44 protein-coding genes and 1 riboswitch (2 of these 45 only partly in view) are annotated in these 57,671 nt (G+C 73.3%); of the genes, 15 read left to right on the top strand and 29 right to left on the bottom strand.

The genetic code is table 11. The features are described from left to right. From MXD61_RS18845 to MXD61_RS18770, 16 genes are all read right to left on the bottom strand, one after another. On the bottom strand, nucleotides 1-773 hold the 5' portion of the coding sequence (locus MXD61_RS18845) for a hypothetical protein (protein ID WP_248814796.1). The gene continues 532 nt to the left of window position 1, outside the view; the window shows 773 of its 1,305 coding nt (coding positions 1-773); it begins with the start codon at nucleotides 771-773; its stop codon lies beyond the left edge, outside the window. A 368-nt stretch (nucleotides 774-1,141) separates the two neighbouring features. Continuing rightward, nucleotides 1,142-1,459 (bottom strand): antibiotic biosynthesis monooxygenase, encoded by a 318-nt coding sequence (locus MXD61_RS18840; RefSeq protein ID WP_163550821.1) that lies wholly within the window; start codon nucleotides 1,457-1,459, stop codon nucleotides 1,142-1,144. Between the two features lie 58 nt (nucleotides 1,460-1,517). Continuing rightward, a complete protein-coding gene (locus MXD61_RS18835) occupies nucleotides 1,518-1,859 on the bottom strand; it encodes an antibiotic biosynthesis monooxygenase (RefSeq protein ID WP_163550820.1) in 342 nt (113 codons plus the stop codon). Beyond that, nucleotides 1,859-2,596: an SDR family NAD(P)-dependent oxidoreductase gene (locus MXD61_RS18830; RefSeq protein WP_248814795.1), complete on the bottom strand. Its 738-nt coding sequence runs from the start codon at nucleotides 2,594-2,596 to the stop codon at nucleotides 1,859-1,861. Before MXD61_RS18830 ends, MXD61_RS18835 begins: the two co-directional genes overlap by 1 nt. A gap of 133 nt (nucleotides 2,597-2,729) precedes the next feature. After that, nucleotides 2,730-4,025 carry a beta-ketoacyl synthase N-terminal-like domain-containing protein gene (locus tag MXD61_RS18825; protein ID WP_248814794.1) on the bottom strand — a complete coding sequence of 432 codons (1,296 nt, stop codon included), beginning with the start codon at nucleotides 4,023-4,025 and terminating at the stop codon, nucleotides 2,730-2,732. After that, complete coding sequence (locus tag MXD61_RS18820; protein ID WP_248814793.1) at nucleotides 4,022-5,341, bottom strand: beta-ketoacyl synthase; 1,320 nt, start codon at nucleotides 5,339-5,341, stop codon at nucleotides 4,022-4,024. Before MXD61_RS18820 ends, MXD61_RS18825 begins: the two co-directional genes overlap by 4 nt. Then, complete coding sequence (locus MXD61_RS18815; RefSeq protein ID WP_163549378.1) at nucleotides 5,338-5,811, bottom strand: cupin domain-containing protein; 474 nt, start codon at nucleotides 5,809-5,811, stop codon at nucleotides 5,338-5,340. Before MXD61_RS18815 ends, MXD61_RS18820 begins: the two co-directional genes overlap by 4 nt. A 14-nt stretch (nucleotides 5,812-5,825) precedes the next feature. Further along, the gene (locus MXD61_RS18810; protein WP_248814792.1) at nucleotides 5,826-6,314 is read right to left on the bottom strand and encodes an SRPBCC family protein; all 489 of its coding nucleotides are present in this window, start codon (nucleotides 6,312-6,314) and stop codon (nucleotides 5,826-5,828) included. Between the two features lie 53 nt (nucleotides 6,315-6,367). Beyond that, on the bottom strand, nucleotides 6,368-6,625 hold the full coding sequence (locus MXD61_RS18805) for an acyl carrier protein (protein WP_248814791.1): 258 nt from the start codon (nucleotides 6,623-6,625) through the stop codon (nucleotides 6,368-6,370). Nucleotides 6,626-7,041: 416 nt separating this feature from the next. Then, nucleotides 7,042-7,425, bottom strand: a complete 384-nt coding sequence (locus MXD61_RS18800; protein ID WP_374629171.1) for a TcmI family type II polyketide cyclase — start codon at nucleotides 7,423-7,425, stop codon at nucleotides 7,042-7,044. Nucleotides 7,426-7,649: 224 nt separating this feature from the next. After that, the gene (locus MXD61_RS18795; protein WP_248814789.1) at nucleotides 7,650-8,726 is read right to left on the bottom strand and encodes a LuxR C-terminal-related transcriptional regulator; all 1,077 of its coding nucleotides are present in this window, start codon (nucleotides 8,724-8,726) and stop codon (nucleotides 7,650-7,652) included. After that, nucleotides 8,723-9,349, bottom strand: coding sequence for an ATP/GTP-binding protein (locus MXD61_RS18790; RefSeq protein WP_248814788.1), 627 nt, complete (start codon nucleotides 9,347-9,349; stop codon nucleotides 8,723-8,725). Before MXD61_RS18790 ends, MXD61_RS18795 begins: the two co-directional genes overlap by 4 nt. Then, nucleotides 9,330-9,701 (bottom strand): DUF742 domain-containing protein, encoded by a 372-nt coding sequence (locus MXD61_RS18785; protein WP_248814787.1) that lies wholly within the window; start codon nucleotides 9,699-9,701, stop codon nucleotides 9,330-9,332. Before MXD61_RS18785 ends, MXD61_RS18790 begins: the two co-directional genes overlap by 20 nt. 107 nt (nucleotides 9,702-9,808) lie before the next feature. Continuing rightward, a complete protein-coding gene (locus tag MXD61_RS18780) occupies nucleotides 9,809-10,228 on the bottom strand; it encodes a roadblock/LC7 domain-containing protein (protein WP_011437246.1) in 420 nt (139 codons plus the stop codon). A gap of 1 nt (nucleotide 10,229) precedes the next feature. After that, the gene (locus MXD61_RS18775; RefSeq protein ID WP_248814786.1) at nucleotides 10,230-13,592 is read right to left on the bottom strand and encodes a nitrate- and nitrite sensing domain-containing protein; all 3,363 of its coding nucleotides are present in this window, start codon (nucleotides 13,590-13,592) and stop codon (nucleotides 10,230-10,232) included. Between the two features lie 700 nt (nucleotides 13,593-14,292). Further along, entirely contained in the window at nucleotides 14,293-15,291 is a 999-nt protein-coding gene (locus tag MXD61_RS18770; RefSeq protein ID WP_248814785.1) for an acyl-CoA thioesterase domain-containing protein, read from the bottom strand. Nucleotides 15,292-15,573: 282 nt separating this feature from the next. Between MXD61_RS18770 and MXD61_RS18765 the strand changes: the two genes are divergently transcribed. The 8 genes from MXD61_RS18765 to MXD61_RS18730 all read left to right on the top strand — a co-directional run bounded on the left by MXD61_RS18765 (nucleotide 15,574) and on the right by MXD61_RS18730 (nucleotide 26,330). Further along, complete coding sequence (locus tag MXD61_RS18765) at nucleotides 15,574-16,332, top strand: enoyl-CoA hydratase-related protein (protein ID WP_248814784.1); 759 nt, start codon at nucleotides 15,574-15,576, stop codon at nucleotides 16,330-16,332. Between the two features lie 134 nt (nucleotides 16,333-16,466). After that, nucleotides 16,467-17,750, top strand: coding sequence for a DUF445 domain-containing protein (locus tag MXD61_RS18760; protein ID WP_248814783.1), 1,284 nt, complete (start codon nucleotides 16,467-16,469; stop codon nucleotides 17,748-17,750). Between the two features lie 449 nt (nucleotides 17,751-18,199). Then, nucleotides 18,200-19,672: a glycosyltransferase 87 family protein gene (locus MXD61_RS18755; protein ID WP_248814801.1), complete on the top strand. Its 1,473-nt coding sequence runs from the start codon at nucleotides 18,200-18,202 to the stop codon at nucleotides 19,670-19,672. Nucleotides 19,673-20,240: 568 nt separating this feature from the next. Next, nucleotides 20,241-21,566, top strand: a complete 1,326-nt coding sequence (locus MXD61_RS18750) for a DEAD/DEAH box helicase (RefSeq protein WP_248814782.1) — start codon at nucleotides 20,241-20,243, stop codon at nucleotides 21,564-21,566. Between the two features lie 328 nt (nucleotides 21,567-21,894). Beyond that, nucleotides 21,895-22,059 carry a hypothetical protein gene (locus tag MXD61_RS18745; RefSeq protein ID WP_248814781.1) on the top strand — a complete coding sequence of 55 codons (165 nt, stop codon included), beginning with the start codon at nucleotides 21,895-21,897 and terminating at the stop codon, nucleotides 22,057-22,059. 96 nt (nucleotides 22,060-22,155) lie between these two features. Further along, entirely contained in the window at nucleotides 22,156-23,238 is a 1,083-nt protein-coding gene (locus MXD61_RS18740) for an alpha/beta fold hydrolase (RefSeq protein WP_248814780.1), read from the top strand. Nucleotides 23,239-23,267: 29 nt separating this feature from the next. Then, on the top strand, nucleotides 23,268-24,746 hold the full coding sequence (locus MXD61_RS18735; RefSeq protein ID WP_248814779.1) for a pyridoxal-dependent decarboxylase: 1,479 nt from the start codon (nucleotides 23,268-23,270) through the stop codon (nucleotides 24,744-24,746). Nucleotides 24,747-24,884: 138 nt separating this feature from the next. Continuing rightward, on the top strand, nucleotides 24,885-26,330 hold the full coding sequence (locus MXD61_RS18730; protein WP_374629166.1) for a class I SAM-dependent methyltransferase: 1,446 nt from the start codon (nucleotides 24,885-24,887) through the stop codon (nucleotides 26,328-26,330). A gap of 42 nt (nucleotides 26,331-26,372) precedes the next feature. On the opposite strand, the gene ppk2 is transcribed toward MXD61_RS18730, so the two are convergent. Beyond that, on the bottom strand, nucleotides 26,373-27,401 hold the full coding sequence (gene ppk2, locus MXD61_RS18725) for a polyphosphate kinase 2 (protein WP_248814778.1): 1,029 nt from the start codon (nucleotides 27,399-27,401) through the stop codon (nucleotides 26,373-26,375). Between the two features lie 419 nt (nucleotides 27,402-27,820). Here ppk2 and MXD61_RS18720 point away from each other — a divergent pair, with 419 nt between their 5' ends. Then, a complete protein-coding gene (locus tag MXD61_RS18720) occupies nucleotides 27,821-29,665 on the top strand; it encodes an LppP/LprE family lipoprotein (RefSeq protein ID WP_248814777.1) in 1,845 nt (614 codons plus the stop codon). Nucleotides 29,666-29,926: 261 nt separating this feature from the next. Further along, a complete protein-coding gene (locus MXD61_RS18715) occupies nucleotides 29,927-31,720 on the top strand; it encodes a serine/threonine-protein kinase (protein ID WP_248814776.1) in 1,794 nt (597 codons plus the stop codon). A gap of 83 nt (nucleotides 31,721-31,803) precedes the next feature. Here MXD61_RS18715 and MXD61_RS18710 read toward each other — a convergent pair whose 3' ends face one another. Together MXD61_RS18710 and bluB are read right to left on the bottom strand one after the other, a co-directional pair. Continuing rightward, nucleotides 31,804-34,344 (bottom strand): serine/threonine-protein kinase, encoded by a 2,541-nt coding sequence (locus MXD61_RS18710; protein WP_248814775.1) that lies wholly within the window; start codon nucleotides 34,342-34,344, stop codon nucleotides 31,804-31,806. Between the two features lie 768 nt (nucleotides 34,345-35,112). Further along, nucleotides 35,113-35,799 (bottom strand): 5,6-dimethylbenzimidazole synthase, encoded by a 687-nt coding sequence (gene bluB, locus MXD61_RS18705; protein WP_248814774.1) that lies wholly within the window; start codon nucleotides 35,797-35,799, stop codon nucleotides 35,113-35,115. 29 nt (nucleotides 35,800-35,828) lie between these two features. Next, nucleotides 35,829-36,030, bottom strand: a riboswitch (cobalamin riboswitch). A gap of 206 nt (nucleotides 36,031-36,236) precedes the next feature. On the opposite strand from bluB, the gene MXD61_RS18700 reads away from it, so the two are divergent. The 3 genes from MXD61_RS18700 (at nucleotide 36,237) to MXD61_RS18690 (ending at nucleotide 40,867) form a co-directional block, all read left to right on the top strand. After that, nucleotides 36,237-38,456: a serine/threonine-protein kinase gene (locus tag MXD61_RS18700; RefSeq protein WP_308222786.1), complete on the top strand. Its 2,220-nt coding sequence runs from the start codon at nucleotides 36,237-36,239 to the stop codon at nucleotides 38,454-38,456. Nucleotides 38,457-38,624: 168 nt separating this feature from the next. Continuing rightward, a complete protein-coding gene (locus MXD61_RS18695; RefSeq protein ID WP_248814772.1) occupies nucleotides 38,625-38,813 on the top strand; it encodes a hypothetical protein in 189 nt (62 codons plus the stop codon). Then, nucleotides 38,813-40,867, top strand: coding sequence for an HEXXH motif domain-containing protein (locus tag MXD61_RS18690; RefSeq protein WP_248814771.1), 2,055 nt, complete (start codon nucleotides 38,813-38,815; stop codon nucleotides 40,865-40,867). The genes MXD61_RS18695 and MXD61_RS18690 overlap by 1 nt, the downstream gene beginning before the upstream one ends. Here MXD61_RS18690 and fxsT read toward each other — a convergent pair. The 7 genes from fxsT to MXD61_RS18655 form a co-directional block, all read right to left on the bottom strand. Continuing rightward, complete coding sequence (fxsT, locus tag MXD61_RS18685; RefSeq protein ID WP_248814770.1) at nucleotides 40,813-44,607, bottom strand: FxSxx-COOH system tetratricopeptide repeat protein; 3,795 nt, start codon at nucleotides 44,605-44,607, stop codon at nucleotides 40,813-40,815. The two genes, MXD61_RS18690 and fxsT, sit on opposite strands and share 55 nt — an antisense overlap. After that, nucleotides 44,604-46,136 carry a hypothetical protein gene (locus tag MXD61_RS18680; RefSeq protein WP_248814769.1) on the bottom strand — a complete coding sequence of 511 codons (1,533 nt, stop codon included), beginning with the start codon at nucleotides 46,134-46,136 and terminating at the stop codon, nucleotides 44,604-44,606. The genes fxsT and MXD61_RS18680 overlap by 4 nt, the downstream gene beginning before the upstream one ends. A 194-nt stretch (nucleotides 46,137-46,330) precedes the next feature. Continuing rightward, nucleotides 46,331-46,912, bottom strand: coding sequence for an effector-associated domain EAD1-containing protein (locus MXD61_RS18675; RefSeq protein WP_248814768.1), 582 nt, complete (start codon nucleotides 46,910-46,912; stop codon nucleotides 46,331-46,333). A 314-nt stretch (nucleotides 46,913-47,226) separates the two neighbouring features. Further along, on the bottom strand, nucleotides 47,227-48,882 hold the full coding sequence (locus MXD61_RS18670; RefSeq protein ID WP_248814767.1) for a family 16 glycosylhydrolase: 1,656 nt from the start codon (nucleotides 48,880-48,882) through the stop codon (nucleotides 47,227-47,229). A gap of 181 nt (nucleotides 48,883-49,063) precedes the next feature. Continuing rightward, a complete protein-coding gene (locus MXD61_RS18665; RefSeq protein WP_248814766.1) occupies nucleotides 49,064-50,827 on the bottom strand; it encodes an ABC transporter ATP-binding protein in 1,764 nt (587 codons plus the stop codon). After that, the gene (locus MXD61_RS18660; protein ID WP_248814765.1) at nucleotides 50,824-52,590 is read right to left on the bottom strand and encodes an ABC transporter ATP-binding protein; all 1,767 of its coding nucleotides are present in this window, start codon (nucleotides 52,588-52,590) and stop codon (nucleotides 50,824-50,826) included. The genes MXD61_RS18665 and MXD61_RS18660 overlap by 4 nt, the downstream gene beginning before the upstream one ends. A gap of 158 nt (nucleotides 52,591-52,748) precedes the next feature. Then, nucleotides 52,749-53,690: an AraC family transcriptional regulator gene (locus tag MXD61_RS18655; protein ID WP_248814764.1), complete on the bottom strand. Its 942-nt coding sequence runs from the start codon at nucleotides 53,688-53,690 to the stop codon at nucleotides 52,749-52,751. A gap of 226 nt (nucleotides 53,691-53,916) precedes the next feature. Between MXD61_RS18655 and MXD61_RS18650 the strand changes: the two genes are divergently transcribed. Continuing rightward, nucleotides 53,917-54,417 carry a DUF1772 domain-containing protein gene (locus tag MXD61_RS18650; RefSeq protein WP_248814763.1) on the top strand — a complete coding sequence of 167 codons (501 nt, stop codon included), beginning with the start codon at nucleotides 53,917-53,919 and terminating at the stop codon, nucleotides 54,415-54,417. Between the two features lie 88 nt (nucleotides 54,418-54,505). On the opposite strand, the gene MXD61_RS18645 is transcribed toward MXD61_RS18650, so the two are convergent. The 3 genes from MXD61_RS18645 to MXD61_RS18635 form a co-directional block, all read right to left on the bottom strand. Continuing rightward, a complete protein-coding gene (locus MXD61_RS18645) occupies nucleotides 54,506-54,856 on the bottom strand; it encodes a hypothetical protein (RefSeq protein WP_248814762.1) in 351 nt (116 codons plus the stop codon). A 56-nt stretch (nucleotides 54,857-54,912) separates the two neighbouring features. Continuing rightward, on the bottom strand, nucleotides 54,913-56,241 hold the full coding sequence (locus MXD61_RS18640; protein ID WP_248814761.1) for an acyltransferase: 1,329 nt from the start codon (nucleotides 56,239-56,241) through the stop codon (nucleotides 54,913-54,915). Nucleotides 56,242-56,577: 336 nt separating this feature from the next. After that, on the bottom strand, nucleotides 56,578-57,330 hold the full coding sequence (locus tag MXD61_RS18635) for an NAD(P)-dependent oxidoreductase (RefSeq protein WP_248814760.1): 753 nt from the start codon (nucleotides 57,328-57,330) through the stop codon (nucleotides 56,578-56,580). A gap of 48 nt (nucleotides 57,331-57,378) precedes the next feature. Here MXD61_RS18635 and MXD61_RS18630 point away from each other — a divergent pair, with 48 nt between their 5' ends. Then, on the top strand, nucleotides 57,379-57,671 hold the 5' portion of the coding sequence (locus tag MXD61_RS18630; protein ID WP_248814759.1) for a helix-turn-helix domain-containing protein. Its footprint extends 139 nt past the window's final position; the window shows 293 of its 432 coding nt (coding positions 1-293); it begins with the start codon at nucleotides 57,379-57,381; the stop codon falls past the right edge of the window.

Raw genomic sequence — 57,671 nt, 5'->3', positions numbered from 1 at the left:
TCCATCGCCTGGTCGTACCAGCCGGCGAGCTCAGTGACGATCTTGTCGCGGTCGCCGCGGGCCCGGACCACGGCGGCGGTCAGGGCCGTCTTCGCCGCGGACGGCGGCAGGGCGGCGAGGCCCTGCTCGAGGGTGGCGACGGGATCGCCGCCCACGGCCGAGACCAGGGTGGCGGCGATCATCCGCCCGGTGGGGTACTGGGCTGGTGTCGCGGCGAGCAGGGCGGCGGCGGTCGTCGCGTCCAGGGTTCGGGTCGCGTTCTGATAGGCGGCGATGTAGATGGCCCGCTGCTCGTGGGGGACGTCCAACGGGAGGCTCTCGGGGCGCAGCTGGCCGAGCATGGCGCGCGCGGGCGGGTCCACCAGGTCGACGAGGGCCTGGGCGAACAGCGTGGACGGAACGTAGGACGGCAACCGCAGGTGGCGCGCCCGGCGCACAGCGGCCCAGCCGCCCTCGGCGGGGGGATGAGCGGCCATGTCGGGGCCCTGGTGCGCCGCGGGGTCCTCATGACCGCCGGCCCGCAGCATCCGCAACGGCCCGTCGAACAGCCGCGCCATCAGATCCACCGGCGGATGCGCGTCGTCGTCACCCGGCGCGGGGCCGGGGCCGGGTGCGGGGGCGCCGAGCAGGCCGCGCAGGGCGGACTCCAGACGGCGCTCGCGGTAGTGCAGAACGCCGAGCACGGCCTCGTTGATCCTGGACACGGCCAGGCTGAAGGCGGCGAACAGCAGCGCGAGCCCGATCAGGACATCCAGCGCTGACGAGTCCGGCATGCGGCTCCCCCTGCCCCGTGCGTACGTACCACCGACCAGCCGTGTGACGGCCCGCCCGAACGACGGCCGACGTAGGACAGACGGCGCATTTCTACACCTTGGCACCGACAGAACACCCGGCGGCATCGCGATACACCGGAAACGAGACCGATGGTCACCATCCGCCCTGGCGTTGTGCGAACCAAAGCGGACCGGATGACGCCGGACGCAGGCAGCGCGGGCGGCGGGGCGGTGGGGCGGCCAGGGTCGAGGCCGAAGGGTGAGGCGTGGTCGCCGAGCACGGTGGAAACCGGGCTGGGCGACCACGCCTCAGCGAGAAACCGCTGGCGGTCCGAACCTGGCCTGGCTGGTCAGGTGGGTGGGGACGGTCAGGCGGGTGGGGCCGGGTCGAACGGGCCCTGCGGGCCGTAGGCGGCGACCTCGGTGTAGATCGCCGGGCGACGCTCGGGGTCCTGCAGCGGACGCAGCGGGGAGGTCGTCCCGCGGTGGTTCGCGCCCTGTTCCCACGCGCTGAACTCGGCCATGCTCGACCACACGCTGACGACGGCGTACCGCGTGGGATCGGACACCGAGCGCTGCAGGGTGTTACCGAGCAGGCCGGGCGTGCCGACCAGCTTGGAGCTGATCTCGTGGTAGGCCCGCTCGACCGCGCCGGGCTCCCCCGCCGGGTCGACCGCCCACAGCATCACTCGCACCCTGGCCGCCGGGGCGGCCGGGGCTGACTGGTTGTCGTCGGCCACGGGGCTAGCCGGCCGCGGGCACGGGCTGCGAGGCCGTGCCCACCAGGTGGGCGAGCACCGAGCCGGTGGCCATGGTGCCGCTGGCCCGCAGCGGGTGCAGGATCTTGCGGTGCGTCAGGTGGCCCTCGCTGAGCTCGAACTCGCGGAAGCTCGCCTCGTCCACCCAGTCACTGATGATGAAGTAGGTGCCCAGCTCGTCCTCGGAGCGCACCAGCCACTGGCCGAGGTTCGCCGGGTGCGAGGTGATGCCGTCGCCGATGTTGAGCCAGGTCTGTTCGAACTCGGCCTCACGACCCGGGTGGATGCGCATGGTCAGCATGATCCGGAAGGGGGATGTGGCTGCCATCAGATACCTCCGTCGACGGTGAAGGTGGCGCCGTTGACGTAGGACGACACGTCGCTGGCCAGGAACAGCACGACCGCGGCGACCTCGTGGGCCTCGCCGAGGCGACCGAGCGGGATGCGGTTGGTGTAGGCCGCGCGGGCCGCGTCGGGCATGCCGGCGGCCTGGTCGGTCTCGATGACGCCGGGCGAGACCAGGTTCACCCGGATGCCGCGGCCGCCCAGTTCCTTGGACAGCGACCGGGTCAGTCCGATCAGTCCGGTCTTCGCCGCGGTGTAGTGGGCCCGCAGCGGCACGCCGACCAGCCCCGCCCCGGAACCGATGTTGATCACCGATCCGGAGTCGCCGAGCAGCGCCAGCGCGCCCTGGGTGACCAGGTGGGTGGCGGTCAGGTTGGTGGCCAGGACCTGGGTCCAGGCCTCCAACGGCAACTGGGCGTACGGGATGTGGCTGATCGTGCCGACGCTGTTGACGACGATGTCGAGGCCGCCGAGGTGGGTTCCGGTGGCGTCGAGCAGCTCGCCGATCTGGGCCGGGTCCGCGACGTCGGCCTGGACGAGCAGGTGGTCTCCGCCGGTGTCCTTGAGTTCGCGGCGCAGGCTCTCGGCGTCCTCGGTCTGGCGCTGGTGGCCGACGACGACGGTCGCGCCGGCCTGGGCGAGGCCGAGCACGACCGAGCGGCCGATGCCGCGGGTGCCACCGGTGACCAGGGCGCGTCGCCCGGCCAGGTCTGGGAACATCGTTGACTCGTCTCCTTGGATCATGCTGACGGATGTCGGGACGTCGGGACGTCACGGGGTGCCGGGATGGCGAAACGTGGCGGTGGCGCGGCGTGCGGGACTGGGAGGTACGGGGGACGGGAGGTGGGGGCGGTCAGGCCGGCCCGAGGGCGCGGACGACGAGGCTGCTGTTGAAGCCGCCGTAGCCGCGGGCGTTGACCAGGACCGTGCGGACCGGGCCCGGCCGCACCTCGCGGACCAGGTTCAGGCCGTGCGCCGGGTCGGGGGTGTCGAGGTTGCCGACGGCCGGCAGCACGCTGTCCCGGATCGAGAGCAACGCGGTGGCCACCGACAGTGCCGAACCGGCGGCGCACAGGCGTCCCACCAGGCCCTGCGGGGCGGTGACGGGCACCGGGCGGGCGCCGAACACGGCTCGGATCGCCGCCGCCTCCTGCGTGTCGAGGTCGGACGAGCCGGCGCCGTCGGCGAACACGACATCGACCTCGTCCGGTGCGACGTCGGCGTCGGCGAGTGCGCGGCGCATCGCGACGGCCAGCCAGCGACCGTCGGTGGCCGTGCGTCCGTGCCCGAGCGCGTCCTGGGTCGCCGCGTAGCCGGCGATCTCGCCGTACAGCCGGGGCGCACCGCGCGCGGCGGCGGCCGCCGGGTCCTCGACGATCAGGGTCGCCCCGCCCTCCCCGGGCAGGTAGCCGTTGGCCCGCACGTCGAACGGCTTGTAACCGTCGGCGGGCGCCGTCGCCGTGCTGACCCGGCCGCTGGAGAGATGGCAGGTCAGCGCGTACGGGGTCAGACCCGATTCGGCGCCGCCGGCGAGCACCGTCGAGGTGCCGCGCCGGATGACCCGCCTGGCCTGCGCGAGGCTGTCCAGACCGCCGGCGCCGTCACTGACCACCACGCCGGACGGGCCCTTGAGCCCGTGGCGGATCGACGTCTGGCCGGTCGTCGCCGCGTAGAACCAGGCGATCGACTGGTAGACGCTGACGGCGGTCCGCCCCCTGGTCCACAGCCGTTCCAGTTCACGCTGGCCGAAGTCGTTGCCTCCCGACCCGCTGCCGAAGACCACCGCGGTGGCGTACGGCTCGTGGGCGCTGGGATCGTAGGCGGCATCGGCCAGGGCGAGCCGGGAGGCGGCCATCCCGAACCAGGTCCACCGGTCGGTCTGGACCAGGTAGCGCTTGTCGACGTGCGCCTCGGGTTCGAACCCGCCGACCTCCCCGGCCAGCCGGGCGTCGTAGCGGGACGCATCGAACCGGCTGATCGGGGCGATCCGCAGCTGTCCGCGCAGCGTCGACGCCCAGTACTCCTCGACGCCGATCCCGCTGGGCGCGACGATCCCCAGCCCGGTGACGACCGGACGCACGGCACCGGACACCGGCCGAGCCCATCCCCGGGCCTCGGCCGTCCCCGTCGAGGGAGCGAGGGCGGTCATCGGTCCGGACCGGTCAGGACGATGGCGGACTGGAACCCACCGAAACCGCTGCCGACCGACACGGCCACGTCCACCGTGTGGTCCCGGGCGGTGTTCGGGACGTAGTCCAGGTCGCATTCCGGATCACGGGTGGACCAGCTCGCCGTCGGCGGGACGACGTCGTTCTCGATGGCCAGCGCGCACGCGGCGATCTCCAACGAGCCGATCGCGCCGAGCGAATGGCCGATCATCGACTTGATCGAGCTCACCGGCACCTCGTAGGCCCGCTCGCCCAGGGACCGTTTGAACGCGGCCGTCTCGTGCCGGTCGTTCTGCTTGGTCCCCGAACCGTGGGCGTTGATGTAGTTGACGTCGTGCGCGCCGACCCGGGCGGTGTCCATCGCGACCCGGATCGCCTCGGCCATCTCGACGCCGTCGGGGCGCAGACCCGTCATGTGGAACGCGTTGGAGCGCGACGCGTAGCCGGCGACCAGCGCGTAGATGTGCGCGCCGCGGGCGCGGGCGGCGGCGGCGTCCTCGAGGACCAGGACCGCGCTGCCCTCACCCATGACGAACCCGTCCCGGGTGGCGTCGAAGGGACGCGAGGCGTGTTCGGGATCGTCGTTGCGCGCCGATGTCGCCCGGATCGCGTCGAAGCAGGCCACCGAGATCGGGGAGATCGGAGCATCCGAGGCGCCGGCGAGCACGATGTCGGCCTCACCGTCGACGATCAGCTGCGCCCCGTAGCCGACGGCGTCGATTCCCGAGGTGCAGCCGGTGGAGACCACCGACGCCGGGCCGTGCGCCCCGAACCGGTGGGCCAGTTCGGTGGCCAGGCAGCTCGGAACGAGCGCGTGGTAGAGGAACGAACTCGCGTAGTGCGGGTCGACCTCCCACAGCCGACCGGAGTCGGAGACCACGACGTACTCGTTCTCCAACCGGGTCGTCGCGCCCACCGCGCTGCCCAGGCAGACGCCCACCACCGGGCCGTCCCCACCGCCGTCGCCGCGGGGCTCGTCGCCGCTGGTCTCGGGAGCGGTGTCGTCGCCGCGGCGCAGGTCCAGGCCGCTGTCCTCGACGGCCTCCAGGGCCGCGGCCAGCGCGAACTGCACGAAACGGTCGTTGCGGGCGACCTCGCGCGCGGACAGTCCGGCCGCCCGCGGATCGAAGTCGCACTCGGCGGCCACCTGCGACCGGAACTGGGTCGGGTCGAACAACGACAGGCGGCGGGTCGCCGTCCGGCCGTCGGTCAGCAGGGTCCAGAACTCCTTGCGTCCCACTCCCCCAGGGGCGACCACACCGACGCCGGTGATGGCCACCTGTCGCGCTCCGCTCACGGCGTCGATCCAGCCGACGTACCACCGGCGTGCGGACCGGAGACGATCACGGGTGTGTGCGGCACGTGCGGGTTGGGGAGCTCCTCGGTGTCCACATGCCCGAGGTTCGGCCGGGGTGCCAGCGGGCTGAGGTGGAACACCAGGAACGCCGTCTCGTCGCCGGTGTTGACGATCCGGTGGCGCATCCCGATCGGGATGCACACGCCGTGATCGGCGGCGAGCTCGTGATGCTGGCCGTCCAGCCGGGCGGTGACGCTGCCCCGCACGCAGAACAGGAACTCCTCGGAGTAGGGGTGCCAGTGTTCGGTCACGACCTCCCCCGGTTCCAGGGTCAGCGTGCCGAAGAAGCCCGACGTGCAGCCGACGGTCGCCGGGGAGAGCAGGGTGCGCATGTCACCGCCGCGGCGCCGGTTGGGGGCCACGTCGTGGGTGCACAGGACCTTCGGAGTGGTGATCACGGGAGCGGTCATCGCCGTCGTCCTCCTCAGACCTGTTCCGGCACGCTGAGCGCCGGGCTCGGCGCACCGGCCGCGGCCAGCTCGACCTTGTCCCGGATCACCGCCATCTCCCGTGCGGTGTTGGCGTTGATGTTCTTCGTCATCTGCTCGTCGTCGACGGGCGCGGACGGGCGGAGGTGGAAGTCCTGCACCCAGCGCATCCGGGTGCCGGCGCCCTCGCGGGTGTAGGTCCAGTGGATGTGCATGTACTCGAACGGACCGGTCTCGACCCGGTAGGCGCGGACCTCGTGGTTGACCGGGTCGAGCGTGCGCTCGGAGACCCAGCTCCAGGCCGTGCCGTTCTCGTCGGGGTGCATCGTCAGGCGGAACCTGAAGGTGTTGGCGGTCGTCTCGAGGATCTCCACCGAGGCGTACTCGGTGAACAGCCGCGGCCAGGAGGCCAGGTCGTTGGTGATCGTCCAGACGGTGTCGATGTCGGCGTTGATGAGGATCGAGTTGTCGGTGTGCCCGCTCACAGCAGCTCCACAAAATCGGGGGAATCCGGGACGTAGGGCCTGGCCGGAGGACGTCAGACCGGTTCGGGCGCACCCAGGGCGTCGTTCACGGTGGCCAGGATCTGGTCGAGCGTGAAGCCCGGTGGCATCTCGCCCGGCAGTTCGACGCCGAAGCGGTCGGCGACCTCGGCGGACAGCTGCAGGTAGGCGAGCGAGTCGAGACCGATGTCCTCGAAGGTCACGTCCAGGTCGGCGGGATGATCCTCGGGCGGCAACCCGGCCTGTTCGGTGAGAAAGGTGAACAAGTCGTCGGCGGTCCAGTGGTGTGGCATGACGGCGGGCTCCTTGACTGGTCCGGGCAGGGGTGACCGGTCCGGTACCGAAGGGCGGCAACGGACCTTCATCGGTGCGGATGGTGCGTGGGCCGACACACCGAGGTGGGCGGGCCCAGGTCCCGCGCTACGTTGCGCGGGCGAGGTATGGGGGTGGTGTCCGCGGTGGCCAGGGTGTCCGGGTGGAGTCCGCGCGCGGGGCCTGCGGCCGCGGCAGATGCCGAGCGGTCAGCGTGGGCCGGCGGGCGGCGAACCGACCGGTGCGGGCCCGGCCCGGGCAGCGGGGGGCGCCACGGTGCGGGGGGCGCGGTCGACCACGGGCGATACCGCGGGTGAGCGCCTCGCCCTCGGGCGGGCCGGTGCCAGGCCCGAAAGGACGACCGGAGCCGGGGTGGCGAGCGGGCCGCGGAGGTGGGCTAGGCGTTCGTGGGCGCCGACCACTGGTAGAAGCTGCGCGCCATCGCGTCCCGCGGGCCGCGCCAGGTCTGTGGGTCGTAGGCCGAGATGTACCGCTCGAGCTTGCTGTTCACGTCGACGAACAACGGGTGGTCACGGACGTCGGCCACGGCGGGCGCGACGTCCGTGGGCGCGTCGATGAGGTGGAAGTACAGCCCGTGGAACGCGAACAGCTCACGCCGGGTGACTCCCACAAGACCGGGCAGCGCGCCCGCGTCGGACTCCGCGAAGGTCCGCGCGACCGCGGAGGCGTCCGCGGGGTCCATCCTCGCCACAATCAGGGTCCGATGTGTCGGCGGGACCGATGTCGTGACAACGGGCTGCGATCCGGCAACTGCGGGCACGGAAGGGCTCCTCAGACGCTCTCAGACGGTGACCTGTGGAAACAGGCCGAAACCGACACTCGTCAGTACTCGGCACATCGAGAGCATGCGACCACCCGCTGCCGCTGTCCTGGAATCTGCCTGGCAGCAAACTGCCAGGCAGCCAACTGCCAGGCAACAAAAAGACGACAGTCAATACCAGTAGAACCAAGGCATCATCAACTCAGGTGCCGCGGGTGTCGCGCCTACAACCAGCCGCGGCGCGTGGCCAGGGTGCCCGCCTGGAAGCGGCTGCGGGCGTCGAGTCGGGACATCAGATCCGCGATCATGCGACGCACGGTGCGCACCGACACGCCGAGGTGACGCGCCGCGGCCTCGTCCTTCACCCCGAGGCTGAGCAGCCGCAGCAACAGTCGCTCGGAGTCGGAGGGACGGTCGTCCACGCCCGTGCGCGCGCCGTCCACCGCGGGTTCGTCGGCCAGCGGCTCGGCGGCGTCCCACACCTGCTCGAACAGAGTGAGCAGCACCGAGGTCAGCTCCGGGGTCCGGACCAGCAGCACCGGCCCGCTCGCCGCGCCGGACCCACCGGCGCCGCCACGTCCGAGGCCGGCGCTGCCGCCCGGCCCGACCAGGGCGACCCGACCGTCGACGGTGGTCGCGTCCAGACGGGGGTCGTCCAGGACCCGTGCGACCAGACCATGCGCGGCGACGGTGCGCACATAGCCGGCGCCGGGCTCGTCCAGGCGCATCGCCCGTGGCAGGACGCTGCGCATCACCACCCCGCGGCGCAGGGCCCGCAACGCGATCGGCAGCATGTCGGTGGACAGCGTCGGTGTCAGGCCGCGGCGGGTGTGCAGGGTGAGCACCTCCCGCTCGGCCCGCCCCATGATCGCCAGAAGCTCGCCGCGGGCCTGGTCGGGACTGTCGATGCGCTGCACCTCCACCCCGCCGCGGTCGGGTCGTCCCTCGAGGTAGTCGGAGACGAACTCGCCGATCTGCGCCCGGGCCCGCACCAGCCGCTCGTGGCGTCGGATGAGCTGCTCGTGCTGGGACTGCAGCAGATGGTCCAGGCTCGCCTCCGGGTGCATGGCCACGAAGTGCCCCGAGCGTTCCCGGGAGGCCAGCAGCAGACCGAGTTCCAGCAGCCGGTCACGTACCCGGCCCACCTCCCGGACCGGCTGGTGCAGCAGCCCGGCCACCTCGGCCACCGTCAGGGAGGAGTGCCGTAGCCAGATCCGGTAGGCGGCCAGGGTGACATCGTCGAACTCGAGCAGATCGGAAACCCTGCCCAGGGCCGCACTGTGGCTCTCGGTGGTGCTCACCCTGATCTCTGGGGCAGCATCGGATGTCCGGCCTGTTCGGCCGAGACCATGTCCAGGGCATGGCGCACCAGCGCGACCAGTGCCTGGCGGACCGACTCGCGCTGGCGGGCGTCGCAGAACACCATCGGACGGCGGGGGTCGAGGTCCAGGGCCGCCCGCACGTCCTCCACCCGGTACTCCCGGGAACCGTCGAACCGGTTGAGCGCCACGAGGAACGGGATGTCGCGTTCCTCGAAGTAGTCGATCGCCGGAAACGAGTCGGCCAGGCGTCTGGTGTCCACCAGCACGACCGCGCCGATCGCGCCGAGGACGAGCTCGTCCCACATGAACCAGAACCGGTCCTGCCCGGGTGTCCCGAACAGGTACAGGATCACGCTGTCCAGCAGGGTGATCCGACCGAAGTCCATCGCGACGGTGGTCGTCGTCTTCGCGCTGACCGAGCTCGTGTCATCGATCCCGATGCTGGCCGCGGTCATCGCGGCCTCGGTGGTCAGCGGGGGGATCTCGCTGACCGCGCCGACGAACGTGGTCTTGCCGACACCGAAGCCGCCAGCAATGATGATCTTTACCGGATGTGGTGACGCGGTCTCCGGTGACCGCGGCCTAGAGGGCCTGTAGTCCATCGAGCACCCTTTCGATGAGGGCTGCGGAGGGGCGGTCCGAAGGTCGGGCCGGCCGGGCCACCGTGACCAGGCCGCCGTCGAGCATGTCGCCGACGAGGACCCGCACGACACCGACCGGGAGATCCAGCCGGGCCGAGATCTCCACAATCGACTGCACCCGGTGACACAGCAGCGCGATCGCACGCTGTTCGGCCTCCAGCGTCGCGGTCATCAGCCGTCCGTTGGGCGTGGTGGTCACGAGCGCGACCAGCTCCAACGCCCGGTTGGTCGGGCGGGTCCGGCCCCCGGTGACGGCATAGGGGCGGACGACCGGACCCGCTTCTTCGTCGAACCATTCCTCGTCGTACGACATACCGGTCCTCCTGCCTCGCGAGTTGGTGTGGTGCCGGGTCGGGTCGGGCAGGGGTCGACCGGCGGACGAGGTTCACGGCCGCCCCCCGTCGGCCGGTGACGCCGCCGCTACAGCGGCAGCGCGGACTGCATCTGCGCGCGTAGCTCCGGTGTCAGGAACTCCCCGACCCTGGTCACCAGCAGGGCCATCTCGTAGGCGATCAGCCCGATGTCCGCGCCAGGGCTGGACAGGATGGCCAGGCACGAGCCGTCACCGACCGCCGTGACGAACAGGAAGCCCTCGTCCATCTCGACGATGGTCTGGCGGACGTTGCCGCCACCGAAGAACCGGCCGGCACCGCGGGCCAGGCTGTTGAACCCGGACGCGACGGCGGCGAGCTGGTCGGCGGTAGCCCGGTCCATCCCGTACGACGTCGCCAGGAGCAGGCCGTCGGAGGACAGAGCGATCACGTAGGTGACTTCCGGCACCTTCTTGACAAGGTTGTTGAGCAACCAGCTCATGTTCTCGGACGGTCCCAGCGGACGCATCTCAGGTCACCCTTCCCACATCGTCGCTGTCGTTCGTGTCCTGTCCGTCCGCGAGCCCGCGGCCGAAGTTGCTCTGGAAGGACGACATCATGGAGCGGATCTCCTCCGGGCTGCGCTGCGCGGCCAGCGGCGCGGGGGTCTCCCGGGCCGCGTCCCTGCGTAGCTGCGGAGCGAGGCTCGCCCGCCTGGTCCGCTGGGGCAGTCCCGGGTCCTCGGGCTCGTGCGATCCCAGGTCGTCGAGGTCCGGGACGCCGTTGCCGCGGGCGGGGGGCTGCGGGCGGCGCAGCGGCATGAGCGGCCCCGCGGCGGGGGCCTCGCCCCGGCCGGCACCGGTCGGGTACGGCTCGGGGAGCTGTCCACCGCCGGTGCGTGGCCCGGTCTGGCGGCTCAGCGGCGCGGTCAGCGGGTCCCGTCGACCGACGAGTCCATGACCGGACGGCTCGCCGCCGGCACCGCCCCACGAGGGTTCCCCCAGGCCGGATGGACGGGCCAGCGGGTCAGCCGGGTCAGCCGCCCCGATCGGGCCACCCGGCACACCGAATGCGCCCGGCCCGCCGGCGGCGGGGAAACCACCCGGTCGGCCGGGGGCGCCCAGGGCACCCTGGCCGCTGGGCGCGCCCGGGTCGCGGCCGGTGGCGGACAGGCCCTCCGGCACGAACGCGTTGCGTCCGCCCCGGGCTCGCCGGCTGGGCAGCGCCGGGAACTCCGGTCCACCCGCCTCGTCGGGCCCCACCGGGAAACCGCCGGGATGGCCGGGTTCCGACCCGGGCCGCGATGCGCCCAGGGGGTCACCGGGGCCACCCGGGCCGCCGGGGCCGTGCGGGTGGTCGTCGCCTGGCTGATCGCCGCGTTCGGAGGTGAACCAGCTCGACCGGACGGTGGCGAACACCGGCAGGTCGTCCAGCAGCGGCTCATCCGAGCCGCTGCCACCCGCGGCCGTCGAGCGCTCGCCACCGCGCGCCGACGTGTCCACCGGCCAGCCCTGTTCGGTCTCGCCGTCGGTCGCGCCGAACGACTCGTCCGCGGGCTGTTGCGGCGTGACCAGCGGCTGGGTCGGTGCCGGCGGCGCCGCGAACGGCCCGGTCGGGGCCAGCGCCTCGGCGCCGAACGGACCGCCCGGGTCGGCGCGACCCACCGTCGTGTCGGCGTCGAAGCCAGCCGCGTCCGGATCAGCCCCGCTGGCCGGCTCGGGAACGGCGGCGAGGGTGAGGTCGGGTCGCTCGGTGCCACGCAGGTCGGTGTCGCCCCCGGTGGGATCGATGCCGCCGCGGGAACGGTCGAGGTCACGCGCCGGCGCCGCCGATCGGCCGCGGGCGTCGCGCAGCCCACCCGGGCCGCGGTTGGGACGCGCGGACCTGGTCGGGCCGGGGAAACCGTCCTCGTCCAGGGCCCCACCGTCCAGCGCCGGCACCGCCGGCGCGGGCAGCGCCCGGACCGTGGCGCCGCCGCCGGTCACCCGGCTGTCCTCGGGGTCCTCCACCTGGCGTAGCAGCGTGCTCGGGACCAGCACGATCGACATCGTCCCGCCGTAGGGCGAGGGGCGCAGCCGCACCGACACGCTGTGCCGGTCTGCGAGGCGACCGACGACGAACAGGCCGAGCCGCTCACTGGTCGACAGGTCGAACGGCGGCGGGTTCGCGAGCCGGTCGTTGAGGGTGTGGAACTCCTCCGGGCTCATTCCCAGGCCGCGGTCCTCGACCTCGATGACGAAACCGTTGGACACCTCGTGCCCGGTGACCTGAACCGGCGTGTGAGGCGGAGAGAAGGAGGTCGCGTTTTCAATGAGTTCGGCGAGCATGTGAATGATGTCACCTACCGCGTGGCCACTGATGGCCCCGCCGTCGATCGGCATCACACGAACTCGGGTGTAGTCCTCGACCTCGGCGACCGCACCGCGCACCACATCCTTGATGGCAACCGGACGTCGCCAGCCACGGGCGGGTTTGGAACCGGACAGGACGATGAGGTCCTCGGCGTGGCGGCGCATCCGGGTGGCGAGATGGTCGAGGCGGAACAGTTCCTCGAGCTCGTCGGGGTCGGTCTCCTTGCGCTCCATGCTGTCAATGATCTTCAGTTGCCGGTGGATCAGTGCCTGGCTTCGGCGGGCGAGGTTCAGGAACGTATCCCCGATGCTCTTGCGCATCGCGGCCTGTTCCACCGCGGTGCGCACGGCCACCGCATGCACGGTGGAGAACGCATCGGCCAGCTGGCCGATCTCGTCCGTACTCTGAACGCCGACCGGGAATACCTCGGCGTCCATATCGACCGGCTCGCCTCGGTGCAGGCGCTCGACGACTCCGGGAAGTCGATCATTGGCGACCTCGAGCGCGCCCTGGCGCAGGCGCCGAAGGTGGCGGATCATCGGGCTCGCCACGAGCAGCGAAATCACGACGGACAGGATGAGGATCACCGCGACGCCGGTTCCGCCGAACAGGGCGTTCCGCGTCGCCGACCGGGACAGCTGGCGGCTCGTTCCACCCAGGTCGGTGGCGATACGCGTCTCGACCTCGTGCATCGCGTCGATTTTCTTGCCGACGGTGCTCAGCCAGGTCGCCTGGGTGATGGTCACCGGCTGCTGGCGCTGGACGTTGCCGACCGTCTCGTCCCGCATGGCGGTGGCCGCCGCGATCGTGCGTCCGACGGTGACGTTGTAGAAGGACTGCTCGTCGGGTGTCGCCGTGGTACGGAACTGCTGCAGCCAGGCGTCCTCGGAACCGGCCGAGGTCTGGATCAGCCGCAGCGTCGTCGGGTCGGTCTGCCCCAGGATGATCACACGGGCGACCGCGCCACGCTGCTGGGCGGCCTGCTCCTTGGCCTGGGAGATGGCGACGAGGGTGGTCGCGCCGTTGACCAGGCGGGCGTCGTGGCTACCGGCCGCGACCCGGCCGTTGAGCGAGAGCAGGTCTCGGACGAGCTCGTTGTAGTAGTCGTTGTTCTGGTCCACCTGGGCCTGGTGGCCGTCGATGGCCCTGCGCTGGGCGGCCAGTCGCCCCAGCCGCGCGGAGATCGAGTCGAGCGTGCTCGCCAGGGTGTCCCGGGCGTCGGAGGGCAGGTCCGTCTCGCCGGTGCGATAGGTCCCCAGCGCCTGGTCGACCGGGCCACGCGCGGCGGTCGCCGCCTCTCCCTGGGCCTCGGCCAGGTAGGACGAACCAACAAAGGAGTTAGCGGCGAAACGTTCGACCTGCAGCGCCGCTACCAGGCCGTTTGCTTTGATCGCAAAGCCGGCGAGTGCCTTCGTGCGGTTCGCGGCCCGGACGTTGTCGACGTTCCCCCGCACCTGTATCACGCTCAGTACCGCCAAGGCGGCCAGGGGGACGACGAGAATCACCACGAGCTTCGAGCGGATGGGCCAATTCTGGAGCATCCGGTCCTCTCGTCCGGCACCCGGCAGTTGGGCGCCTCATGTGCGGGGGTGAGTGGTTCTGGTTCAGCGGGACATGTCCCCGAAGGACCACACGTGGAGGCGATCGGCGGCCGGATTCGTGGGCACGGTGCCGTTCGTCGGAGTGCTTTTTACGGGGCTCGGGCAACTCTAGCGAGGGGATTCCGACTACCTCGTTAGGGGCGCCCCTTGTCGACAGAAAGGCGGTGGTGCGTTGCAGGCCGTGACGACTATTCGCGCGCCGGATGATGTGGCATCGGTGACCCCTGAATGAATTCGGGGTAGCGGAAGGCAGACAGCCTCGGAGCACCGAAACGAACCCGATCGGGCAGTGACTGGCACGGGCCAGCCCGAACTGGCGGCATGACTGCGACGCAAACCCGCTGATCGGCGCTCGGCGGCAACAACGCGCGAACACCGAGATTGCTGGGAACCCATCAAAAGGTCCCGGGATGCACAGCCATCCATCGAGTTGGACCCGGAAGCGACCAGCCAGGCTCTTTGCTTGCCGTGAAGAGCGGGCTTCGGTGCGGCTCGCGCCCGCCGCCGTCGGCCGGTCGGCCCGTCAGACCGGCTGGAACGCCGCCCGGCAGACCACCCGTCCGGGCTGGCGCGGTACTGGTCCGGCGGCGCTCGTCCTTTCGCTACCCACCCCGATGACCTTTCAATCCACCCGATGGATTCAGGACGTCGACCGGGTCGGACGCACCCGGTGGACCAGAGTCGACTGGCCCACGGTGGCCACCAGCGCGCCGGTGTGGTCGTACATCGAGGCCCGCAGCTGCGCGACGTTGCGCACCACCGCCTCCACCCGCACGTCCAGCAGGATCCACTCGCCGCTGGGCACGGCGACGACCCGCAGATGGTTGTCCAGGCTCGTGCCGTAGGTGATGTCGCCCAGCGCCTCGATCAGCGCGACCGGAGCGAAGTCGCCGAGGACCGCGAGCGCCGACGCGGTGAGCTCGGCGTCGGCGAGCACCCGACCCGACGGGCCGGGGGTGCGCATCCGCAGCCACAGCGCGCTGCGCCCGCGGCCGGGGGTGCCATCCAGCGTGGTGCGCTGCGGCCGGGCCCAGCGCTGCTCGACCAGCGACATCACGCCCCCGCGATCGAAGGTCAGCCAGTCCGGGAAGGTACGCGGCGGGCACTGCGACGGCGGCGGGGCCCAGTCGGCCGCGGGCGCGAAACGGGTGACGTCCTGGCTGCGACGACCGAACGTTCCGGTGGTGACGAACACGACCCGACCGTCCACCGTCGCCCGCACCACCGCCTGGGACAGCCCTCCGTACGGCTCCAGGGCCAGTTCCACCGCCTCGCCGGCCTGCACCGGCCCCAGGAAGTGCGTCTGCGCCCACAGGCACTCCCGACCGCCACGGCGGCGCACCACCTCGATCGCGGCGGCCAGACCGCACCCACCCCACAACGTGCCCCGGGTGTTACGCAGATGGCGGGCGGCGACGAAACGCCCAGGCCCCGCCTGGGCGTCCACCGTCAGCCCGAGCAGTTCACCCAGGGCGACCGGCCCCGGCTCGTCCACCGACCGCCCCCGCGACCGACCTCTTCCCCCGCCCGCGACCGCGACTGTGCCCGGACCTGTGCCCACGTCCGCAGCCGTGGCCGTGGCCGGCACCAGCTCGACGGCGGGAGCGGACAGGGCGCCAGGTTCGCTCGGGTCTGTCACGGCCCCCATCCTCGCAGGAGGCCTCCCCCTGACGGGCCCCACGCCACGGCAGGTTCTCCCCCTGCGACCGGCCGATCTGGCCACGACTCCCGAACAGCCACCCCGGGCGTCGCGCGACCGCGGGTGCGTGACGGTGCGGTGCGTATCAGTGCGGTGCTCGGGAAGCGGACGGCCGGGAATCCGGCGGCGGGGAATCGGGCGTCCTGGCCTGCGGCCAGGCGCGGAGGCGGGCATCGTGCATCTGACCGCACCGACCGACCCACCAGGATGGTGAGCACACCCGTGAGCGAGCACATTCACGTCGATGTCGACGACGGTGTCCTGACGCTGCGCATCGCCCGTCCCGCCAAGCGCAATGCCCTCACCCAGGAGATGTACGGCGCGCTCGCCGAGGGATTCCTCCGCGCCGAACGCGAGGACACGATCCGGATCATCCGCCTGTGCGGCCAGGACGCGACGTTCACCGCGGGCAACGACCTCGCCGATTTCCTGGCCGGTGGGGCACTGCGGACCGACGGCCCGACGCTGACGTTCCTGCGCGCGGTCGCGGCGACGACGAAGCTGCTGGTGGCCGAGGTCGACGGCCCGGCGGTCGGCATCGGCACGACGGTGTTGCTGCACTGCGACCTGGTGTACGCCAGCGCTCGGGCCGTCTTCGCCCTGCCGTTCGTCCCGCTGGGTGTGGTGCCGGAGTTCGGTTCGAGTCTGCTGCTACCGCGCCGGGTCGGGCCGGCGGCGGCCGCGCGGTTGCTCTACTTCGGGGAGCCCTTCGACGCGGCCGAGGCGGCCCGGCTGGGCCTGGTCACCGAGGTGCTGCCCGACGCCGACGCGTTGCGGGCCCGGGTCGACGACCGGATCGCGGCCCTGCTCGCCCAGCCGGCCCAGGCACTCGCCGCCACCCGCGCGTTGCTGCATGACTCCGACGGGCCCCAGGTGCTGGCCCGGTTGGAGCAGGAGGCCGTGCAGTTCGCCCGTCAGCTCGCCACACCCGAGACCCGCGCCGCGATCGAGGCCCGGCTGCCGGGACGGGCCAGGCCATGAGGACGACCACATAGGCTGTCGAAACACGCGACGATCAGCGCCGGAACGGCGCGGGCCCGCTCCCGGGACCCTCGGTGCGGTGGGTGGACGCCAGGTGCGATCGGGGACGGTGGGCCGATGGGCGGCGGTGGCCGATGAGCGAACCGGCGGGGGCGGACCTGCCCCGCGGGACGGCGGACGAGCCGGGGTTGCGCCAGGCGTTACGTCGGATGCGGTTGATCGCCACCGGTCTGCTCGCCGCGGTGGTGGCGATCTACCTGGCGGCCCAGGCGTGGCACAACCACGGTGGCCCCGCCTGGACGAGCTATGTCGCCGCCGCCGCCGAGGCGGGTGTCGTCGGCGCGCTCGCCGACTGGTTCGCGGTGACCGCGCTGTTTCGTCATCCACTCGGCCTGCCCATCCCGCACACCGCGATCATCCCGCATCGCAAGGACGCCCTCGGGCGTGGCCTGGAGAACTTCGTCAGCACCCATTTCCTGGCGCCGGACGTCGTACGGGACAAGGTCGACGGGATCGGGGTCGCGGCCCGGGTGGGGACGTGGCTGCGGGAACCGGCCCATGCCGAGCGGGTCGCCGCCGAGGCCGCCGGGCGGCTGTCGACGGTGATCGCCGGGACGAACGACGACCTCGTCCGCGAGATCGTCGACCGGGCGGTGGTGCCACGGCTGGTCGAACGGCCCTGGGCGGGCACCCTCGGCGCGATCCTGCAACGCGTGCTGGACGCCCGGATGCACGACCGGCTCGTCGAGCTGATCCTCGCCGAGGTCGAACACTGGCTGCTGCACAACCCCGAGACCTTCAGCCGACTCATCCTGGACCAGGCCCCGGCCTGGACCCCGCAGTGGCTGGACGAGGCCGTCGCGGCCAAGGCGTACGACAAGGCGTTGGAGGCGCTGGCGCAGATCCGGGCCGATCCCGAGCACCGGGTGCGCACGACCCTCGATCGTTTCCTCGCCGATCAGGCCACCCGGCTGCGCACCGACGCGAGCCTGGGCGAGCAGGTGGAGCAGATGAAACAGCGCTGGCTCGCCCGGCCGGAGGTCGGACAGGCCGTCGCGACGATCTGGGCGACGACCCGGGCGATCCTGCTCGATCTGATCACCGATCCGGACAGCACCGCCCGGGTGCGGGCCCGCACCGAACTGGCCGCCTTCGGCGCCCGGCTGGTCGAGGACCCCGACCTCGCCCGCACCGTCGACCAGGCTGCCGCCGACCTCGCCGCCCGCGCCGTCGCCCGCTACAAGGGGGACATCTCGGCGATCATCGGGGACACGGTGGCCAGCTGGGAGCCCGCCGAGACCTCCCGGCGCATCGAACTGCACGTCGGCCGCGACCTGCAGTTCATCCGGATCAACGGCACGGTCGTCGGCGCGCTGGTGGGTCTGGTCATCCACACCCTCACCCAGCTGCTGCTGTGACGGCCACGATCTGCGACGATCCGCAGGCCTGATCGCCAACCCAGGGTGGGCACAACGACGTGCGAAACCAGCCAGATCCACCCAGCGCGCCGGACGTGCCGGGTGTGCCGAGCCCCACGCGCGCCGGATCTCCCGGATCTCCCGGGCCCCCCGCGACCGGGGAGCACGGTCGGCCGGCCCCGCCCGGCCGTGCTGTGCGACCGGTCACACCAGGCCGGGTAGCCCGTTTCGTCCGTCCCCCACACCGACCTGGCCGGCCCGCGGGAGCACGGCCCGTTCGGGTGGTGAACCCCGGCATCCGCCGCGCGGTTCGCCCCCGTGCGCGGACGTCCGCGCATCCACCCCAGCACCCACCTCCGTGGTCTGACCCGTGGCCTTCCGGGTGGCCTGCTGGACGGCCACTGGGATGGCCCCCGGGGCGGGGACGGCGACGGGGCCGGCCGATCGCCGTGGGGCCCCGCCCGGTCGGGGGGATCGTCCGGGTCGCTGTGGGCTGGGCGGCGTTCGCCGGGCTGATCGCCCTGCTCTGGGTCGGGATGATCAGTCGGATCGGGCACTACGACGTGGCGGTGTTCCTGCGCGCCGGGGCGGCCATCCAGGCCGGTCACAACCCGTATCCGACGCCGGGGACCGCCGCGGTGTACTCCGGCTCGGCCTTCGTCTACCCGTATCTGACCGCGTTGCCGTTCGTCCCGTTGTCGTCGCTTTCCGCCGCCGGTGATCTGTTCGTGGCCGGATCCGTGCTCGCGGTGCTGGCCGGGGTGCGCCTGGCCGGGGTGCGGGACCTGCGCGTCCACGCGCTGGTGCTGGCCGCGTCCACGACGGTCATCGGCCTGCAGATGGGAACGTTCAACGCCCTGTTGTTCGCGGCGCTCGCGCTGGCCTGGCGGGCCCGGGACCGCGCACTGGCTTGTGGCACGGTGGTGGCCCTCGTCATCTACAGCAAGGTCTTTCTGGTACCGCTGCTGGTGTGGCTGCTGCTGGCGCGGCGGTGGCGGGCGGCGGGGGCGGCCGGGGCGGTGCTCGCGGCGCTGATCGGCGTCAGCGCCCTGGTCAGCCCCCTGGGTCTGGTCGACTACGTGGAGCTGTTGGGGCAGCTTGGCCGGGTGGAGGCGCGGGCGGGGATCAGCCTGACCGGGCTGCTCACCGGGGTGGGCCTGTCGATCTCGACGGCCAGCCGGCTCGCGCGGCTGGCCGCGTTGGTGGTGCTGGCCGGCTGCTGGTGGGCGGCGCGGCGCGGCCACGACGAACGGCTCGCCTACACCGGTGGTGTCGTCGCGGCGCTGCTCGCCTCGCCGGTCGTGTGGTGCCATTACCTGCTGTTGCTGGTCGCGCCCCTGCTCGCACTCAGCCGTCCCGTCACCCCTCACCCACGGGACGGACGAGACCCGGGGGACGGACCGGGCTCGGAGGGCGGACGGGACACGCGGGGTGGACGGGTTCCTCGGGACCGACGGCCCGTCTCGGCCGGGCCGATCGCCCTGTTCGCGGCCGGCTCCTGGCTACTGGTCACGCCGCACCGCACCACCGGCACCGATCTGGCCGTGACCGCCGTCATCGGCCTCCCGCTGGTGCTGTCCTGCCTGCTGAGCCCGGGTCCGGACAGGACCTTCGGCGCTCGGCGCAGGCCGATCAGCCCGGACGTGACCCTGGTCGCGTCCCGGACAGTGCGCACCATCACGTTTGGCCTGCTGATCCTCGGCCTGGCCGCCGTGCACGCGGCCGACGCACGGGCCGCCGGACCGTACGCGGTCTGCGTCGGACTGGGCGTCATCCTGGCCTTCGCGGTCCGTAGTACCGCGACACCCTGGGCTATCCCGACCTCCGGCGGCCTCACCCCGACGCCCACCGAACCGGGCCCCGCAGACCGGGTCAGCACGGACGAAGGGCCCCTTCCACACCGGCGGACTGGCGCACCGTGACCGGACGGACCGCCACCCACGGGTATGCACCGGCTCGTTGCACCCTGCCGACGGGCCCCGCACATCCGATCGCCGAGGTACCGTGAAACACGACGACGGCCGCAGCGGCTGTCCGCGCCCGGCTACATGGTCGGGTGTGCGAGGTCGGTGCGAGCGCCAAAGCGGGATTTTCCCGCCGTTGGGTCCGGTCGCGGAGCCGGCCGTACCCCGGCCGCCGGACGATACAAACGGGCTTGTGCAAACCTCCGCACTTGCCCTACTGATCTCATGGTGGCCCTGACCTGATCGGCGGATCCCTCTGTCTCAGCATGGAAACTCCCAGTCTCTCGCTGCCCACCGCCAGCCGCGCCCGCCCCGGGGCCGTGGCGGGCCCAGCGGTGCCGGTCGCGGTTCCAGCCGCGGCTCCCGGTACGGCGGCGGCTCACGCTTCAGCGGTCCGGCCCGTCCGGCCGCTCCTGCCCTGACCACCCGTGAACCTCGCCCTCCGGCGGAGACCTTCGAGGCCGCTGGTCTGCCCAAGCGGCTGATCAGGGCCCTCGCCGAGCGCAACATCGCCGCGCCGTTCGCGGTGCAGGCGGCGACGCTGCCCGACGTGCTGGCCGGAGAGAACGTCCTCGGCCGGGCCCGTACCGGCTCCGGTAAGACGCTGGCCTTCGGCCTGCCGATCCTCGGTCGCCTGGCCGAGGGCGGCCCGGCGACCCCGCGTCGGCCCCGCGCCCTGGTGCTGGTGCCCACCCGCGAGCTCGCCCAGCAGGTCAACGACGCCCTCGAGCCGCTGACCCGCGCACTGAACCTGCGGATGGCCCCCGTCTACGGCGGAACCTCCATCAGCCGGCAGATCTCGGTACTGCGCCGCGGCGTGCACCTGGTCGTGGCCACTCCGGGTCGCCTGACCGACCTCGTCGAGCGAGGCGCCTGCGAGCTCGGTGAGATCGAGATGACCGTCCTCGACGAGGCCGACTTCATGTGCGACCTCGGCTTCCTGCCCGCGGTTCGGGCCCTGCTGGACGCCACCCCCTCCGGCGGGCAGCGGCTGTTGTTCTCCGCGACGCTCGACCGTGAGGTCGAGGTCCTGGTGCGCGACTACCTGCCCGACCCGGTGCTCGTCGCGATCGACTCGGAGACCTCGCAGGTCACCACGCTCGCCCGGCACGCCCTCGAGGCGCCTGACCGGACCGCGCAGGTCGAACTGGTCACGGCGCTGGCCGGTGGCTCCGGGCGAACCCTGGTGTTCGTACGGACCCAGCGCGACGCCGACCGGATCTCCGAATCGCTGTGCCGCGCCGGTGTTCCCGCCGAGCCGCTGCACGGTGGGATGCCCCAGGGCGCCCGCACCCGCGCGCTCGCCGGCTTCACCGACGGGTTCTACCGGGTGCTGGTCGCCACCGACGTCGCCGCTCGCGGCATCCACGTCGACGGCATCCGCCTCGTGGTGCACCTCGGCCCGCCCGAGGACGCCAAGACCTACCAGCACCGCGGCGGGCGTACCGCCCGGGCCGGCGCCGACGGCGCCGACGTGCTGGTCACCCTGCCCGCCGAGCGGGGCAAGGTGCGCGGTCTGCTGCGCGCGGTCGGTATCGAGGCCCGCCCGCTTCCGACCAAGCCCGACGACCCGGTGATCCTGGAGCTGGCCGGCCCGCCGGCACCCCGGATGAGCCCGGACGCGATCCCCAAGGCACGGGCCGCGAGTTCCGCGGCGGCTCGGGGGCCGCGTTTCAGCGGCGCACGCACCGGCGGTTCCGCCGGTGGGCGTGACGGGGAGCACCGCAACGCCCGCCGCGACGGTGGTGGCCACCGCATCGGCGGCCGTCCCGCCTCGGCCCACGGCCGTCCGCAGCGTCGCCCCGCGGCCGCCGCCACCGCCACTCAGGCACCGGTCACCCCCAGCGCCTGAGACCCGGCACCTGCTCGTCGCCTGGCCCGTCGGACAGTCCTGATCGTGGACGTCTGACAAGGGACGTCCACTGACGTCCAGGGTCAGGCACCCGATGGCGCCGTCGCCCGGATTCCCGTCCGGACGGCGGCGCCATCTTCTTTTTCCGGCCCCGTCCCGCCCGGCCCCGTCCCGCCCGGGGGCATCGGTCGGCGGGCCGTGACGGGTCGGTGATGGGGTCACGGTTCGAATCTGTGGTGTGACCAGCGACACCTGATGTCCTGGGGTGGGCCGTCCCCTGGATACCGTTTTGGGGACAGGTGCCGACATCACTGGAAGGAGCGTGCGCGTGGAGCAACAGCAGTCCTCCCCGCTGACCACGGGTCTGCCCGGGTCGATCCCGACCGAGCCCGCCATCGATGGGGCCACCGCGGTGGAGACCGACATCCGGGTCGCCCCCGCGTCCCTCGCGAACCCGAAGCGGCTGCGGCTGGGAGCCTCCCCCTCCCTGTGACCCGGCCAGGGCCGGCGACGGTCGGCCGCCGCTCATGCGGCCGACCGCACGACCCCTTCGCACGCGCGGGAACGCCGGGCGTCCTACCGTCAGAGGATGACCAGTACCACGCCGGTGCCACTGAGCGAGTCCGGCCTGCTCGCCGCCCATGCCCCGCTGCGGCCGGACCCGGCCGGACCGGCCGAGGATGGCCACGCCGCCTATCAGGCCCAGCTGGGCGGTCCGGTGTACGTCGTCGACTTCGGCGGGCCGGCGGACGGACCGGTGATGGTGTGTGTGCACGGGCTCGGCGGTTCGTACCACAACTGGCTACGGCTGGCGCCCCTGCTGACCCCCACCTGCCGGGTACTGGCCCTTGATCTCGCCGGGCACGGGCGCACCCCGGCGCAGCGGCCACGGCCGCACGTCGCGGGCAACCAGCGTCTGCTCGACCGGTTTCTCACCGAGGTGCTCGCCGGACCGGCCGTGCTGGTCGGCAACTCGATGGGCGGAATGATCAGTCTGCGGCAGTCGGTGCTGGCACCCGACACCGTCGCGGGGCTCGTCCTGGTCAATCCGGCGCTGCCGCTGCCCCGCGGCGCCTACCCCGCCCCGATGACACTCGCGTTGTTCGCCGCGCTGTTCGTCCCGCGCCTGGGCACCCACACGCTGGCCCGCCGCCGGGCCCGGACGACCCCGCTCACCCTCGTCGAGGAGAGCCTGGTCCGGTTGTGCGGTGATCCGAGCCGGATCCCGGCGCGGACCCTCGAGGTGATGGAACGGGCCCAGCGTGAACGCGGGCTGACGGCCGGGGCCGACGCGGCGTTCGTCACCGCGGCCCGCTCGGTGGTCGCCGCCATGGTCCGCCGGACCCCGCTGACCGGTTACCTGCGCACCGCGGCCGCGCCGACGTTGCTGCTGCACGGCACCGCCGACCGGCTCGTCCCGGTCGCCATGGCCCACGCGGCGGCGCGCAGCCGGCCCGACTGGCGGGTCGAGATCCTGGCCGGTCTCGGCCACATCCCCATGCTCGAGGACCCCGACCAGACCGCCACGATCATCCTCGACTGGCTCGCCCACGAGGGGCGTCCCGCCGCCCACGCCGCCCGCCGACCCGGCGCCGGGCTGGCGCCGGGTCCCCTCAGCCAGGACATCCCCACGTCCGCGAACGTGGCTGCCGGTCAGGCGGTGGACAGCTGAACCCGCGGTCCCCGTCGGACGATCCCGGGATGGCGCTGCGGGCGGCGCTGCGCGGCGCCACCCGGCACGCCGACGCCTGGCTGGCCAGCCTGGCCCACCGTCCGGTACGGCCCGGTCTGAGCGCCGCCGAGGTGCTCGCCCGCCTCGACGGTCCGTTCCCGGCGGCGCCCAGTGATCCGGTGGCGGTCATCGACGCGCTGGTCGAGGCGGTCGGCGGCGGGCTGACGGCCACCGGCTCGCCGCGGTTCTTCGGCTATGTCGTCGGCGGCACCCTGCCCGCCGCCCTCGCCGCCGACCTGCTGGCCGTCGTCTGGGATCAGAACGCGGCGCTCGCCTCGCTGTCCCCGGCGGCCAGCGCCGTCGAACAGATCGCCGGACGGTGGGTGAGGCAGGCACTCGGGCTGCCCGTGACGGCCTCGGTCGGATTCACCACCGGCACGCAGATGGCCCATGTGACGGCGCTGGCCGCCGCCCGCCACCGGGTGCTCGCCGAGGTCGGCTGGGACGTCGGCGCCGATGGCCTCACCGGCGCCCCGCCGGTGAGGGTGCTCGCCGGCGCCGACCGGCACACCACCGTCGACGCGGCGCTGCGCCTGCTCGGCTTCGGCAGCCGCGGGATACACACCGTCGCCGGCGACGGCCGGGGCCGGATGTGCCCGGACGCCCTGCGCGCCACCCTCGCCGCCACCGACACCCTCGCCGCCACCGACACCCTCGCCGCCACCGTCGGCGCCCGGCGGGTGCCGACGATCGTCATCGCGCAGGCCGGGGAGATCAACACCGGCGCCGTCGATCCGCTCGGGCAGATCTGCGCGCTCGGGCACGCGCACGGCGCCTGGGTGCATGTCGACGGCGCGTTCGGGCTGTGGGCGGCGACGTCCGGCTCGGCACACCGCCGGGCGCTGGTCGAGGGCGCCGCGGACGCCGACTCGTGGGCGACCGACGGCCACAAGTGGCTCAACGTGCCCTATGACTGTGGGATCGCGATCGTCGCCGACCGGGCGGCGCACCGCCGGGCGATGGTGGCGCCGGCCGACTACTTCCCGCCCGATCCCGGCGGCGCGCTGGACCCGGTCGACTGGACCCCGGAGTTCAGCCGCCGGGCCCGGACCTTCGCCGTCTACGCCGCGCTGCGCTCCCTGGGCCAGGACGGCCTGCGGGACCTGGTCGACCGCTGCTGTGAGCTCGCCGGGCACGCCGCCAGCCGGCTCGCCGGGCTGCCCGGGGTCCGGGTCCTCAACGCGACACCGGGACCCGCCGGGCACGGGGTCGTCGTACCGCTCAACCAGGTGCTGCTGCGCGTCGAGGCGCCGGGCGGCGAGGGCGACCGGCTGACCCGTGCCGTCACGGCGGCGGTGACCGCGGGCGGGGACGCCTACCTGACCGGGACGGTGTGGCAGGGACGCGCGGCCATGCGACTGTCGGTGAGCAACTGGTCGACCACGCGGGCCGAGGTGGACCTGGCCGTGGACGTGATCGCCGCCGCGGTCGGTGCCGCCCGCCGCTGACCACCTATTCCCGCAGGTGGGAATGTGGTGATGCGATTCCCGCCACCGTGTGGAGACGCTCGCTTCGGGGGACTACTGCGCCGGAGGCGTTGGCTGCGCCATGCCCCACAGACGGCGGACGCGAGCTGGAGGGTGCGCGTGACGACCAACTGCGAACCGGTGGAAGCCGAGACGTCGAACCGGCCACGGCGGCCCGACGGGCAGCCGCGGGCGGCGGGGACCTGGCCACCGCCGGTCACCGACGCCGCCAGAACGTTGCTGGGGGCGCTGCTCGGCGACACACCGCCGGTGCGGGTGCGGTTGTGGGACGGCTCGACGCTCGGCCCGGACAGCGCGACCCGGATCGTGGTGCGCTCGCCGGAGGCACTGCGCCGGGTGCTGTTGCGGCCGGGGCAACTCGGGTTCGCCCGGGCGTTCGTCGCCGGCGACCTCGACGTCGAGGGGGACATGTTCGCGGCGCTCGCCGTGCGGGAGGCGATCGACACCGCGCCGGCGCGGCTGCGCGGCGACCTGTCGGCCACGGCGCCGGCCGCGCTCGCCCTGCTGCGGGCCCTCGGTCCCCGTCCGCCGGCCCTGCCCGCCGAGGAGGCACGGCTGCGGGGACGGCGCCACAGCACCCGCCGCGACGCGGCCGCCATCTCCCACCACTACGACGTGTCCAACGACTTCTACCGGCTCGTGCTCGGCCCGACGATGGTCTACTCGTGCGCGGTGTGGGAGACACCGGAGCACACCCTCGACACGGCCCTGGACCGCGCCCAGACCGAGAAGCTCGCGTTGGTCTGCCGCAAGCTGGGGCTGCGTCCCGGTGAGCGGCTGCTCGACGTCGGCTGTGGCTGGGGCAGCCTGCTGCTGCACGCCGCCCGCCACCACGGGGTGCGCGGGGTGGGGGTGACGATCTCGCTCGAGCAGGCGGCGCTGGCCCGCGCACGGATCGCCGAGGCCGGCCTGGCCGACGCCATCGAGATCCGGTTGCAGGACTACCGGGAGATCCCCGACGGCCCGTTCGACGCGATCAGCTCGATCGGCATGGTCGAACATGTCGGCCGGTCGATGCTCCCGACGTACTTCGACAGCCTGTACGGGCTGCTCCGGCCCGGTGGTCGGCTGCTCAACCACGGCATCTCGTTTCCCGGTGATCCGGCGGGCGCGCACCGCGGCCGACCCCAGCTCGGACCGATCCCGCTGCCGGTCGGCCCCGACTTCCTGCGCCGCTACGTCTTCCCGGACGGCGAACTGCACGAGATCGGCCTGCTGACCACGTTGACGCAGGCCGCCGGCTTCGAGGTGCGCCACGTCGAGAACCTGCGTGAACACTACGGTCTGACGCTGCGCGCCTGGGTGCGCCGACTGGAGGAGAACTGGGACGCCGCGGTCGCCCTGGTCGGCCCGGGCCGGGCCCGGGTGTGGCGGCTGTACATGGCGGGTTCCGCGCTCAGCTTCGAATCCGGCCAGTCCCAGATCCACCAGACCCTGGCCGTACGCCCCGACCACGGTCGCTCCGGCCAGCCCCTGCGCCCCCGCTACGACTCCCCCGCCCCGGCCGACCCCCGCACCCCGGCCCAGGGCCGGCCCACCACGTAGGCCGTCCCTGCCGGCTTTCCAGGGGCCGGCGTGGGGCGCCGGTCAGTGCAGGGTGGGGAAGGTGCGGTCGGCCTTCTCGCCGGTCTCGAGGAGGTTCGCGGCCCGACCGACGACGAGCGGGTCGGGGATGCCGACGATGGACTCGTCCTTGCCGGTGTAGTCGAAGCGGTGCAGCACGTGGCGCATCGCCTCGAGGCGGGCGCGCTTCTTGTCGTTGCTCTTCACCACCGTCCACGGCGCTTCGGTCGTGTCGGTGTAGAAGAACATCGCCTCCTTGGCGTCGGTGTAGTCGTCCCAGCGGTCGAGGGAGGCGAGGTCCATCGGGCTGAGCTTCCACTGCCGCACCGGGTCGATCTGGCGGACGATGAACCGGGTCTGCTGCTCCCGGCGCGACACCGAGAACCACAGCTTGATGACGGTGATGCCGCTGCGGGTCCACATCCGCTCAAGCTCGGGGGCCTGGCGCAGGAACTCGCGGTACTCCCCGGGTGAGCAGAACCCCATCACCCGTTCCACCCCGGCCCGGTTGTACCAGGAGCGGTCGAACAGGACGATCTCGCCGGCGGCCGGCAGATGCTGGACGTAACGCTGGAAGTACCAGGAGTCCTTCTCCCGCGGGGAGGGCTTCTCCAACGCCACCACCCGGGCGCCGCGCGGGTTGAGATGCTCGGTGAACCGTTTGATCGTCCCGCCCTTGCCTGCGGCGTCGCGGCCCTCGAAGGCGAGCACCAGGCGCTGGCCGGTCTCCTTCACCCAGTACTGCAGCTTCAGCAGTTCGATCTGCAGCAGCCGCTTGGCGCGCTCGTAGTCGGCCCGCGCAAGGCGCTCGTCATAGGGGTAGTTCTCCCGCCAGGTGTCGACCGGAGTGCCGTCCGGACGCAGCAGGATCGCCTCGTCGTCGTCCTCGTCCCGCACGCGCAGTCCGGCCAGGCTCGCGGCCTGGGCGCCGACCTGCTCGGCGAGACCGGCCGCACCCAGCCAGCCGTGCAGCCCGTTTCCCACCGCGCCGTACGTCAGGGGGGCCGCCTGGTCGTCGGCGCCCTTGGGGATGACCCGTTCGACCTCGGTCACAGTGGCCTCCCTCTCGTGCGTACGCACGTATGTGCAAGCCTGACCGGCCAACCGTACGGATCCGGTCAGACCGTCAGTTGACGGGCGGACGAACGCCAGATGACACGAAGGTGGGGCCCCTCGGCCCTGGCCGGGAAGCACATCGACCGTCTGGCGCCCTGTCGGGAACCCGACAGCCCGCCGCGCGCGACGGGGGTTGAGTGCGCGCCGACCGCGGGCTACTGCGATCATCCTGCGGATGAACTACCCGGACGACCTTCTCGTCAACCATCAGACAGTCACGAGAAGGCCCAAAATTATCTACGGATTGTGATTGTTGCCTGTGGGGATGCGGGCATCGGTGGCGCTACGACACAATTCTTCCGGCCCGACTGTCGCGCCGCCGCCCGGACCTGGGCACCCGCAGGAGAGGAACAGGTGTGCTGACCCCCCTGACGTCGGACGATCCGCAGCGGATCGGCCCGTACCGGCTGGCGAACCGTATCGGGGCCGGTGGGATGGGCGTGGTCTACCTCGGGTTCGGCGCGGATGGCGGCCCGGCCGCGGTGAAGGTTCCCACCGGTGGGCTCGCCGACGATCCGGAGTTCCGCGCCCGGTTCCGCCAGGAGGTCGCGGCGGCCCGGCGGGTCCGCGGCAGCACGGTGGCGGCTGTCCTCGACGCCAATCTCACCGGTGAACGTCCGTGGATGGCCACCGAGTACGTCGAGGGTCGCAGCCTCGCCGACGCGGTGGCCACCCGTGGGCCGTTGGACGAGCGGCTGGTCCAGGGCCTCGCGATCGGCCTGGCCGACGCACTGGTGGCCATCCACGAGGCCGGCGTCGTGCACCGCGACCTCAAGCCCGCGAACATCCTGATGGCCTGGGACGGCCCGAAGGTCATCGACTTCGGCATCGCCCGGGCGTCGGACAGTACCAGCCACACCCGCACCGGCATGCTGATCGGCACCCTGGTCTGGATGGCCCCGGAACAGCTACGTGGTGAACGGGCCGACGCCGCCGCCGACATCTTCGCCTGGGGGGCGTGTGTGGCGTTCGCGGCCGCCGGCCGTCCACCGTTTCGTGGGGAACGGGCCGAGGCCATCGGTATGCAGATCCTGACCGCCGAACCCGACCTGACCGGCCTGCCCGCCGCCCTGGCCGGGCCCGTGCGCGACGCGCTCGCGAAGGAACCCGCCGCGCGCCCGAGCGCCGCGGACCTGCTGGCCCGGCTGCTGGGCCGGGACCTGCGCTCGGCCGCGGCCTCCGACGAGGCCAGCGAGACCGCCCTCGCCCAGATCTGGTCGCTGCCACCCACCCCGCCCCAGGGGCCGCCCCCCACCGACTTCTCCGCCCGCACCCGACGCGCACCCGACACCCCCCGCCGCGCCGCCGCCGGCTATGGCACCGCCGGTTACGGTGCCGGCGGCCAGGGCCCGGCCGGCCGGGACGCCAGCGGCTACCGAGGTGGCGGTCAGGGCGCCGCCGGCCACGACGCCGGCAGGTACGGCGCGGACGGCTACGGCGCGGCGTACAACCACGGGGCACAGAACCACGGGGCACAGAACCACGGGGCACAGAGCTACGGTTCGCAGAGCTACGGGCCGTCGTCCGGGGGGGACGGGGGTCGGTCGGGCGGCGGGCGCGGCGCGATCATCGCCGGGGTGCTGCTGGCGGTGGTGCTGCTGGGCGGTGGGATCGCGGCCGCGGTGGCGCTCACCGGCGACCACAACGGCGGGGACACACCCGTCACCACGTCCAGCAGCCTCGATGCGACGGCCAGCACCACGCCGACCTCGTCGACGCCGACCGCGCCGGCCACGACCAGCGCCACGACCGCCACGCCCAGCACGTCCCCCACCCCGAGCCAGACGCCGACCAGCACGCCGTCGGCGACGCCGAAGGTGCTGTCCACCGACGAGGCGGCACAGATCATCCGCGGTAAGGGCTACGACCCGGACCTGAGCACCTACCAGGAGGACCGGCGGCTCAACGTGGTGATCGGGACCGGTGGGTCCGCCGGGGGCAACCCGCAGCAGTTCGCCTTCGTCTTCGCCGACGGCGAGTACCGCGGCACGGACACCTCGGCGCCGAGCGCCCACATCACCCTCGTCCGCCAACCGAACAACTACCGGGTCACCCTGCGCTATGCCACGTTCGATCCGCAGGACCAGCCCAACGCCCCCTCCGGCCACGCCGACGTGCGCTTCGAGTGGACGGGCACGGCCTTCACCGCGCTGGACACGATCCCGCCCAACGACCCGAACGCCACGGGCAGTCGCCGGTAGACGCCGGTAGCCACAGGTGGCGACGCGCCCACCTCGACTGGCTGGGCCCAGCCGGTCGGACCCACACGCTAACGTCTGGAGGCAGCATGGACGGCACCCCCGGACCATGCTGCCACGGCGGTCGGGCCGTCCCGTCGAACGTGATCAGAACGTGATCGGAGGAGCGACCATTTCGGCGCAGGTCGGGCGGTCCGCGGCGAGCGGTCGACTCCCACGGCAGCGGGGTGCCGGCGGCGCCCTCTCCGGTGGCGAGGCCGGGCCGTGCTGACCCCGCTGGTCGAGGGTGACCCGCGCCGGGTCGGCCCGTTCACGATCCACAACCGCATCGGCGCCGGCGGGATGGGCACGGTCTATCTCGGGTTCAACGCCGAGGGGCGGGCGGCGGCGGTCAAGGTGCCCGACGCCCGGTTCGCGGGCGACCCCGAGTTCCGGGAGCGGTTTCGTCGTGAGGTCGCGGCGGCCCGGCGCGTCCACGGGCGGGCGGTCGCCGCCGTGCTCGACGCCGATCCGGATGCCGCCGCCCCGTGGCTTGCCACCGAGTACGTCGAGGGCACCAGTCTGGCCGACGCGGTACTGCGCCACGGGCAGATGGAGGAGCGCCTGCTGCACGGGTTCAGCGTGGGGCTCGCCGACGCGCTGATCGCGATCCACGCCGTCGGCGTCGTGCACCGCGATCTCAAACCCTCGAACATCCTGCTGGCCTGGGACGGCCCGAAGGTCATCGACTTCGGCATCGCCCGGGCCACCGGCACCCCCAGCCACACCCGCACCGGCATTCTCATCGGCACCCTGGCCTGGATGGCACCCGAGCAGCTGCGCGGCGAGCGGGCCGGCCCCGCCGCCGACATCTTCGCCTGGGGAGCCTGCGTGACCTACGCGGCGACCGGGCATCCGCCGTTCGCCTCCGAAGAGCCCGATGTGCTCACCCGGATGCGCGAGGACCGTCCGCCCGACATCGCCGGTGTGCCCGACGCGCTGGTCGGGCTTGTCCGGGCCGCCCTCGCCCGCCACCCGCAGGACCGGCCAAGCGCCGCCGACCTGGTCCGCGGCCTGGTCGCGGACCCTCAGGTCCGCACGCCCGCGGATGCCGACCGGGCCGCGGCGCTGGCACTCACACCGTGGCAGTCCCATCCGCCACCGAGCACCCCCGAGCGGCCCGCCGCGGCGCTCGACCCCGACCGACCCGACCAGCCGACCCATCCCCTGGCGCTGCGTCCGACCCCACCGCCGCATGACGACGGATCGGCCGGCACCGTGCCGGTGCCCCGCCGGCCCGGGCAGACCGACCCGCGCCTGGGCGCCGTGACCCAGCTCTCCGTCCACGATCCACGTGTGCTCGCCGGTGGGGTCGACCGCGGTGGGGTCGTCGCCGTGTCCGGCGGTGCTACCGGTGGGGCCGCGCGTGACTCCGGCGGCGCCCGCGGCCCGGTGGCGGCCGGCGGGTACGACCGCAGTGGCAGTGACAGTGGTGGTGGCAGCGGCGATGGCGGGGGCGGGCGGGCGGAGGGGGCCGCGGGGCCGCCGGGCGGTGGGCGTCGTCTTGACGCGGTGTTCGGCTGGTTGCCGGCGCCTTGGCGTCGGGCCGCGCCGCTGGCCAGCGCCGCGTTGCTGATCGTGCTGCTGGCCAGTGTCGTCGTCGCGTTCGCCGCCACCGGCGGTGCGCACCCGCGGGTGGAGCCGACTCCGCCGCCGGCGCAGGGCGGTCTGGCACCGGGGCCGGGAGGCGACCCGGGTGCCGGCGGCGCCGGAGCGGACGGTCGCGGTGGCGCGCATCGGGGCCCGTCGGCGCCGACCCGAAGCCGACCGGTCGGGCCCGATGGCACGCTGGCCCCGTCCCCTGTCGGCCCGTCGGCCACCACCAGGGTCACGACGACGCCCAGCCTCCCGGGTTCCGCGAGTCCCACGCCGTCCCCGACCACCGGTCCGACCTCCGGGGCGTCCCCGACCGTCGGGCCGACCACCAGCGCCGAGCCGACGCTCGGCGCGTCCCCGTCCGCCGGCTGCCCGACAGGCCCACCCAACGGCCAGGCCGGCGGCACACCGCCACCCTGCTGACGGACGTCCCACCCGGGTCGACCTCGAAGGCCGGGTGGATCACACCATCGCGCCGGGTGGGTCACACCATCGCGCCGGGTGGGTCACACCATGACGATCCCGGCGCGGGTGCCCTCGGCGGAGACCAGTGACTGCCAGCCACGCCCGGTCGGGCAGGCGGTGCCGTCCGAGGAGGGGACGTCGCAGGTGGGCGTCGAACCGGCGCTCGCGGTCGACGTCGACCTGCCGGTGGGTCTGATCGTCGGCAACGCCGTCGCCCGCACGGTCGGCTTCGCGGTCGTGGGCCTGGCCGATGTGGGTTCGGGCGATGGTTCGCTGGTCTGCGACGGCGGATCAGGGTCGGGTGTGCGGGTCGGTGACGGCGGGGCATGGGTGGGCGTCGGGGCGCTGCTGGGCTCCGGGGCGGCCGGCGACGGTGTCGCCCGGGTCGGCGCCGGGGCCGGAGCCGCCGGTCCCGCGCCGCCACCCGCGCCCCGGGTGGCCGCGGTCGAGCCGCCCACCCTCGTCCGACCGTCCTGCGAGGTGGCGGGGCCGGTCAGCCCGGTGCCACCCTGACCATCCGCGCCGCCCGGTCCGGCGGGAATCCCCGTCGTGCCGATACCGGCTCCCGGCGACACCGGCACGCCCCCGGGCGTCCCTCCGCTGACCTGGGATGTCGGTGTCGGAGCCGACGGCGAGTCGCCACCGCCACCGAGCGCGGCGACCACCACCGCGACGAGCACCAGGGTCAGTCCGATCGCACCGATCACGACCCACCGGCGGTACTCACCCATCCGGGAGCGGGAGCCCGGAGCCCGATGCCCGCCACCGCCACCGCCACCGCCAGTCGACGAACGCCGATCCCCCGCCCCGCCTGTGCCCCCCGGACGGACCGGACGTTGACCGGACGTCCCACGCCCGCCCGCGGCACGCACCGCGGTCTCGGCCGCGGCCGCCGAGACGGCCGTGGACGCGGCGGCGGGAGCACCAGCCGCCTTCTTCGACGCCGCGGCACCACCGGTCAACGGCGGGGCCATGACCGTCACCGCGGAGTCGGGATGCGAACCGCCCGCCGGCTCCGCCCGCCCCGCCGATGCGCCCGACGACCCCGCCGACGCACGTGACCCCGCCGACGCACGCGTGCCCGCCGACGAACGTGATCCGGAAGTCGAACGCGGCGCTGACGGCGAACGCGCCCCCGAGGACGAGCGGGCTCCGGACGAGCGCGCCCCGGGCACAGCCGTCCGACCGGCCGGTGGTGGTACCAACTCGGTGTGCTCGGTGGGAGCCGTGTCGAGCCCGGGGTGTGGCAGGGGCAGGGACGGCGGCACCGGAGTCGGCGTGGTGACCGGTTCCTCGGCGTCGGCCTCGTCACCGGTCCTGGCGTCGCTCTTGGCGTCGGTCCCGCTTGCGGTCCCACTTCCGGTGCCACGTGCGGTCTCGGTCTTCGGCTCGGTCTCGGATGCGGTCCGCGCGGCGGCTGCCGGACGTCCCGTCGCTGACCGGAGCATCGAGGGGATGGCCACCGGGGTGGTCGCCGGCTCGTCGAAGCCGGCCACCGCGGAACCAGCGGCATCCGCGGGGGATGACGGGTCCGCAGGCGACGACGGGGACGACGGGGACGACGGGGACGAGGGATCGACGGGAACGGCCGCCTTGTCGCCGGTGGTTGTGGCCGGCAGCGACGTCAGCAGCGCCGCCGCCTCGCCGGACGCACCCGAGCGGACGGCGACAGGCACCCAGGAGGGAACACCGGTCCGCGAGCGGACCTGCTCAGGCACGGGAATCGAGTGGACCCGGCTCGAGGCGGGGGGCGTGTCCAGGCCAAGACCGGCGGCCATCCCCGCGAGACCAGGCAGCAGGGCCCGCAGCTGATCGACGTCGGGCCGCTGCTGCGGGTCCTTCGCGAGCATCGCGGCCAGCACGGCCCACAGCTCGTCGGGGATGCCCGGTGGCCGTCCCGGCGCGAGGTCCGCGTGCGCACGCAGGATGGAGAGCATCTCCCGGCCGGCGAACGGCGCGACGCCACAGAGCATCTCGTAGAGCATCGTTCCGGCGGCGTAGACGTCCGCGGCCGGGCCGACCACTCCCCCGTCGACGCTTTCCGGCGCCATGTACAGCGGGGTGCCGAGCATCCCGCCGGGGACGGTCAGGCGGGTCGCCGAGGCGCACAGCCCGGCGATCCCGAAGTCGGAGACCTTGGGCTGCGAGGTCCCGTCCCGCCGGTCGAGCAGCACGTTCTCCGGTTTGAGGTCACGATGGACGATGCCCAGCCGGTGCGCGGTCGCCAGCCCGGTGAGGATGTCGACGATCAGGCCGACCGCCTCGGCGGGCGGTAGCGTGCGCCGTCGATGCAGTTCCTGGCGCAGGTCCGAACCGTCGACGTACTCCATCACGATGGCCAGATCACCGCGTTCGGCGACCAGGTCGTGAATGGCCACCACGAACGGCGACTGAACCCGGATCAGGATGGCGCGTTCCCGCATGAACCGGGCGACCACGCCAGGGTCGGCGGTGAAATGTGGCAGCAGCAGTTTGAAGGCAAGAACATTGCCTGCCTCGTCATGGCCGCGCCACACCTCGCCCATGCCGCCCCGGCCGACCCGGGTCAGCAGGGTGTAGGAACTTCCCAGCCTTCTAACCACTGCTTCTTCTCACCACTGCTGGCCATCACCACTTCGCTACGCAGTTCCAGGTCGATTCCGCCGGCGTCTCCCCCATGCGTCGCGCGCGTCGCCCCCTCCCGCGCCGGAGCCGGCAGCCTGACTGCCGTCGTTCTCCGTACGCCCGCGGGCACGGACCACTACCCGGCGGTCCCAGGTGCGGTCCCTGGTCAGGATGCCGGACGACGTCGAGCGCACGGTCCGAGGTGAATATGGGTTTCATCACCGGGGGTGGACGGTTCCCCCGCGAACCCGTCGGTATGCCAGGCCGCGGCCACCGCGACGGGTCCGCGACCCGCCCGCGTCCGGGTGGCCACCACCATCCCGAGGGCCACCTGGATGGCCCGAACGGGCAGCCCACAAACGGGCCCGGTCCCGAACCCCGACCGAGACCCTGGAATGCCGAAGGGGCCTGGAATGCCGAAGGGGCCTGGAATGCCGAAGGGGCATAGCCCCAATACCGAACGCCGCAGACCTGATACCGAACGCTCGCAGCGCTGGAACCGAGGACCGAGGACCGAGGACCGAGGACCGAGGACCGAGAATCGGGGACCGTGGACCTGATGCCGAGGCCTGGTAGGTGTGATGCCGAGGGTTGTTCAAGGATTGCGACCTCTCCCCTGCCAAACAACCCTCGGCATGCGGCCGAGGCCGGCATGTGCACGAGCGGACGAACAGGCGGACGAACGGGTGGATGAACGGGCGGATGGGCGAACGACCGACCGTGGCCTCGTCACGGCTCGGTCTGGGTCACGGCTCGGTCTCGGTCTCGGTCTCGGGACGGGCCTGCCACCGCTCGCGGTGCAGGACGTCGGCCAGCGGGCGGCGTCGGGCCCAGCCGTGCCGCTCCAGGTCGGGCAGTTCACGCAGGGCCGTCACCGGGCCCAGGCACAGCCAGGCGACCGGGCGGATGCCGGCCGGGATCGCGAGCAGGTCGCGGACGAACGGTTCGCGGTAGAACGACACCCAGCCGACGCCGAGGCCCTCCGCGGTCGCGGCCAGCCACAGGTTCTGCACCGCCAGGCAGACCGAGTAGAGCCCGGTGTCGGCGATCGCATGCCGGCCCAGCACCGCGGGGGCACCGCGGGCCGGGTCGTAGGTGACGACCAGCGACAGCGAGGACGCCAGCACCCCGTCGATGCGGATCGGGGCGAACCGGGCGGCCTGCGCGGCGTCCAGGGACTCGGTGAACACCGCCCGCTCGCGCTGGACATGCGCGGCGAAGGCACGCCGGGTGGCGAGGTCGGTGACGACGACGAAGTCCCAGGGCTGGCTCAGCCCGACACTCGGCGCGGCATGCGCGGCGGCGAGCACGCGGTGCAGCACCGCGTCGGGCACCGGGGCGCCGGTGAACTCGCCGCGTACATCCCGGCGGCGATACAGCAGGTCGTAGAGGGTTTCGGTCTCGATGGTGCGACGATCACGTTCGGTGGACACGCCAGGCTCCCGCTGCCGGGCCGCCGGTGAGGGCGGCGCTGTGGCGGGGCCGGTCTTCGGACTCCCGGATCGACGCCGACCGCCCGCCTTCCCAGGCCGATCCGGCCCAGTGGCTGCGTGGGAGACGCGTGGGCGGCTGCTCCCCGGTCACCGCGGCGGGCCCGTGCCGGACTTCCACCGGCTTCCCGATTCTTCCCGGTCACCCGGGACACCCCGCATACGTTGCCGGGGCGGACGCTACCCGCTCGCCGGGTCCGGCCTGCCGGTTCGTCACCCGTCCGGGCCAGTCACGCGCGGGACGAACGGCGCGACCGTCGGCGCAGGAGCGGCGGGAGAGCCGGCGGGTTGCGGCCGAACCGTGAAAACGGCGCCCGGGCCCCATTTCCCGAGGACTTTTCACTCCGGTATGGTTCCTCCGAGCAGCCGGGCTCACCGGAGTGCAACTGGTCGGATCACGTCGGACGGGGAGCAGCGTGACGGTCGGCCCGGGATTCCCGCCTGGCGAACGTCCAGTGCCGGGTGTCGGCGCTGGCGGCCGGTGGGAGCTGCCCGGACTACCCCTTCGCCCGCACGATCCGGACGAAATCGGACCATATCGCCTGCGGCGTGTTCTCGGCGAAGGCGGGATGGGGACCGTCTACTATGCCGCCCGCGACGGGGCCGCCCCGGTGGCGGTCAAAGCCATCCGTTCCGAGTACGTCCTCGCGCCGGGTTTCCGGGGCCGATTCCTGCGGGAAATCGAGAACGCCCGGCAGGTGCAGCCCTTCTGCACGGCGGCGGTCCTCGACTTCGACACCGGTGACACTCCCTACCTGGTGACGGAGTATGTCAACGGCCCCGATCTGCGCCAGCAGATCACCTCCGGTGTGCCGCTGTCGGAGCACGACACCAAACGGTTCGCGATAGGTGTGGCCTCGGCGCTGCGGGCCATTCACAACGCCGGGGTGGTGCACCGGGATCTCAAGCCGGCGAACGTGCTGCTGGCCGTTCTCGGCCCGCGGGTCATCGACTTCGGGGTGGCCGCGGCGCTGGTCGGGCCCGCGCGCACGGGGGCCGACCGCGGCGACGATCCGGACGTCCCGCAGTGGCTGACCCCGGCCTACATGGCCCCGGAGCAGGCGCAGCGCGCCCGCCATCAGGGCAGTTTCGACATCTCCCGGCCGGCGGACGTCTTCGCCTGGGCCGGTGTGGTGCTGTACGCGGCGACCGGCCGGGCGCCGTTCGGTGAGGGCAGTTTCGCGGAGCTGTTCGACCGGGTCGTCTACGAGGAGCCGGATCTGTCCGGCCTCGCCCCCGACCTCGAGGTGATCGTCCGCCGGGCACTGCACAAGAACCCCTACCGTCGCCCCGACGCCGGCCAGCTGATCGCCAGCCTGCTGGGGGACGCCGAGGTGGAACCGGCCGACCAGGTCTGGGAGACCACGATCATCGCGCCACCGCGGCAGACGGTCCCCGAGCCGACCGGGAGGCCCCCTGACCTCCGGTCCCTGAACGGCGATGCGGGCGGCGCGAACGGCGCGGGCGCTGGGATCGCCACCGGCACCCGGGCGCCGGAACCGGGGCGGCCGCGGCGCCGTCGGCGCGCGGTGGCGGGCCTGATCGTGGCCATCGCGGCGGTCCTGGCCCTGGTCGCCGTGCTGGTGCCGACCTCGCCGATCTCCCCGTGGCATCCCTCCGCCCAGCTGGGGGCATGCGCGAACGTCAACATCTACACCGGGCAGCACGGCACCCCGTACAACGCCTACGGCAAGGAACTGGCCGCCCGCATCACCAAGCGCTATCCCGGTACCACCGTGGATGTGCTGGCCACCAACGGCACCGGCGACAACCTGCTGCGCCTGCAGGACCCGGCCGGCGCGACCTGCGCGACGGCCGTGGTCCAGCTCAACACCACCGTCGACGCGCGGTTCGGGGTCAACCAGTTCAGCAACATGCCGCTGACCGACCTGCGCACGGTCGGCCCGCTCTGGTTCGACCTGCTCCACCTGATCGTGCGGGCCGATTCGCCGATCACCACCGCGGCGCAGCTGTGTGACCGCAGGATCTCCACTGGTCTGAAAAGCTCCGGCACCGAACAGCTTGGTCAGGTGCTGTTTCAGAACCTGCTGAAATGCACACCGTCGAAGGTGGCCAGCGACCTTCCCCGGGGCCTGGCGGATCTGGCCGCCGGCCGCATCGACGGCCTGTTGTGGGCCGGCGGGGCACCAACCCCGCAGATTGTGCGGGCCCTGGGTGACGGGCTGCGGATACGGCTGTTGCCGCTGGCCGACGAACTTCCGGCGATGATGGCGAACTGGGACGCCGCCTACCGCTTCCGGCTCGGCGACAGGTTCATCGCCGGCCGGGTGTACGAGTCGGTGCCCGTGACCTCCGGCGACTATGGCGACGTGCCGGCGGTGAACACCATTGGTGCGCCCAACGGGCTGGTCGTCGACAAGGGCGCCGATCCTGATCTGGTCGCTTTCGCCGCACGCACCCTGGACATCCACCGCGCCGACTTCGAGCGGGCCCTGTGGGGGGCCGACGACGGGCGGCAGTTCCGCTCCGTCCACGACGCCATTTCGACCAGCTCGCTGTACTGCCTGGTCCCCCTGGCCAGCGCGGCCGAGAAGTACTACGAGGGCCTCGGTATCCGGGCGTCCTGCGCCTCGCGCTGATCCCTCGGCCGACCGTCGCCTTCCCCTTGTGTCACAGGGGATCGCCGCGTCACAAGGGCTGGTTGTGCGACACTCGAAATGCGGCCTTGACCTTCTGCCTGACAGGTGACGTTTCGGCTGCCGGTTTCGGCCACCGAGCGGAAACCGTCGGGGATGAACGGGAGCGCCATGGCTGACGCCACCCTCGGTCTGTACCTTGCCGACGTACGCGGGCTGAGTCTCGACAGACTCCGAAACAGCTCCGATGACACCCTGCGCCATGAGGTCGATCGCCTGCTCGACGACCTGGACCTGCGGTGCGCCTGGAGCAGGCGGGGCACCGGTGACAGCGGTGGCTGCTGGCAACGGCTGCGCTGATGCCCGCCGTGCCGCCTGGCCCGGCTCGCTCTGACCCGGCGGTGGGGCTGCACCGGCTGTCGGGGTCCGACCTCGACAGCCTGGCCCTGGGCGGGCTCGAGCCGGCCGTCGTGCGGCGCCTGCTGGACGCCGAGATCAGCCACCGCCGCATCGCGATGCGCGCGGTCCTCGAGCTGCTCGGCACCCGGCCGCAAGCGTCCGGCCCGCTGGCCCCGGTGGACGAGGCGTGGCAGCTGCTGGTCGAGGCGGAGCGCCGCAGCCCGCCGGCCGTGCGGGCGGTGCTCGACCAGCCGTTCACCGGGGCGTGGGCCGCCCGGCTGCTGCGCCGGCTGCGCGACCAGCCGCCCGCCGGCGTGCCGCTGTGGGTGGACGTCGGTTACCTGCACGCCCTGGCGGCCGCCGCCGCGGTGCGCGCCGGCTGTGCCGGTAGCCTCACGGTTCCCGCCCGCCACGGTGTCGTCCATCTGCCCTCCCTCGGCCACGCGCACCTGATGGGGCTGGACCCCTGGGACATCGCGACGGTCACCAGCACGACCATCGATTCCAGTACGACTCCCGGCACCGGCACCGGCACCGACCCGGACAACGGCCCGGACAACGGCCCGGGCAGCGGCCCGGGTACGGCGGTGTGGATCGTCGGCCCCGCGGACAGGGTCCGCGTTCCCGGTCCCGACCAGCCGGGCGGCCCGCCGGCCCCGGATGATCAGAACTCGGCGCCTCGATGGCGCCGGACCCGCACGGTCGACACCGGCCTGATCATCGAGGATGCCGACCCGTACCGCAGGGCGGACAGTGACGCCCGGCCGGAATGGCTGCCCGCCGCGGAGATCTCGCGGTGGGAGCGGCGTCTGGGCGCGGCCCGCGAGGTCCTGCGCACCGGTCATCCCGGGACCGCGGCGGCGGTCGACGCGGCGATCCTCACGGTCGTACCGGCTCCGTCCACCGCCCGTTTCCGATCGTTCAGCGCGACGTCCGGCGATGCCGTGGGCAGTGTCGTGATGTCGATGCCCACCGACGCGGTGGACGGCGCGGTCACCCTCGTCCACGAGGTGCGCCACTGCGTGCTGGGCGCCCTGCTGCACCTGGGTGAGCTGGTCGATCCGGCGGCGGCGCCGCATCTGCGCCGGGTCCCCTGGCGCGACGATCCGCGGCCCGCGCGCAGCGCCCTGCAGGGGGTGTACGCGTTCTTCGGCGTCACCGACTTCTGGCGTACCCAGCGCCGACGCGGCGCGGCGCAGGAGGCCATGCTCGCGCACCTCGAGTTCGCCCTGGGCCGCCGCGCCGTGTGGGAGACCGCCTGGGACCTGCTGCGGACCGGCCCGCTGACCGCGCTCGGGCGCCGTTTCGTGACCGGTGTCGTCACCACGGTGACCGGCTGGCTGACCGAACCCGTCCCGGCGCAGGCCGACCGTCTCGCGGAGCTGGTGACCGCGGATGCCCGCGCGTTGTGGGAGCTGCATCATCTCGCCGTGGCACCGCGGGCGGCACGCGCGCTCGCCGCGGCCTGGCGGGCGGGCGACGCGGCGCCCGTGGGGTCGCCCGCACCGGCGCGGCGACTCGAACCCGATCCGGATGTCCGCGCCCTGGACACCCGGGCCTGCCTGGCCCGGCTGTGGCTGGCCGACCGGGATGCCCTGCGGCGGATCGAACGCGACGAGCCGGCGCGGGCCTACCGCGGCGCCACCACCGCCGACTGCGCCCTCATCCGCGGCGACCATGATCTGGCCCTGACCCGCTACGCGGCGCTGCTGCGTCAGCCCGGTGAACAGCGGGGACAGACTGGTGAGCAGCGGGGACAGCCCGGTGAACAGCGGCGGCGGGCGCTCGTCGGGCTGGGCCTGGCCCTCGGTGAGCGGCACCCGGCGGGCCGCGTGCTGCTTCGACGGCCCGACCTGGTCGCGGCCGTGGCCCGGGAGATCACCGGTGGGGCCCTGCCGGCGCGGCTGGTGGAACTCGCCGGGTGGCTCGCCCCGCTCGTCCCCGCGCGGGAACAGTCGGGTCAGATGGGCATCGGGTCGATGTCGCAGTCCAGCCGAATCCAGGCGACCACCTGACGCGCGGCGGGATGGTCGCGGCCGAGCACCGTGTCGATCCGGATCAGGGTCCTGGCCTGTTGCTCGCGTGCCTCGTCGGTGCGATCGAGGGCCCGCAGGTCCATCGCGAGGTTCGCCGCGACCGCCAGGGTGGAGGGATGGCGCTCGCCGAGGGCACGCGTCGAGATCGCCAGCGTCAGTTCGTCGCGGTGCGACGCCGCGGCGAAGCGTCCGAGTGCGTGCAGATCGCTGGCCAGGTTCGTCGCCGCGGCGAGGGTGCTGGGATGCTCGGCGCCGAGCCGCTCGGTGTAGGCGGCGAACGTCTGCTCGTCGCGGTCGAGGGCGTCGGCGGCGCGACCGGCGAGACGGTCGATGACGGCGAGGTTGACCGCCGCCGCGAGGGTGTGCGGATGTGCCTCGCCGATCTTGTCCGTGTAGCGGCGCAGCGTCCGCAGGCACACGTCGCGGGCCTCCTGGAGCAACCCGGCGTGGCGCAGGTCGATCGACAGTCCCAGCGCCGCGGCCAGGGAGGACGGGTGTCGGCCGCCGTAGCGGTGGAAGAAGCGCTGTTCGACATCGCGCGACAGCACCAGCGCCCGCGGGTGGTCACCGGCCTTGCGATGGGCCACCGCCAGGTAGCGGATGGCATGCAGCCGGGCCGGATGGTTCTCGGTGAGGTCGTACACCCGCCGGAAGCGGGCCTCGATGTCCTCCTGCGCGGTTCGGGCGCCGAGATAGTCGCCGAGCTCACGGCGGTCCAGGGCGACCCCGGTCAGGCTGGTCAGGCTCTCGGTGTGGTCCTCGCCGTACAACCGCACCGCCTGCGTCCAGGTCTGTTCCCCCAGCACCAAGGACTCGCTGTACCGGCCGAGCAGACGCAGGCACACCGCCACGTTGTGGGCGGCGCCCAGGGTCTGCGGATCGTCGGGGCCGAACGCCCGGCGGGCACGGGTGTGGGCGTCCTGCGCGATCTCGAGCGCCGCCGCGAACTCGCCGCGCCAACGCCGGTCGGCACCGATGTTGCCCATCAGCTCGTTGGTCATCTCGGCGTCGGGGCCGTTGACCCGCATCGACAGTTCGTAGGTGCGCTGGTTGACCTCGGCGGCCTCGGCGTAGCGACCGACGACGACGAGCCCCCAGCCGAAACGCAGGCTCATCTGCAGGGTGTAGGGGTCCTCGTCGCCGAAGTCGGCCCGCCAGGCCTCGCTCACCCGGCGGGCGAACTCGGCACTGCCCTCGTGATCACCCCAGGACCACAGGTAGTCGCACAGGTTGATCAGCAGCTGACGGACCCGGGGGTCCTCGCACCGCTCGGTGTTGGAGGCGACCATGTGCGGATAGAGATCCGCGTAGGTCGACCACAGCGCCGGGTTGAGCGGGTCGTTCGGGTCGCTGGCCGCCAGCATCACATGGGCGCCGTGGCGCATGGTTCCCTGCTGCGGCGGGGTCATCCGGTTGACCAGCACGGCCTGCACCAGGCGGTGCATGACGATCGAGTTGTCGCGATGGTCGATGCGGGCCAGGGCGAACCGGTGGACGTCGCGGATCGCCCGGCTGAGTTTCACCGGGTCGCGCAGCGCCTCGTCCAGGGCTGGGGAGATCGTCTCGTTGAAAGCCCGGGACAGCAGTTGGCGGGAGATCGGCGTCGGTGCGAAGGACGCGCACACCTGCAGGAGTTCCAGCGCGGCCGGGTTGCTCTCGGCCAGCCGGTCCAGCGACACGTTCCACGCGGCGGTGACCGGACGCGGGTAGTCGGCCGGTGGGGTGTCCAGCAGCTCGGTCAGCTTGTCGTCGAGCAGTTGCAGGTACTCGGCGGCGGACATGCCCGTCTCGGCCCGCCAGGTCGCGGCGGTCTCGATCGCCAGGGGCAGGTCACCGAGGGCGGCGGCGAGCCGGTCGGCGTCGGTGTCGGTGAGCGGACCACCCCGGCTGCGCAGCAGGTCGACGCTCTCCTCGCGGCGGAACACCGCCACCTCGAGGGGACGACTCACATGGCCCCAACCGGGATTACGGGAGGTGACCAGAATCCGTCCGGTCGAGGAGGCGGGAACGTACTCCCGCACGGCCGCGGGATCGTCGGCGTTGTCGAACACCAGCAGCCAGCGTGGGTAGGGGTCGCCCAGACGCAGGGCCTCGACGACCTGGCGGACGGCGACGTTCGCCTCGGAGCCGACGTCGAGTCCGAGCCGCTGGCCCAGCTCGATGAACGCGTTGGCGATCTGGACGCTCTGCTCGGCGGGAATCCACCAGATCACATCGAAGTCGCCCAGATGCTGGTAGACGTACTCGGCGGCGAGCTGTGTCTTGCCGACCCCGCCCATCCCGTGCAGCGCCTCGGGCAGCACGGAGGTGATGCCCTCACGCAACCGGGTATCCAGGGCGTCCAACAGGTCGTGCCGGCCGGTGAAGTGCGGATTGCGCGAGGGCACGTTGCCCCACAGCCGCGGCAGGTGACCCGCGGACATCAGCGAGGTCGCCGCCGCCACGGTGGGCCCGCCGGACTCGGTGGGCCCGATGGGCACCGCCGCGTGCGGGTCCGGCGCCCTGGTGCCGGGTTCGGACCGGTCCGCGACGTCGGCGTCCCGCCGGCTGGCGGGCACCGCGCTCGAGGGCCCAGTGGCCTCGGTCATGAGTCGACCCACCCCAGTGATACTACTCATAGTGATGTGCTTTTCACTTTCAGTTTCGGGATGTGGATGTGGTGTCGGGGCGACCGCGCGACGCACTCGTTCGACGTCGGAGTGGGTGAGCTGGGCGCGCAGGGCGCCCCGCAGGTCCGGATCGGGTTCGAAGGTCGCGCGGGCCGCACCGGGGGCCAGCAGACCGAACGCGAACACCTCGGACAGATCCCGGCGGTGGGCGCCGGCGATGCCGGCGACGGCGCGCAGACCTCGCCGGCCAAGCGCGGGAACCGCCGCCAGCAGAGCGGCCAGGCGCTGCGCGGCGGGGGACGCGTAGGCACCGAAGTTCGCCAGCCGCTCCGCGGCTGACGGCGCCGACAGCGGTACCACCGGGTCCGCCGCCGAGGCGTCCGGACCGGTGAGGACCGCGGCGGTCTCGAACCAGCTCGCATCACGCGCGGCGACGAACCGAGCCCACCGGGCGATCCATCCCGCGTCGATCTCCAGCACGGGCACCGGCGCCGGCAGCGTGGACGGACCCGGCCGCTCGGCGCCCCCCGGCCCGCCGTAGTGCCACCGGCTCACCCGACCGGGTTCGTCCGGGCCGACCCCCAGCATCCGGACCCGCGTGGCACGCAGATCGCTCTGGTGCCAGGTGTGCGCCGCGAGCACGTCGAGGACCGCCACCGGCCCGCCGGTCGCCCACCCCGCGAGCACCCGCGCCATCTGCCCGGACTTCCAGGCCGGGCCCACCCCGTCGGTCAACAGCCAGGTCATCCGGGTCGCGGCGCGGCCCTGCTCGGGCAGGCCAGGGTCGACACGGCCCGGCGTGGACCGAAGGTAGCTGACGGCGACCGTGTGGAACGCGGGCTGGGCGCGCAGCGTCTCGGCCAGCGTGGGCACGGCGTCCGACCACACCGCGGAGAAGGTCGGGTTGGCATCGACCACGAGATGCAGATTCCAGGCCACCACCGGCAACGGATGCAGGGCACCCGTGAGCGTCTCGGTGAAGCCGTGCTCGCCCCAGCCGCTCGAGGGCAGGCCACCGCGCGGTGGCTCCCGCAGATACCGCAGCCGGGTCGGCTTGTCGGGCTGATCGTCGGCTGGCTGGTCCGCGCCGGGAGCGTCGTTCAGCGTCATGCGAACTCCCACCGGGTCGGCTCGACCGGCGACGACGCGACCCGGGTGCGCCCGGCGACCCGGCCGGGATCGTCCCACAGCAGGGTCGCCGTACGCCGGGCAGCCGCGTCCCGGACCTTCGCCGGGTCACCGAGCGCCGTGAGGTCACCCAGCGACTCCAGCCGGGCGAGGTTCTCGAGGCGGAACCGGTGCGGCAGGTCGAGCGGGCTGCCGGCCAGCAGCAGCGCGATCAGCGCGGCATCGCCGGCGGGCCGGTCGGGGTCGGCGTGCTCCCAGGCGGCGACGCCGATCCCGGCCTGCAGCGCGCCGGCGAGCTGGCGCTGGGCCGGCGTTCCGGGCATCGGCGGGCCGCTGATGGCGACCGCGGCGATCCGGTGGTCGGAGTCCAACCCGTAGACCCCGACCTGGGCGGCGTCCACCGCCAGCAGCGCACCCTCATCGGCCTGGGTGAGCGCGGCCCAGCGCTGCAACCAGCGAAACCGGGTGGCGATCGGCCAGTGGGCGCGCTCGAAGCTGCGCACCACCAGCGCATGATCCTGCAGCAGAAAGCGGTGGGTGCCACCGACCGACCGGCCCCAGCCGGTGACCGGCAGGGCCAGCTGTTCGGCCGGCAGGACGATCTCCACCGTCAGGGCGGCGAGCTCACCGGCGGGCAGCTCACCGGCGAAGACCTCCTCGGCCTCCTCGACGACGATGGCCGCGATCTCCTCGAACTGTTCGGTCGTCGCCGGCCGGGCCGGGCCGCGGTGGGCGACCGGCTCCCCCGCCCAGCCCAGCCACCACGCCGCGCGATAGGTGTGCGCCGGCCCGAGCGGCTGGAACTGCAGGAACGCCACGCAGGAACGTCGGGTGCGGGCCCAGCTGGAACAGGCGGCCGCGGCCAGCCTGGCCTCGTTGAGCCGCGGGGTGAGCGCCTCTCGGTAGGCCCGTGCGCACAGCCACGCCTCGACCCGCACCACCGTGGCCGGCGTGAGCAGATCGGCGCAGTGCAGCAGGAACACCGCGTGGGGCGCCAGGGTGCCCGGCTGCGGCTCCCGACCGGCCGCCCACACGAACAGCTGCCAGGCATCCGCGCAGTGGTGCGGCGGCTGGGCCGGGTAGCAGGCCTCCCGAAAGGCCCGGGTGGCCGACCGGGCCGGCACCCCGCCGAGCTCCGCCCGCAGCACCTCCCACAGGTCACCGGCCTGCTCGGCGACCGCGAGGGCCTCCCACTCGCCCTGCAGGCGGCGCAGACCGTGTAGCAGCGGGGAGCGCGGGCGCAGATCCTCGACCGCGTCGACCAGGGTCTGCACCCCGTCGGCGAGGTCATCGACGCATCCCGCCACGAACTGGTAGCACCAGTCTCGGGGAACGTCGAACTGCGGCAGGTACAGCCGGACCCCGGCGCGCCGCTCGAAGCAGCGCACCAGCAGCGCCCGCTGGGCCGGGTCGGTCGGGGCGGCGCTCTGATCAAGCACGTCAACGAAGTCACGCAGCAGATCCGCGCGCAGCGCATCACGCCGCGCGGACGGCAAACTACGCTGGGCCACGGCCCCCCCGGGTGCTCGCACCATGCCCGCCAGCGGCTGCGCACAGTCGCGCAGCTCGTCGTATCTGGCGCACAGCGTAACGCGGCGGGCGTACCACAGCGACCTTCGCGTCGGGTGACCGACCGGCTGCGGACCTTCCCGCTCCAGACGTGTCCGTTCCCGCGGGAGGGCGATCGTCATGTGCGGGCCGCCCGTCAGGACCCGGCGGCGGCGAACACGGCGTTGAACGGATAGCTCGCGGCGGCGGCGGCCAGGACCCGGCGGCGACCGTCGACGATCAGCCCATCGCCGAGCAGCCAGGACACCTGTACCCAGAAGGTGGCCGCGTCGCTCGCGGCGATCGGAATCCGCTCCGTCGGCAGGCCGGCCGTGATCAGCAGGTGCCGCGCGCCGACCCCGGCACCGAAGACCACCGCCAGCTCCCGGATCTCCACGGGCGTCAGCCGCACCGGTGGCGGGACACCCGGCCCGCCCACCGTCGCCATCTCCGCCGGGTTCGCCGCCGAGGCCGCGCTCGGGGCCGCCGCGACGATCTGGTCGACCTGCCGGGCCAGCCGGGAGTCCGGCTGCAGGTCCGTCACCGCGCGACGCAGCGCGGCGAGCCCGCCGGGTTCCCGCGCCAGTTCGAGGACGAGCGCGGTGAACCACTGCCGTGGCTCGTCGTACTCGGCCAGATGCAGTTCGCGGCCCGGACCAAGATGCCCGACGACCAGGTCACGCAGGAGCCGACGGGCGGCGGCGCGTTCGAGGGTGGGGGTGTCGGAGAGCGCGCTCACCAGCCGCGCCAAGGCGCTCCGGGGGTCGTCCGCCCCGCCCTGCGCGCACACCTCGCCCCCCCTGACCCGGGCGTCCCGAAACCGCGTCGCCCGCGCCCGGTGGCCGCACCGGTGCCGCCGATCGAAGCTCGGCGGGTATCCCTGCCGCCACCCGGCTTCCCCCGATAATGCATTATGCGATCGGTTCGCCACCGAGTGGGTCGTTGTGCGGATGGTCCCTCGGACGGTCTTCGGACTGTCCGCGGACGGTCCGCGGATCAGCCCCGCGGGCCGAACCGCGCGGCCGATCCGCCGGGCCGGTGCCCCGGGTGGTGTCAGGCGCGCTGGTAGACGCGCAGGTAGTCGATGTCCATGCTGGCCGGGAACGGGGTGCTCGCGTCCACCCCGCCGCCCAGCGGGCCCCAGGTTCCGCCGACGCTGAAGTTGGCGATGACGTAGAAGGGGGTGTTCTTCACCGCACCCGGGTCGCTGACCGTGTGCCCCCTCTTCACCCCGTCGACGTACCAGGTGAGGCCGTCGGGCTCCCAGTCCAGGCCGAAGACGTGCCAGCCGGCGGACGCGTCCGAGATCGTCGCCTGCTGCGGGGAGCACGGGTGGTTGCACTCGCCGCCACCACCACCCCAGTGGGCGGTGAAGTGGTACTCGGTCGGGTTGTTGCCGGGGATCTCGAAGACGTCCATCTCGCCGGTGTCGGGCCAGCCGGCACCGCCGGTGGCCCCCGCCGGCAGCTGCCACATCGACGGCCAGAAGCCGTTGCCGCGTGGGATGCGGACCCGGCCCTCGTAGTAGCCGTAGGTGTAGGAGAACGGCTTGTAGCCGGCCGGTGCGGGGCCGAAGGACGCCGGCCACGGACCGGTGCTGACCATGCCGGAACGGATCTGCCCACCCGCGTCCCGGGTGGCGGTCAGGTGCAGCGCTCCGTCCGCGACGCGGACGTTGGCGTTGTCCGTCGCCGCGGTGTTGTAGATCTGCTTCTCGTCGTTCCAGGGCAGGCACAGCGCCCGGAAGCTCGGGTTGCACAGCTGCCATTTCGCCCGGTCCAGCTCGGTACCGTCGAAGTCGTCACCGAGGATGAGTTTCCAGCCCCGCCCCCCGGGGCTCACCGGCCCCGCGGGCTGGGACGACGCACCGCCGGCCGTGACGTTCCGCGCCGCCCCGGCCGGCAGCGCGGCGGTGGGGGTGGTGGTGACGGCCTGCTGCGTGGGCGACGGCGAGGACGTGGCGTCCGAGGGGGTGGCCGCTGAGGGGGCGGCGTCCGAGGCGGTGGCGTCCGAGGCGGTGGCGTCCGAGGCGGTGGGTGTCGCGCTCGGGGCCGGCGTCGCCGAGGGGGACGCCGAGCTGGCCGACGACGAGGTCGACGAGGTGGCGTGGGGTGCGGCGGTGGGGACGATCACCTTCAGGGTGCTCGTGGCGCTGGTCTCGCCCGAGGTGGCGGTGACCGTGACCGTGCCGTCATAACCCGCGGGCACGAGGAAACCGACGATCAGACGCCCGTCGGCGTCGGTGCGGGTCGTCGTGGTGCCCCCCAGGCCGGCGGCGGTCGCGGCCAGCGTCACCGGGGCCTGCGCCGGAAGGCCGCGCGCCGAGACGAGCACGATGTCCTGCTCGAAGACGACCAGGCGTAGCCGGGCCCCGGTGGTCTCCGTCGCCGCGGACGGCGTGGCCGACGGCGACTCCACCGCCGTGGACGCGGACGGCTCCGTGGACGCGGACGGCGACGCCGCCGGGTCCGTGGCGCCGGCGAGCGGATCCGTCGCCGAGGAGTCGGCGGCCACCCGCGCGGCGGCCGGCGCTGCGGTGGTGGCGGTGGCGGTGGCGGTGGCGGTGGGCGAGGGCGGGGCTGCCACGGTGTCGGGCGAGCCGTGCCGATCGCCGTGGGAGGTCGCGTCGGCGGCCGGCGCGAACCCGACCGCAAGGACGACAGCCCCGACTACTGCCAGCATTACTGGACGACCCAGCCGTATCGCCATGAGCGCATCGTAAACGAGGGTGCGCTCAACGCATATGACTCGATGGCCTGTAGGAAGGCTGTTGTGACCATGTAGTTCGGTTCGTCCGCATGCTGATGGCAACAGTTCGACGGCCGGCCCCTGTGACAGACCGGTTTCTGGTGCCTCCACCGCCGCGCACCGGGCCTGTCGGCCCTTCGGGCTACCCCCGCACAGGGCCCACCTGGGGGTTCCCTGGGGGGAGGCGCCAGCCGCCGGCCCGCTCACGGTCGCGCCAGAACGCGGCGTAGTGGCCGTCGCGGGCGAGCAGGTCGGCGTGGGATCCGCACTCGACGACCTGGCCGTCGGCCAGCACCGCGATCTGGTCGGCGCGCACGACGGTGTTCAGCCGGTGCGCGATGACCAGAACCGTTCGCTCGGCGGCGAGTTCGGCCAACGCCGCGTGCACGGCGGCCTCGTTCTCCGGGTCGAGCGCGGCGGTGGCCTCGTCGAGCAGGACGATGGGCGCGTCCCGGCACAGGGCCCGGGCGATGGCGACCCGCTGGCGTTCACCGCCGGAGAGCAGCCGGCCGCCCTCGCCCACGCGGGCGGCCCAGCCACCGGGCAGCCGGGCGACGACGCTGTCGACCCGGGCCCGACGGGCGGCCTCGCGGACCTGCGCGTCGGTGGCGTCCGGACGGCCGAAGCGGATGTTGTCCTCGACGGTGCCGTCGAAGAGGTAAACGTCCTGGAAGACGAACGCGAGGCGGCACAGCAGCTCGGCGCTGGGCAGCTCGCGGACGTCCACCCCGCCCAGGCGCACCGTCCCGGCGTCGACGTCGTGGAACCGGGCGATGAGCCGGGTCACCGTGGTCTTGCCGCCGCCGGAGACACCGACCAGCGCCGTCGTGCGTCCGGCGGGGATCGACAGGGTCAGTCCGCGCAGCACCTCGGGGCCACCCGGGTAGGCGAAGTGGACGTCGACGAGGTCGACGCCGGCGTGGGAGATCCGGGCGACGTCGGCGCTCGAGGTGGGTTCGGGCAGCGCCGCGACGGCGAACAGCTCCTCGAGGCGGTCGGCGGACGCCTGGGCGCCGCGCAGGTCCGCGCCGAGCCCGACCAGGGCGTCCAGGGGGCGCAGCAGGCTGATGCCGACGACGACGAGCGCGATCATCCGTTGCGGACCGAGCTGGTCGTGGGTGGCCAGGGCCACGCCGGTGCACAGCAGGGCGGTGAACGCGAGCTGCAGGCCGAGCTCCCCCAGGTACTCGCCGGGCAGCGAGGCGATGACCTGGCGGCGCGCCGCGCGGTGCTGGGCGGCCAGGGCCCGGTCCAGCTCGGCCCGGCCGGCCTCGTTCTGACCGGCGGCCCGCAGGGTCGGCTGGGCGCCGGCGAACTCGACCAGCCGGGCCCCGGCGTCGGTGATCGCGGCATGGTCGGCGGCCTCGGCGCGGGCGGTCAGCCGGCGCGCCAACCCCAGCGCGACGAGCACCACCGGGATCGCGGCGAGGGCGGCGATCCCGAGCCGCCAGTCGAGGGCGAGCAGGACCACCGCGAGGGTCGCCGGGGTCAGGATCGCCCCGAGCAACGCCTGGGCGAGGAACACGCTGCCCGCGACCCGGGCGACGTCCCCGGTGACCAGCTGCGGCAGTGTGCCGGCGCCGGCCGCGTCGAACCAGCCCAGCGGCAGCGTCAGCAGCCGGTCACCGAACCGGGTGTACAGGTCGCGGCGCCACGCGGTGGACAGCCGTAGCGCCCGCGAACCCAGGTAGTAGTGCGCCCACCAGCCGACGACCGCCGCCGCGGCCAGCGGGATCACCCATCGTCCGGCGGTGGCCGTCCGTCCCTGCAACAATGCCGTCAGCAGCGGGGCGAGCACGGCGAACGCCGCGCCCTCGGCCACGGCGTAGCCGCAGATCGCCCCCAGGTAGCGGCGCAGCGGCGCCCGCTGGTCGGCGGGCACGAGCCCGCGCAGCCGCCCTGTCATCGGGCCCCCTCCGGGCTGGTCGTGGCACTGCCCTGCTGGGCGGCCCAGAGCGCGGCGTAGCGTCCGCCGGCGGCGAGCAGGTCGCCGTGGCGGCCCCGCTCGACCAGTCGGCCCTCGTCCAGCACGAGGATCTGGTCGACCGCGGTGATCGTGTAGAGCCGGTGGGCGATGACCAGCACGGTTCGTCCGACGGCGAGTTCGGCCAGGGCGTCGGCGATGGCGGCCTCGGAGTCGGGGTCGGCGAAGGCGGTGGCCTCGTCGAGCAGGACGATCGGGGTGTCGGCGAGCAGGGTGCGGGCGATCGCGACCCGCTGCGCCTCACCACCGGACAGGTGCGCGTCCGCACCGACCACCGAGTCGTAGCCGCGGGGCAGCGCGCGCAGGCGTTCGTCGATCGCGGCGGCGCGGGCGGCCGCGTGCACGGCGTCGTCGGTCGCGGTCGGGGCGGCGAGGGCGATGTTGTCCCGGATCGACCGGGTCAGCAGCACCGAGTCCTGCAGCAGGAAGGCGACGTGCCGGTAGAGCTCGTCGCGGTCGAGCTCGCGCAGGTCGACCCCACCGAGGCGGATCGCGCCGCCGGTGACGTCGGCGAAGCGCGCCACCAGTGTCGCGAGCGTCGACTTGCCGGCGCCCGACGGCCCGACCAGCGCCGTCACCGTGCCCGGTGCGAGCGTCGCGCTCACCCCGTGCAGGACGGCGTGACCATCCGGATAGGTGAAGTGGACGTCGTCGAGTTCGACGGTCAGCGGGGTGCCGGGGACACGGGCCCGTTCGGGTGCGACGGTGGGCTGCGGCGGCTCACGCAGCAGGGTGGTGATCCGCCCGGCCGCGTCCCGCGCGGACTCGCGCAGCTGCTGCGCCAGGTAGATCGGGGTGAGCTGCTCGAACAGGCCCACCCCGAGCAGCGCGAAGGCGACCAGGTCGACCGGGTCGGACCAGCCGGCACCGACCAGCGCCACCCCGAGCCCGGTGACCACGAACACCACGGTGGACGGCGCCACCGTCGCGCGGGCGATCCCCCGCGGGCGCAGGAAGATCCGCTGGGCCTGCTCGTCGGCGTCGACGTACTCGGCCGCCGCGGTCCGCAACCGGGTCGGTGGCCCGTCGCCGGCGAACGCCTTGAGCTCGACGATGCCCCGCACCCCTTCCAGCACGGCCGCGGTGAACTCGGTGTTCGCCGCCGCCATCCGCGCCCGCTGGTCGCCCGCACGCACGGCCAGCCGCATCCGGATGGCCTGGGCGAGTGCCACCAGAGCGATCGTGACCAGCGCCAACGGCCAGTCGACCCACAGCAGGTAGCCGACGACGACCAGCGGCCCGGCGATCGCCGCGGCCAGGTCCGCGCGGGCGTGGGCGACCGCGTGGTGCAGGGCCGCGACGTCGTCCTGCACCACCGCGCGCACCTGCCCGGAGACCCCGCCGGCGAACCAGCTCAGCGGTAGCGCGCCGAGCTGCCCGGTGAGCCGCGTACGCAGCAGGTGGGCGAGGTCGGCGTCGGCGAGATGGCTGAGCAGACCAGCCACCGCGTACAGCACGAAGCGGGCGAACAGCAGGCCGACGGCCAGCCACGCCAGGCCCCACACCGGACGGTCCCCGCCGCCCAGCAGCCGGCGGGCGATCTCCACCAGGATCACCGCCGGGGTCACCGCGAGCATCGCGGCGAGCGCCTGCGACCCGGCGGCCACCGTGATCCTGGTCCGCACCGGCCGCCGCAGCGCCGCGAGATCCCGCCCCGCCGGTGCGACCGCGCCGTCTACCGCCATCCCACACCCCCGCCGATACCCACGCCCCTGCCCACGCCTTCTTCTCCCGTCACCCGCGCCACGCCCGGCGCCCACCCGGACCCAACATCACCCAAACCGGACCATCACATAGGTTAGGCGACCCTAAACCCCGAGGTCGCGGGTCCGGCAAAGCCGCTCTAGCGGGCGGCCGGGGCGACGCGGTGGTCGCGGGGGCTGATGCCGCGGACACGGCGGAACGCCGCCGACAGCGCGAAACCACTGCCGTAGCCCACCTTGCGGGCGACCGCGTCCACCGTGGCCGTGGGCTCGCGCAACAGGTCGGCGGCGAGGTCGAGCCGCCAGCCGGTCAGAAACGCCATCGGGGACTCGCCGACGAGGTCGGTGAAGCGGCGCGCCAACGTCGCCCGGGACACCCCGACCTTGGCCGACAGGCTCGCCACCGTCCACGGATGCGCCGGATGCCCCTGGAGGTAACGCAGCGCCGGACCCACCACCGGATCGTCATGTGCCCGGTACCAGGCGGGCGCCGTCTGACCGGCCCGGGCGAACCAGACCCGCAGCACCGCGATGAGCAGCAGGTCGAGCAGCCGGTCGAGCACCGCCTCCTGGCCCGGGTCGTCCCGGGTGATCTCGCTGGCGAGCAGCCCGACCAGCGGTGAGTCCCAGCTGTCGCGGCGCACCACCAGGTGCGGCGGCAGGGCCCGCAGCAGCCGCTGGCTCACCTCCCCCTCGAGCAGGTACGCCCCGGTGAGGATCACCGTCGGGCCGTCCAGGCTGTCGCCCCAGGTGCGCACGCCGAGATCCATGCTGGCGGCGAGGCTGTTGCCGGCGAGGTCGGTGCAGTGCTGGTCCGGGTGGATCACGATGTGGGGTGGGGTCGCCGGGTCGTCGGCGACCGTGTATGGCGCGGGCCCGCGGATGACCGCCACATCCCCCGCCCCGAGCCGGACGTGTGTTCCGTCGTCGGCGAGCACCCAGGCCTCGCCGCGGACCATCGCCGCGATCGCGAGCGGTGCCTCGTCCTGGATACGCAGCGACCACGGCGGTGTGAGAATCGAGCGCAACAGGAACGCCCGGTTCGCCCGCGGCCCGTCCAGCAGGCCGACGATCGCGTCCACGACCGCGAGGATAACGCCCGGTCTGGACGCCCGAACATGCATCCGAGTGTCTCGACCATGGAGCACCGGCGCCCGCCACCGTTGACTTGGTCCCATGCCGAACACCACCGGGCCCCACCACCCCGCGCCCGCCGCCGGCCCGTACCCGGCCGCCGGGTCACGTCCGGCCGCCGGGTCACGTCCGGCCCACGGCCCGCGCCGTTCATGGGAAGAATCGAGATCGACGATGGATCTGCTGCGCCACGCCTCGCTGATCGGTGCCCTCGTCACCGTGGGTCTGATGGCCGGGTTGTACTTCGCCTACTCCTGCTCGGTGATGCCGGGTCTGCGCCACGCCGACGACCGGACCTTCGTCACCACGATGCAGACGATCAACGACGCGATCCAGAACGGCTGGTTCTTCCTCGTGTTTCTCGGCGCCCTGCTGTTCACGGGTGTTTCGGGTCTCACGCAGCTCGGCGGCGGCCACCGCGCGACGCTGGGCTGGATCGCCGCCGGGTTCGTCCTGTACGGCCTGACGATCGTCACCACCGGTGCGGTGAACGTCCCGCTCAACAACGACCTCTCGCATGTCGGCCAGCCGGGCGGGCCCACCGACCTCGCCGCCGCCCGGGCCGCGTTCGAGACCACCTGGGTCCGTTGGAACCTCGTTCGCACCGCCAGCGCCACCGCGGCCTTCGCCTGCCTGACCTGGGCTCTGGTCCTGCACTCCCGCACCCGCCCCTGACCCGGGCAGACACCGCTGCGAGCCCCGGTCCTCGGCCGCTGACACACGATCCGGTCCACCACAGCCGGAAACGTTCGTGGACCGCGCGCTAGCCGAAGGTGTCGCGCAGCTGGCCGTTGATGAGTTCGTTCAGGCGCCGGCGGCGCGGGCTGACCTCCTCGGGGCCGATCTGCCGGGGCGACAGCAGGCTCCACTCGAGGCTGGTGTCGGAACCGCTGGGGGCGAGATCGAACCGGATCTGATCGTCGGGATGCGCCAGCCACAGGGACGACCAGACCACCAGGGTCGGATGCCGCGCCTCGAGCACTCGCGGCACGGTCTCCCCCATCCGCGGTTCGAGCCAGGGCCGTGCTGGATCGCGGTTGGGCTCCGTCAGTGCCTCCCAGACCACCCAGGGCGGGGGCGGTTGAGCCTTGCGTCGCCGTGCGATCACGAACATGGCGGGAGTCTGATCGCCACCCCACGCTCCCGTCCACCGGATTGTGGCGGTTCGCGTCAGGACGCCTGCCGCTCCTGCGCGCTCCAGGCGTACTGCCCCCGGTGCTCCTGCGCCACCAGGACGGCGACCGTCCGCGCCGAGGACGTGGAAACGGAGGCGGCGGCGGTCGGACGAAGCCGGACGTCGGCGGGGCCGGGCCGGACATCGGCGGGACGAAGCCGGACGTCGGCGGGGCGGGGTCGGGTGTGGGCGGGACGATACTGCTGGATGGGCAGTTCGACCAGGTAGTAGGAGGTCGCGGCCAGCGCCACGGAGATCAGGCCGACCAGGACGATCGCCGGCCACCGGCCGATCGCGCCGGCGAGGTCCGGCCCCCAGTGCGCGACCACCGGGAAATGCCACAGGTAGAAGCCGTAGGAGATCCGGCCGAGCCAGGCCAGCGGGGCGGCCGCCAGCGCGCGGTACAACCAGCTGGAGGTGGCGCCGAGTTCCAGGGCGAGCACAAGCGCACCCGCGACGAGCGCGACGACGGTGTAGCCGCCGTGCGACAACATGCTCGGACGCGGACCCCAGTCGGCCGGGATCCTCCAGGCCCCCACCGCCAGCAGCGCGAGCGCCAGCGGGCCGACGACCGGCAGCGCGGCCCGGACCCGTTCGACGCGCCGTCGCCACACCAGACCCGCGGCGTCCTCACCGGCCGCCCCGGCCCGGGCCGCCCGCAGCCACGCGGCCAACGCACAGCCGACCAGCAGCGCGTCCGCCCGGGTGTCGAGCGCGAAGTACATCCGCCGTCCGGTCGCACCGTGCGCGATCAGCAGGTCGCGCCACAGCAGCACGGCGACCGCCCCACCGAGCAGGACCACCGGCAGCCGGCGGGCGAGCTGACCCCACCGGCAGGCGAGCACCAGCAGCAGCGGCCAGAGCAGGTAGAACTGCTCCTCCAGGGACAGCGACCAGGTGTGCCCGAGCCAGCCGGCCCCGGTCGACTGCGACACCACCTGGACGTAGTTGTTCACATACAGCAGCGACGAGGCGAGGCTGCCCAGAAACGAGGACCGCTCGTCGGCCCGGCCGCCGCCCAGCACCAGCACGGCTGTCGCGGCGACCGCGACAAGCAGCAGGAACGCGGGCAGCAGCCGGTAGGCGCGACGCAGATAGAACTGGGTGAACGAGACCCGTCCGGTCCGGTCCTGTTCGGCCAGCAGCTGCCCGGTGATCAGGAATCCGCTGAGTACGAAGAAGACGTCGACGCCCAGATGGCCGCCGCGCAGCGAATCCATGTGGAACACCAGTACGGCCAGCACGGCCAGTCCGCGTACGCCGTCCAGTGCGGGGTTGCGGCCACCGCGGCGTATCTGTGGTCGGTCAATCCCGTGCCGCGTCATCCACGCTCCTCCCGTGTCAGTCGATCCGCCTGCCCTTCGTCCTGCGCACCTGCCTATCCCGCCAACCTTTTGGTTCGCTGTCAGTCCTGACCGGCCAGGGCCCGACCCGGTCGCCCGGTGCCGCCGGAGGCCGTCGGACGACGCCGGATGACTCCCCGTTGGCCGTGTCGGCGCACCCCAGAGGCCCGGCGGGGCCACGGCGGGCGCGGCGGGAGCATCCGGAGACGGCCCTACCCGCGCGACCCGCGGCCGCGCACCACACCTCGGCCGGTCCACCCCGAACGGGGGAGCGCGTCGCGTCGAACAGCAGCTGCCCGCCGCGACGCGCCAGGTCCGCTACCCCGGCTGCCCGGTCAGGACGGTGACCTGGGTGCGGTGCAGGTCCGGGGTCAGCGCCTGGTCGACGACGGCCCGGGCGAGTTCGGCGTAGCTGAGCGCACCGGTGGCCCGGGCACGCTCGACCGGCCCGGTTACCAGCTCCGGGCGCGCGGTCGCCGCGCCGTCACCCAGTTGTAGCCCGGCGGGCGGGGTCAGGACGAGCCAGTCGAGCGCGTCGGCGTGTTGGCGCAGCGCCGGCAGCACCCGGGCGTGGGCACGGGCGAACGGCAGCAGCGCCGGGGGGAACAGCTCCGCGTCGTCCAGTACCAGCCCACCGTCGGCCAGGGTCAGGGTGGCGAACAGGCCGATCGTGAGCAGCCGGGCCGGCGGCGACGTCCGCGCGGCCGCGGCCACGGCCCGGACCACCTGTTCGTAGTACGTCTCGTCGAACCCGTCGAAGGTGGGCGGCGGGGCGGTGAAGGGCGTGACGGCGACGACGATCACGTCTGCTCCGGCCAGCGCGTCGACCAGGGCGGGTCCACCGGTGGCGTCCGCCCGCACCAGGTCGATGCCCTCCGCGCGCAGCCCGGCATGCCGGTCAGGGTCGCGGACCACGCCGAGGACACGATGTCCGCGGCGGACGAACTCCGCGCTGACGGCCCGGCCGGCGCGCCCCCCGGCGCCCAGCACCGCGACCCGAGGGGTCCGGGCGGCGGCTCTGTCCGTGCCGGCCTGTTCCGTGCCGGCCTGTTCCATGTTGGTCTGCTCCATGGCGCGCCAAGCTAGATCACAGCACCCCGGTTACCGCAACGTGACCGGATGGCCGTCGACGTCGGGAAGATCGGCTACCGTGGTCTGGTGCAGCGCGTGGCCGATGCCCCGACGTTCGACCCGGCGTGTCCGACGAGTGCCGTCCCGTTTCGCATCGGCGAGAAGTGGACGGCGATGATCGTCCTGTGTCTGGAGGGCGGGCCGCGCCGGTTCACCGAGCTACGCCAGATCCTGACCACGGTGAGCGCGAAGGTCCTGACCGAGTCGCTGCGCGCGATGGAACGCGACGGCCTGATCAGCCGCCAGAGCCATGACGAGAACCCGCCCCGCGTCGAGTACCG

This window comes from Frankia sp. AgPm24, assembly GCF_023243055.1.
Lineage (GTDB): Bacteria > Actinomycetota > Actinomycetes > Frankiales > Frankiaceae > Frankia > Frankia umida.
Note: the sequence above shows the minus strand (reverse complement) of the source record. Positions and strands in the feature narration are given on the sequence as shown.

Bases quoted from the DNA above. Each gene is read 5' to 3' on its own strand.
- MXD61_RS18690 (WP_248814771.1), top strand. From the start codon at position 38,813: ATGCCCGCCGTGCCGCCTGGCCCGGCTCGCTCTGACCCGGCGGTGGGG.
- MXD61_RS18665 (WP_248814766.1), bottom strand. From the start codon at position 50,827: ATGACAGGGCGGCTGCGCGGGCTCGTGCCCGCCGACCAGCGGGCGCCG.
- MXD61_RS18830 (WP_248814795.1), bottom strand. From the start codon at position 2,596: ATGTTCCCAGACCTGGCCGGGCGACGCGCCCTGGTCACCGGTGGCACC.
- fxsT (WP_248814770.1), bottom strand. From the start codon at position 44,607: ATGACGCTGAACGACGCTCCCGGCGCGGACCAGCCAGCCGACGATCAG.
- MXD61_RS18835 (WP_163550820.1), bottom strand. From the start codon at position 1,859: ATGGCAGCCACATCCCCCTTCCGGATCATGCTGACCATGCGCATCCAC.
- MXD61_RS18760 (WP_248814783.1), top strand. From the start codon at position 16,467: ATGAGCGAACCGGCGGGGGCGGACCTGCCCCGCGGGACGGCGGACGAG.
- MXD61_RS18670 (WP_248814767.1), bottom strand. From the start codon at position 48,882: ATGGCGATACGGCTGGGTCGTCCAGTAATGCTGGCAGTAGTCGGGGCT.
- MXD61_RS18735 (WP_248814779.1), top strand. From the start codon at position 23,268: ATGGCGCTGCGGGCGGCGCTGCGCGGCGCCACCCGGCACGCCGACGCC.
- MXD61_RS18790 (WP_248814788.1), bottom strand. From the start codon at position 9,349: ATGGACTACAGGCCCTCTAGGCCGCGGTCACCGGAGACCGCGTCACCA.
- MXD61_RS18825 (WP_248814794.1), bottom strand. From the start codon at position 4,025: ATGACCGCCCTCGCTCCCTCGACGGGGACGGCCGAGGCCCGGGGATGG.
- MXD61_RS18805 (WP_248814791.1), bottom strand. From the start codon at position 6,625: ATGCCACACCACTGGACCGCCGACGACTTGTTCACCTTTCTCACCGAA.
- MXD61_RS18660 (WP_248814765.1), bottom strand. From the start codon at position 52,590: ATGGCGGTAGACGGCGCGGTCGCACCGGCGGGGCGGGATCTCGCGGCG.
- MXD61_RS18645 (WP_248814762.1), bottom strand. From the start codon at position 54,856: ATGTTCGTGATCGCACGGCGACGCAAGGCTCAACCGCCCCCGCCCTGG.
- MXD61_RS18650 (WP_248814763.1), top strand. From the start codon at position 53,917: ATGGATCTGCTGCGCCACGCCTCGCTGATCGGTGCCCTCGTCACCGTG.
- MXD61_RS18775 (WP_248814786.1), bottom strand. From the start codon at position 13,592: ATGCTCCAGAATTGGCCCATCCGCTCGAAGCTCGTGGTGATTCTCGTC.
- MXD61_RS18695 (WP_248814772.1), top strand. From the start codon at position 38,625: ATGGCTGACGCCACCCTCGGTCTGTACCTTGCCGACGTACGCGGGCTG.
- MXD61_RS18815 (WP_163549378.1), bottom strand. From the start codon at position 5,811: ATGACCGCTCCCGTGATCACCACTCCGAAGGTCCTGTGCACCCACGAC.
- MXD61_RS18780 (WP_011437246.1), bottom strand. From the start codon at position 10,228: ATGCGTCCGCTGGGACCGTCCGAGAACATGAGCTGGTTGCTCAACAAC.
- MXD61_RS18635 (WP_248814760.1), bottom strand. From the start codon at position 57,330: ATGGAGCAGACCAACATGGAACAGGCCGGCACGGAACAGGCCGGCACG.
- MXD61_RS18740 (WP_248814780.1), top strand. From the start codon at position 22,156: ATGACCAGTACCACGCCGGTGCCACTGAGCGAGTCCGGCCTGCTCGCC.
- MXD61_RS18840 (WP_163550821.1), bottom strand. From the start codon at position 1,459: ATGCTGTGGGCGGTCGACCCGGCGGGGGAGCCCGGCGCGGTCGAGCGG.
- MXD61_RS18640 (WP_248814761.1), bottom strand. From the start codon at position 56,241: ATGACGCGGCACGGGATTGACCGACCACAGATACGCCGCGGTGGCCGC.
- MXD61_RS18785 (WP_248814787.1), bottom strand. From the start codon at position 9,701: ATGTCGTACGACGAGGAATGGTTCGACGAAGAAGCGGGTCCGGTCGTC.